Consider the following 55,729-nt stretch of genomic DNA (forward strand, 5'->3'; position numbering starts at 1 on the left):
GCCGGAGTCGAGCCGTACGCCGGGGCCGGCCGGGGTGCGCATCGCGGTCAGCGTGCCGGGGGCGGGCAGGAAGTTGCGGCCGGCGTCCTCGGCGTTGACGCGGAACTCGATCGAGTGGCCGCGCAGGACCGGGTCGTCGTAGCCCAACGGTTCGCCGTCGGCGATCCTGAACATCTCGCGGACCAGGTCGATGCCCGCGACCTCCTCGCTCACCGGGTGCTCGACCTGGAGCCGGGTGTTGACCTCCAGGAAGGAGATCGTGCCGTCCTGGCCGACGAGGAACTCGCAGGTGCCGGCGCCGACGTAGCCGGCCTCCTTCAGGATGGCCTTGGAGCTGGTGTAGAGGAGGTCGATCTGCTCCTGCGACAGGAACGGCGCGGGGGCCTCCTCCACCAGCTTCTGGTGGCGGCGCTGGAGCGAGCAGTCGCGGGTGCTGACCACGACGACGTTGCCCTCGTGGTCGGCCAGGCACTGGGTCTCGACGTGCCGGGGGCGGTCGAGGTAGCGCTCGACGAAGCACTCGCCCCTGCCGAAGGCGGCCACGGCCTCGCGCACGGCGGACTCGTACAGCTCGGCGACCTCCTCCAGCCTGCGGGCGACCTTGATGCCGCGCCCGCCGCCGCCGTACGCGGCCTTGATCGCGATCGGCAGGCCGTGTTGCTCGGCGAACGCCACGACCTCCTCGGCACCGGAGACCGGGTCCTTGGTGCCGGCCACCAGCGGCGCGCCGACCTTCTGCGCGATGTGCCTGGCCTGCACCTTGTCGCCCAGAGCGGCGATGGCGGCCGGGGGCGGGCCGATCCAGACCAGGCCCACGTCGATGACGGCCTGCGAGAATGCGGCGTTCTCGGCCAGGAAGCCGTAGCCGGGGTGCACGGCGTCGGCGCCGGAGCGCGCGGCGACGTCGAGCAGCTTGGCGATGTCGAGGTAGGTCTCGGCGGGGGACTGCCCGCCCAGCGCGTACGCCTCGTCGGCCACCCTGACGTGCAGGGCGTCGATGTCTTGGTCGGCGTAGACGGCCACGCTGCCGATCCCCGCGTCCGTGCACGCGCGGGCCACCCGTACGGCGATCTCGCCGCGATTGGCGATCAGAACCTTCCGCACCGACCTTCGTCCCTTCCTCAGTGTGTGCTCAACGGCCGAGGTACGCGCCGCCGTTCAGGTGCAGCACCTGCCCCGTCATGTGCCCGGCTCCCGCGGAGGCCAGAAAGAGAACGGTATCGGCCACGTCGGAGGGGGTGCCAGGGCGTCCGTTACGCGTGTTCTGCACGCGGGCCGCGACGCCCTCCTCCGTGAGCCTTCCGCGGAAGAACTCCGTCTCCACCACCAGCCCGGGGGCCACGACGTTGGCGGTGATGCCTCTCGGACCCAGCTCGGCGGCCAGGTCGGCGGTCCAGGACTCGACGGCGGCCTTCGCGGCGCCGTACGAGCCGGACCCGGTGCCGCGCGCGGCGATCGAGCCGATCGACACGATCCGGCCGCCCTTGCCCATGCGGGGCGCGAGCGCGGTCGTGACCAGCACGGCTGACAGCAGGTTGGCGTTGAGGTTGGCCCACCACGCCTCGGCGACGTCCATCAGGTCCTCGGACTGCCGGCGTTCCAGGTTGGTGTTGCCTCCGGCGTTGTTGACCAGGACGTCCACGTGCGCGGGCAGACGGTCGAGCGCGTCCTTGACAGCGACCGGGCTCGCGGCGTCGAACGGCACGTACGCCGCCCCCAGCCGTTCGGCGGCCTCCTTCAGCACGTGCTCGCGGCGGCCGGTGATCGTGACGTGGTCGCCGACCGAGGCGAACGCCTCGGCGACGGCGTAGCCGATCCCGGTGCCGCCACCGGTCACCACGACCTCGCGCATGAGCGGATCACTCCTTAGATCCGAATAATCCTCTGGACGACCATAGCCGCTCGGCATAACGGGGGCGACGGGCGGTGGCCCGCTTTATGGTGAGGGCGCTTTCACCAGTTCCAGGAGGTATGCATGAGCCAGAGTATGCTCGGCGGCAACCCCGCGGAAATGCAGCAGATGGCCAGCCAGTTCAGGCAGCAGTCCGAGGCGCTCCGCACCATCGTGACCGCGCTCGACGGCGAGGCGGCCAAGGTCGGCACCGCGTGGACGGGCCCCGGAGCCCAGCGTTTCAATCAGGCCTGGCATAACTACCGCACGGCCTTCCAGCGGATGACCGAGGAGCTGCAGGAGGCTTCGCGGGTCATCGACACGTACCAGCGGAACATCGAGTCCGCCACGCAGTGAGCACGGACGGGGCCCTGGCCGGTCGCCGGGGCTTCTTCCGTGGTGAGGGTCATTCCTCTCAGATCCGGGCAGGCTACGCTCTTTCCCCATGATTGGTCGCGCCTTGGCGGCGAGCGTGCTCGCCCTGCAGTTCGCCGCGGTGCCGGCGCAGGCCGCGCCCGAGAGGTGCACGCCCAAGAGGGCCGTCATGGCGGTCGGTGAGAGCTGGGCCCAGCGGCGGCTCAACGTGCAGCGGGTGTGGCCGCTGACCATGGGCCAGGGCGTCACGGTCGCCGTCATCGACAGCGGTGTCGACGAGACCCATCCCCAGATCAGGCTGAGCGGCAAGGCCGATCTCACCGGCACGGGCTTTCGCGACTGCGTCGGCCACGGCACGGCGGTCGCCGGGATCATCGCCGGCCAGCCGCGCGGGGACGTGCCCTTCCACGGCGTCGCCCCCAGGGTCAAGCTCCTGTCGATCAAGCAGGTCAACGGCGACAGAGGCGACGTGGGCCTGCTGGCCAAGGCCATCAGGACGGCCGTGGACGAGCACGCCGACGTGATCAACCTCTCGATCGACGCCCCCGACACCCCCGACCTGAGGTCGGCCGTCAACTACGCGCTGGACAGCGACGTGGTGATCGTCGCCGCCGCCGGCAACCTGACCAAGGACGACGGCACGTCGGCGCCCTCCTACCCCGGCGCGTACGAGGGCGTGTTGTCGGTGGGCTCGGCGACGCCGGACGGCGGGCGTTCGCAGTTCTCCAACCCCAACGCGGTCGGCGTGCTCGGCCCCGGGGAGGGGATCAGCTCGACCTGGCCGCTCAAGGGTTACCAGTCCGCCCTGAAGGGCACCAGCTACGCCGCCCCGTACGTGACGGGGGTGGTCGCGCTCGTCCGCGCCCGCCATCCCAAGCTGAACGAGCTCCAGGTGCGCAGGCGTATCACGCTGACCGCCGACGGCGCGACGGGGGCGGGCACCGGCGCCGGGATGGTGAACCCGCTGCTCGCGGTGACCGCGGTCCTGCCCTCGGAGCAGGTGGCGGTGGCCGCGCCGGTGCCGCCGCCGCTGCCCGTCACGGCGGTGCACAAGGCCGTGCCGCCGGACCGGCGGTCGATGGAGGTCGCGACGGTGGTCGCGGCGGGCGGGCTGGCGCTGGCCGGGGTGGTGATGGCGGCGTGGGTGTTCGTGCCCATGGGACGCAGGCGGCGCCGGCTGCCCGGAGCGCCGCCGGATATCGGGCGAATTGACGGTTAACTGTACGAGTGGTCAACCGAAACTGCTGATGCTTATGGGGCTTATTTGGTTAAATGTCTCTCGATCATGACACATGCCTGAAAGGACGGTCATGGTGGAGAAGGACTCCTCCCGGGCGCCCGTACCGGAGCGGATCGGCGGTCACGAGCTCGTGGGCCTGCTGGGGCAGGGCCCGCGTGGCGCCGTTCACCTGGGCAAGGAGTCCGAGGACGCCGATCCGGTCGCGATCAAGACGCTGACCGCCGATCCGGCGGCCGACCCCGACTTCGTGGACCGGCTCCAGAGCGTCACGCGGGTGTCCAGCTCGTACGTCGCCCGTACGCTCGACGCCGGCGTCCAGGACGGGCTGCTCTACGTCGTACGGGAGCACGTCGAGGGCCGTTCGCTGGCCGAGACCGTGGCCGCCGACGGCCCGCTGACCGGCGACGCGCTCGAACGCGTGGCGGTCGGCATGCTCACCGCGCTGACCGCGGTGCACCTGGCCGGGTTCGCGCACCGGGGGCTCACGCCGTACAACGTGATCCTCACCGGCGAGGGGCTGCGGGTCACCGACATCGAGATCGGCGAGCCGGCGGGCGAGATCGGCTACCGCGCGCCCGAGCAGATCAACGGCCTGCAGTACGGGCCCTACGCCGACGTGTTCGCCTGGGCCGCGACTGTGGTCTTCGCCGCCACCGGGTCCGCGCCGTTCGGTCAGGACGCGCACGCCGTGCTGACCGGCGAGCCGGAGGTGGAAGGGCTGCCGGAGCCCTTGCGCCAGACGGTGCTCGCGGGGCTGGCCAAGGACGTCTCGGGACGTCCCACGACGTACACGGCGCTGCTGCGCCTGCTGGGCGACGACAAGGCACCGATACCCACACCGCCCCTGGAGGACGCGGCGGTGGAGGGGGTGCCGGTGGAGGGCGCGCCGGCCCAGGGTGCGCCGGTCCAGGGTGTGTCGGTGGAGGGTGCGCCGATCCAGGATCCGTCAGGTGAGGGAGCGGTGGGTCAGGGCGTGACGGTGGAAGGTGCGCCCGTCGAGGGGGCGCCCGTGCCGATGCCGCCGGTCGAGCCGCCGGTCCTGGTCACCCTGATCGATGGCCAGCCCTTGGCGCCGGGTCAGCCGCCAGTGCCGGGACAGCCGCCTGTGGGGCCAGGGCAGCCGCCGGCGCCGGGTTCGCCGTTGGTGCTCCCTCTGGCCGTCGAGGGCGCTCCGGGCCCGCACGGCCCGGGCCCGCACGGTCCCGGCCCGCACGACCCCCCGCCTCCCGGCTTCCTCCCGGAGGGCGCGCTGCCCCCGGGCGCGTTCCCACAGGGCCCGATGGCGCACGACCCGATGCAGCCCGGCCAGATGCAGCCCGGCCAGATGCAGCCCGGTCCGATGCAGCCCGGTCCGATTCCTCCAGGGGCGTTCCCGCAGGGGCCGATGGCGCATGACCCGATGCAGCCCGGTCCGATCCCCCCTGGCGCTTTTCCTCAGGGGCCCATGCCGTACGAACCCATGCAGCACCCGCCGGTACCGGCGCAGGCCGCCTGGGGGCCGCCGCCCGGCCCGCCGAGCCCGCCTCAGGAACAGGTCCAGCCCCCAGCCGGCCCCGGGAACGCCGCCGCCGCGACGCGCAGGCCGTTCCCCATCGGCCTGGTCGCGGGCGTGATCGCGGTCGTGCTGCTGTCGGCCGTCGGCCTGTGGGGCGCGAGCCGCTACTCCTCCAGCGTCACCTTCGAGCCCGCCGCGGCGGCGGGCGCGCCGGTCACGCCGGACGCGGCCGGCGCCCAGCAGGCCGTGACCGCCGCGCCCACGCAGCCCCAAGCCGAGGTCACCGTGCCGTGGGCGGCCACGCCGTCCCCGGACGACAACGCCGTGGGCCCGCTGGTGCTGCCGAGCAACGGCCCCACGGACGGGGCGGGGGTGCCGGTGCTCACCTCGGTGCCGACCCCGACGGCGACGCCACCGGTGGTGGTCCCGACGGACCGGCCGACCGCTCAGGAGAAGAAGACGGCCAGGCAGCCCAAGCCGAAGACCACGGTCACCAAGACCGTCAGGCCGACCCCGACGCAGCGGCCGACCACCCAGCGGCCGACGCAGAAGCCCACTCAGAAGCCGACCCAGAAGCCCGCGGAGAGGCCGACCGCGGAGCCGACCCAGAAGCCCACCCAGAAGCCGACGCAGAAGCCGTCGGAGAAGCCGACGCAGGCCCCGGCGCCCACCAAGACTTCGGCGGCGCCCGCGGTCGCGCCGAAGCAGAACCCCTACACGGCGACGCAGGTCTGCGGGTCCGGCTTCGGGGTCCAGCGGTCGAGCTCGTTCAGCGGTGGGACGACGTACCAGCTCTACAACAACAGCACGGGCCAGAACTGCGTGGTCACCATCAAGTCCGGCGCCGACGTCGGCCGGGCGACCCCGATGAGCGCGACCCTGGAGGTGCAGAACGGCCCGAGCAGCACCGACAGCGGCAACTACGAGTACTACGCGGGTCCGGTCAAGCTGCCCGCCGCGGGCAAGTGCGTGCGCTACTCGGGGAGCTCGGGGTCCGGCAACACCAGCGCGGGGTGGGCCAACTGCGGCTAGGGCTCAGTATCCGCGGTAGCCGGAGCCGGTCTTCATGCCCACGACCCCCGGCACCGCGGACACACTCCCGTAGCGCGAGATCGAGTAGCGCACGCCCGCGATGATGTTGTCCACCGGGTCGTAGATGTTCCGGTGGCCGTCCAGGGCGTGGGAGTTGAACGTCGGGTCGATCGTCTGCATGAGCCCCTTCGACGGGTGGCCCGCGGCGGCGTTGGAGTCCCACAGGTTGATCGCGTGCGGGTTCCCGCCCGACTCGTGCTGGATGATCATCCAGATGTCGTTCGGGTTCATCTTGTCGGCCGGGACGCCCCTCTCCTTGAGGATCGCGATGGCCTCCTCGATCCACTGCTTGACCTGGCCCGACGGCGCCGGTCCGCCGCCCGGGGGAGGCGGGCCGCTGGAGCCGTAGCCGCCGACGATGGGGCTGCCGCCGGTGCCCGAGTAGGGCGAGGTGTAGCTCTCCGTACGCCGCCAGTCGAACCGGTGCTGGGGGTCCGGCACGAACTCCTGCTCGCCGGCCGCCGTGATCTTCGCGTAGGTCATCTTGCGTTCGCCCAGCGCGGTTTCGATGGCGGTCTTGGCGTCGGTGACGGCGTCCTTGGCGTCCTTGACGGGCTTCCTGGCGTTCTCGGTCTCCTCGCTCACCAGGCGGCCGATCCCGGCGTCCAGGTCGGCCTGCTCGGCGTCGGGGTTGGCGTCCTTGTAGTTCTGCACGCGGGTGAGCAGGCGGTCGCAGATGCCGTCCACCGTGCGCTGGGAGCTCTCCAGCACGTCGGCGGCGGCGTCGAGCGCGTCGGCGCAGGAGACCAGCGCGTCGTGCAGGTCCTGCCCGGCCCTGCCGTAGTCGCCCATGTAGCGGACGAACGCGTTCGCCGAGTCGCCCTCCCAGGCCAGGTCCACGGTGGTGACGGCACTGCCCAGCTTGCCCGCGGCGGCCAGGACCTCGCCCCCGGTCGTACGCCAGCGGCCGGCGATGCCGCGGATCGCGCCCGGGTTGCCGGTCACCTGGCCCGCCAGCGTGGCCAGGGTCGCCCCGCCGGGCAGGCCGTTGATCGCTTCGGGCGCGCTCATGCCGGCGAGTTCGCCTTCCGTACGTTGCTCTGCACCAGGTCCAGGGCCCGCTCGACGCTCTGGACGAGGCTCTTGGCCTTGTTGAACTCCCGGTCGGCGGTGTTCTCCACCCGGTCCACGACGGTCGCGAGTGCCGAGGAGTCGGCCAGCTTGCCGAAGATCGAGGAGTCGGCGGCCTTGGCCGGGTAGTCGTCGGCCAGGTCGCCGAACTTGCCCACCACGCCGTTGGCCGCGATGCGGCAGTCGTCCAGGGCGTCGAAGTGGATGTCCAGTCCTGCCATCATTCCTCCTCCGCGGGCGGCCAGAACGCCGTCTGCGCCAGCCGCGAGCCGAGCCTTCTGTCCACCACGAACCCGCGTCCCGGCGGCTGCGGCTGGGCGCGTACGTTGCCGAACAGGAAGCCCTCGTCCCTGCTGCCGGACAGGATCACCGCCGGGCTCGCCATGTCCTTGATGCGCTGGAGCACCGGGTCGAACATGGCCCGGCCCAGGCCGCCCATGGCCCGCGACATGATCAGGTGAAGCCCGATGTCGCGAGCCTGCGGCAGCAGCTCGACCAGCGGCAGCAGCGGGTTGTTGGACGTCGCCACCAGGTCGTAGTCGTCGACCACGAAGTACAGGTCCGAGCCCTTCCACCAGTCGCGCGCGCGGAGCTGCTCGGGCGTGAGGTTCGCCGGCGGCAGGCGCTTGAGCAGGGCGTTACGGGCGTCGTTGACCAGTTCGAGCGCGGCGGCGCTGGAGGCGGCGTAGCCGATGCGGTTCTCGCTGACGGCCGTGTCCAGCAGCGACCGGCGGTAGTCGATCACGATCATCATGGCCTCGCGCGGCGTGTGCCGGGCGACGACGTTCTCGGCGATGACCTTGAGCATGTTGGACTTGCCGCTCTCGGTGTCGCCGACCACGATGAAGTGCGGGTCGGCCTCGAAGTCGATCAGTACGGGCGCGAGCGCGGCCTCGTCCACGCCGATCGCGATGCGTGACCTGCCGATCTCCTCCATGCCCGGCAGCGACGCGGCGGGCAGCACCGACGGCAGCAGCCTGACCTGCTTGGCGGGCGGCCCCTGCCAGGAGTCCCCGATGGCCTGCACCAGGCCCTGGAGCCCGGTGGACAGGTCGTCGGAGTCCTGCACGCCGTCGATCCTGGGCAGTGCGCCGAGGAAGTGCAGGCCGTCCTTGGTCAGGCCGCGTCCCGGCACGCCCTCCGGCACGGCCAGCGACTTCTTCCTGTTGATCTCGGACTCGTACGCGTCGCCGAGCTTCAGCTCCACCCGCGTGCCGAACAGGTCCCTGATGCCCGGCCGGAACTCCGACCACTTGCCGGTGGCGGCCACCACGTGGATGCCGTAGCCGAGGCCGCGCGCGGCCAGGTCGGTGATGACCGGTTCGAGCGCCTCGAAGTCCTGCCTGATCGTCAGCCAGCCGTCCACGACGAGGAAGATGTCGCCCCAGCCGTCGCCCTGGAGCGAGCCGTCGGCCACCCGCTTGCGGTAGGTGTTCATGGAGTCGACGCCGTTCTCGGTGAACTCCCGCTCCCGGTCGCGCAGGACCGAGGCGATCTCGGCCACCGTGCGGCGTACCCGGTCGGCGTCCAGCCTGGAGGCCACGCCGCCGACGTGCGGCAGCCCCTCCAGGGAGGCGAGCGCGCCGCCGCCGAAGTCCAGGCAGTAGAACTGCACCTCGCGGGGGGTGTGCGTGAGCGCCATGCTGGTGATCAGCGTGCGCAGGATCGTGCTCTTGCCGCTCTGCGGGCCGCCGGCCACGCCGACGTGCCCGGCCGCGCCGGACAGGTCCAGCCAGTACGGGTCCCGCCGCTGCTCGAACGGCCGGTCGATGGTCCCGACCACGGCCTGCAACCGGCCGCGCCCGGCCCAGCCGGCCGTGGACAGTCCCAGCTCGGGCGTGACCGACAGCGGCGGCAGCAGGTGCGCGAGCGTGGGCGGCTCGGCCAGCGGCGGCAGCCAGATGCGGTGCGCGGGCGGCCCCTGGTTCACCAGACGGCCGACGACGATGTCCAGCAGGCTCCGCTGCGCCTTGTTGCTCTCCTCCTGCGCCGCGGTGTCCTCGGGCGGCTCCTCGACCATCGGCACGGGCACGAAGTCGGGGCCGTACTCGACGATCTCCCTGACCGTCGCCGAGCCGTCCAGCGTGGCGACGTGCCGTACGTCGGACACGTGGGGGCCCGACACGTACGCGGCCTTGAACCTGGTCATGCCGGTCGTGTCGAACTTCAGGTACCCGTTGCCCGGCGCGGACGGCAGCTCGTACGCGTCGGCCACCCCCAGCACGACCCGGCTCTCCATGGCCGAGAACGTCCGCAGGCCGATCCGGTACGACAGGTGCGTGTCGAGCCCGCGCAGCCGTCCCTCCTCCAGCCGCTGCGAGGCCAGCAGCAGGTGCACGCCGAGCGAGCGGCCGAGCCGGCCGATCATCACGAACAGGTCGATGAACTCGGGTTTGGCCGTCAGCAGCTCGCTGAACTCGTCCAGGATCACGAACAGCGTGGGCAGCGGGCTCAGGTTGGCGCCCTGCTCGCGGGCCTTCTCGTAGTCGCGCAGGGAGGCATAGTTGCCGGCCGCGCGCAGCAGCTCCTGGCGGCGCACCATCTCGCCGTGCAGCGCGTCGTGCATGCGGTCCACGAGCGGCAGCTCGTCCTCCAGGTTCGTGATGACCGCGGAGACGTGCGAGAGGCCGTCCAGGCCGAGGAAGGTCGCGCCGCCCTTGAAGTCCACGAGCACGAAGTTGAGGATCTCCGAGGAGTGCGTGACCGCGAGCCCGAGCACCAGCGTGCGCAGCAGCTCGCTCTTGCCCGAGCCGGTCGCGCCGATGACCAGGCCGTGCGGGCCCATGCCGCCCTGGGCGGACTCCTTGATGTCCAGTTCGACCAGCCGGCCGTCGGCGCCGAGCCCGATCGGTACCCGCAGCCGGTTCCGGCCCGCGCGCGGGCGCCAGGTCACGGCGGGCTCCAGCCGGGTCGGGTCGCCGACGCCGAGCAGCTCGGTCAGCGTCGTGTTGACCGCCAGCACGTCCTGGGCGTCGCCCCCCTTGGACGAGGAGGCGCGCAGCGGCGCGAGCTGGCGGGCCAGCCCCTCGGCGCGCAGGTAGTCCAGCCCGTCGGGGTCGCCGAGCCGGTTGGTGTTCTCCCGGCCCGCGTGGTCCAGCCTGACCATGTGGAAGCCGGCGGCGTCGATGCGCAGCCGCAGCGTGCTGCGTTCCTCGACGGTGCCGGCCGAGTTCGACAGGTCGATCACGGTCACGCCGTCGATGGCGTCCGCGCCGAGCTGCGAGTCCTGCGGCACGTGCCCGCCGTCTAGGATGAGCACGTGGTATGGCAGCGCGTCCGCCGACGCGCCGGGCTTGAACCTGGCCCGCTCCTTCAGTTCCCCGCCCACCAGGCGGTCGAGCTGGGTCAGGTTCTCGGCCATGAGCCTGACCTGGCCGGCGCCGTCGGTCTCCTCGGGGTGCAGGGCGTGCGGCAGCCACTTGATCCAGTCCCAGTGGCTCATCCACTCCTTGCTCGCGCACACCATGATCCGCATGTCGTCGGGGGAGTGGAAGACGGCCATCTGCGCGATCATGGCCCTGACCAGGTCGCGTACCAGTGCCGGGTCGCCGTCCAGCTTGATGCGGGCGAAGGAGTGCAGCGCGACCGCGACCGGGAGGCGTTCGACGGTCGAGTGCGTACGGATGAACCGGCGCAGCGCGCCGGCCGACAGGGCGTCCAGGTCCTCGACCGGCTTGGAGTCCGGGGGGATGAGCTGGACGGCCAGCTTCTGGATGCCGGTGCCGAGCCGTACCGTGCTGAAGTCCTCGTCGCGGGGGCGGCGTTCCCACAGGCGCGGGCCCATCGCGGTCCACCACAGAGTGTCGGGGGCCGGGCCGCTCCACTCCAGGGCCTCGCGCTGCTGGATCGCGGCCTTGCGCACCTTCTTGCGGATCTGCGCCAGGTAGCGGAAGTAGTCGCGGCGGGCGCCGTTGAGCCGGTGTTTGCGCTCGCCCGCCTGGCGGCCCATCTGGCCGACGGTCATGCCGACCATCGAGAACGCGAACAGGCCGCTGGCCACGTACATGATGGGGTTGGCGTTGGTGCCGCCGGCCGTGAACATCAGGCCCATCGCGGCCGCGCCCGCCACCATGGGCAGGTACGTCAGCACCGCCATCATGCCTTGCGACTGGACCTCGGGGATCTCCGGCGGAGACTCCAGCAGGATCTCGCCGCGCGGCGGCTTCGGGCTGGGGCGGCGCTCCGGGCGCCGTACTACGACGATGCTCACCCTTGTGACAGGCCCTTCTGGTGCTCGAAAGACCCTTCTTACCAGATGTGCCTAACGTCCGAGTTGAGGTCTTAGTTAACAGTGTCTCGCTATGTTGTGCTTGTGACTTCGCTGGCCGAAATCCCGCCTCCACAGCAGGGCGCGCTGCACCAGGTGCCCGCTCCGCTCCCGCCGTTGTGCCACGTGACGGTGGTGGGGCCGCGCAGGAAGGCAGACCTCGCGCTGCCTGCCGACATCCCGCTGCCGCACGTGCTCCCCGGGCTGCTCAGGGCCATGGGCGAGCTGGGCGACGACACCGCGACCGCGCCGGGATGGACACTCCAGCGGCTCGGCGGTCCCCCGTTCGACCTGGGGCAGAGCCTCGGCGCGCTGGGCGTGCTGGACGGGGAGATCCTCTACCTGCGGCCGCGCGCGGTGGCGCTGCCGCCCACCAGGTTCGACGACGTGGCCGACGTGGTCGCGACCGGCGTGCGCGACGGCGGCGGCAAGTGGACGGCCGTGCAGACCCGCGCCCTGGGCGGCGGGGCGGCCTCGGGGCTGCTCGTCGCGGGCGCGGTCGTGCTGGCGTTCGGCGGGCTCACCCCGCTGGTGACGGCCATCGTGGCCGGGGCGCTCGCGTTGCTCGTCGTCGGCGTGGGCATGGCGATCTCGCGCGCCGTCGGCGACTCCGGCGCGGGCGCGCTGATCGGGTACGCCGCGCTGCCGTACGCCTTCCTGGCCGGGCTGCTCGCCCCCGCGGCCGCCGGTGGACTGGCGGCCGTCGGCGCGCCGCAGCTTCTCGGGGCGCTGGCCTGTACGGCGCTGGTGGCCACGCTCGGCGGCACCGCGATCGCCGATGGCGTGCCCGGCTTCCTCGGCACGGCCATCGCCTCGATGGTCGGCGCGGTCTGCGCGGCCGTGGTGATGGTGAGCGGGGCGTCGCCCGCGGGTGTGGCGGCCGTGGGCGTGGCCGTCGTGATGGGGCTCAGCCCGCTGGTGCCCGTGTTGTCGTTCCGGCTGGCCCGCGTGCCGCTGCCGTCCATGCCGACCAACGCCGAGGAGCTGCGCGGCGACAACCAGCGGCTCGACAGCGCCTCGGTGCTGGAGCGCACGGGCGCGGCACGCCGGTACGCCACCGGCATGGTCGTGGGCGTCGCGCTGGTCGGGGCCGCGGCGCACCTGCTGCTCATCGCCGACGGCCGGTGGATCTCGGTGGCCATGTCCGTGGTGCTGGCGCTCACGCAGCTCATGCGGGCCCGGGTGTTCCAGGGCGTCGGGCAGCGGTTGTGGCTGATGCTGGTCGGGCTGGCCGGGCTCGGCGCGGTGGGCGTGGCCGTCGGGATCGGCACGGGCGGCGTGGCGTCGGTGGCCGTGGTGCTCGGGCTGCTGTGGACCGCCATGGTGGTCGTCGGCATGGGAGTGTGGCTGCCCAACGGCAGGCCCTCGCCGTTCTGGGGGAGGGCCGCCGACATCCTGGAGTGGGTGCTGATCGTCGCGCTGGTGCCGCTGGCGCTCGGGGCGCTGGAGGTCTACGCCTGGGTACGCGGCCTGGCCGGTTAGTCGTCGGCCAGGGCGCGGCGGCGGATCGTCTCCAGGGCGTCGAGGCGGTCCCGCACCTGGCGGGAGAAGTCGTCCTCTAGCTGCTGGAACTGCCGGGTGACCGCCTCGGCCGACAACCCGCCGAACGACGCGGGCGGCACCACGTCGGCGAGCCTGCGCGCCTGGTCGTCCTGGGCCGCGCGGACGGCCTGGACGATCTCGGCGGTCAGCTCGTCCAGCTCCAGGCGGCTCGCCCTGGGCGACAGCCGCAGGCCCTCCAGGCGGCCGTCGGCGGCCACGCGCGCGGTGACCACGCCGCTGCGGCTCTCGCCCTGGCCGGTCACCAGGCTCAGCTCGTCCAGGGCGCCGGCCAGGGTGCGGACGGACCGTTCGCTCTCGCTGATCGCGTGGTCGAGGTCGTCGGGGTGGAAGTTGATGGGGTCCATGGCCAGCACGCCACCGCCCGCAGGTTAACAAGCGGGGAGCGGCGGTTTTCCAGTTCCTGAAGTGATCACGAAAACACCGCTGGGGGTGCTGAAAAGGGGGCAAAGCGTCGCAACAATCGGGCGTCGTGGCAACGAATCAGGAAATCCACGTCACCTCGTCCACCATCAGCAAGACGCGGCAACGGGTGGACTCCGAGCTGAAGACCGGGATGATCAGCTTCGTCAAGGGCCTGATGCCGCTCACGGCCGTGGACGGCCTCGGCTTCGGCGTCCTCGGCAACATGATCATCGGGAGCACGTACGAGGGCGTCAGGGGCCGCGCCGAGGGCCTGATGACGGATGCCGAGGACGCCCTGGACGGCTGGTGCGACGGCCTGACCGTCTGTGAGCGCAACTGGCGCGCGGCCGAGGACGCGAGCATCATCCAGTACCGCTCATGAGCGATCCCTATCTCAACGCCATCAACAAGGGCCGGGGTGTCCCGCGCGGCGGCGATCCCCTGCTGAAGGCGATCAACAAGGGCTCGGTCGGCCCGCCGCGCTCGCCGTCGATCCCGCTCAACCCGGCCACCGGCAAGCTGGCCCCGATGACCGCCAACCCGGCCGAGTCGGTCAGTGCGCGGGTGCTGAACACGCTGAAGGGCGCGGGCAGGTTCTCGCCGTACCTGATCGCGGTGGCCGCGATCGTGGCGGTGGGGGCCGCCGACGAGGTCGCCATGGCACAGGCGGCCAACGTCTGGAAGTACGGCATGAGCGCCCGGCTCGACGACGGCGTGAAGAGCCTCATGCCGCAGATCCTGGCCACGTCCAGGACCGGCTGGATCGCCGCGGACCAGGCGGAGTTCGGACGGGTGCAGGCGCTGTTCCACCAGGAGATCGGCGCGCTGCGCAACTCGTTCGGCGAGATCGGCGGCGTGGTGGACGAGGTGGCCGCCGGGGTGCGCAACTACTGGTTGCAGATCGGCTCGACGATCGTGTCGGGGATCACGTTGCTGATCGCGGCCATGCGGATGAAGGCCACGCCGGTCCCGCAGGTGGCGGTGGCCGGCATGATCATGGAGCATCTCGTCGGCACGGCGATGGTCAGCGCCGCCGCGGTCATGACGGGCTCGCTGGCGCAGATGCTCAGGGGCGGCATGCAGGTGCTCGGGACGCTGGTGAAGAAGCAGCACCAGTTCGGCTTCGTGTTGCCGGAGGGCGCGGCCGCGGTCGACTTCGGCCGGGCCACGATCAACACCAAGGACCTGCCCTCCTTCCAGGAGCCCGCCCAGCCCGGCCAACTTCCCGCCGGGTACCAGAACTTCGACTGGGTCGCACCGGACGTGAAGACCACGAAGCCCTGATTGTGGTTAACTCGCCGAGATGTGCCCCATGGGAGGGATGGTGTCGGTGACGGATTTCGGGGACTTCGGCAACATCGACATGGACCGGCTGCTCCACAGCGTGGACGAGCAGCTCAACAAGTCGGAGGAACTGCAGAAGGGCATGACCGCCCTGGTGGGCCGCGGGGAGGACGAGGCGCACCTGGTCCTCGTCGAGTATGCGCAGGAGGGCATGCGCACCCTGGAGATCCGTCCGAAGGCGATGCGGCTGAGCGCGGCCGAACTGTCGGAACGGATCAGGGCGGCCTTCCAGGAGGCGACCGCCGACCTCCAGCGGCAGGCCGAGGAGCTGATGACCGAGATGTTCGGCGCGAGCGGCAATCCGATGCGCCTGATGGAGAACCCGGAGCAGGCGCTGCGTGGGGTCCGGCGGGCCGAGGCCAGCTACGAACGGGCATTCGAGGACGTAATGGGCGAACTAGACAGAATTCGCCGAGATCTCGACCTGTGATTGACCAGCACGTTTGCTGATATGTCGGGAAGTTGTTACATCTTGGCCATTGGGTCCGCTGTTACTCATGGGGTCTTTGGTGCTTATATGGTTACACGACCGAAATGATCGTTACGGAGGTCACGAGTGATCGACTTCTATAAGGCAACACCGGGCCAGATCAAGACGGCCTCTGGGCACGTGGTGGACACCGCCCAGTACATCGAGGGTCTGAGGGTGTCGGTCGAGACGACCGCCAACGGTCTTCTCAACACCGGATGGCTCGGCCCGGCGGCGGCCAGGTTCAGGACCGCCATGACCAACTGGGACAACTCCATGCGGAACGTACGGCTCGACCTGGAGGACATCGCCGAGAAGATGGGCGTCAACGCGGTCGTCTACTCCGCGGCCGACGAGGACGTCCAGGCCGGCATGGGCCGCGTCGAGTCCCTGATCAACGTCGACATCAAGTAGGAGGGGAACTCGATGTCCGCTGAGCTCGACTTCACCAAAGTCAACTTTGGGCACATGGAGCTCGCCCAAAGCGACTTCATCAAGATCCTCGGCTCCTTCGAGAAGGCCACCGAAGACCTGATGGTCCGGCTGCAGACCGACCTGGTCGGTCACTGGGAGGGCTCGGACGGCGCCGAGACGTTCTTCCGGAAGCACGAGGCGAAGTGGCGGGACGCCGCCGCCCAGATGCGTACGCAGCTGGACGAGCTGCAGAAGGCCGTCCAGATCGCGAACGAGAACTACCGCGCCGCCGAGAACCGTAACAAGTCCATCTGGTACGACGGCTGACGTCTTCTTCTCGGCCACCCGCGCGGTGGCCGAGTCTGTCAGGGGGGATCATGGCAGAGCTCGAACCCGAACCGTGGCCGGGGCTCAACGACACCGACGCCGAGCTCTACTACAACGTGGGCAAGATGCGTGCCATCGCCGAGGACCTTGAGATCGCCCTCGCCCTCACCCAGGGCGCCGGCGGCAACAGGAACGGCGTCACCGGATCAATTGAGACCCTCACCACGTATTTCTCACTGGGTGAGGAGCACATCGGGAGCTGGCCGGCGGCCAGCGCCTTCGCGCGCAGCGTGGGCAGCACCGAAGCGGACCCCGGCGGCCAGGTGTCGCTGGAGGGCCGCGGGCAGCGGCTGGCCGCCCTGTACAAGGACTACGTCGAGTGTTGTCAGAAACTGGTGCAGGCCATCAGGGACAGTGCCGACGGCTACGCCAAGACCAATCCGGGCCGAGAGTGAGCAGCGTTGGCTGAGCGCAGGGTCGTAATCCGCGACACTTCCCAACGGCCGCGGAGCGAGCCGGTCACCGCCTCGCGGGAGCAGATCGAGGCATGGCTCAACGCGACCTCCGACTTCGAGGTCCATGACCGGGGCCTGTCGTACAAGAAGGTGGCCCAGGTCGTCAGAGGGGTGGCCAACGCGCTGCCCCAGATCGGCCAGGACCTGTCCGGCGCCTGGCGGTCGGACACCTCCGCCCAGGCGCAGCGGGCGCTGCAGATGCTCAGCGCGTCGGGGCAGGAGATCGCCGAGGCCATGGACAAGATGGCCGAGGCTTTGACCCTGTACGGGCGCGACTACCTGCCCGCGGCCATCGCGGAGGTGAACGCCGCCAAGAACGCCAAGACGGCGACACCGAAGCCGTCGGCCGGCGCCTCGCCGACGCCCCCGGGGACGGAATCGACCTCGCCGCCGGTGCTCAGCTCCGAGACGCACGACTCCGCCGAGCCCACGCCCGGGCTCACCAAGTCGCCCTCCGAGATGAAGGACGACGCCGCCCGGCGCGCGCTGGAGAAGCTCAACCGCCACATCGTCGACCTGTACGACTTCAAGATCCCGGACAGCGTCGTCGTCGACCTGCCGGTGGTGACGCCCGCCGACGGGCCGGCCCCCGAACGGGACATGCCGCTCGAGCAGCGCACGACGTACACCAAGGGCTCGTACTGGAACGGCGGCGGCTCCGGTGACGACGGCTCCGGCGGCTCAGGTGGTTCGGCGGGCTCCGGCGGCACGCACGGCGGAACGGGCGGCAACGGCTCCGGGACCAGTGGCGGCCGTGACGGCGGCAACGGCGGGACCGGTGGGACCGACCCCCGCCCGGGAGACCACACCCCCGGCACCGACACCCCCGGCACCGACAAACCGGACACACCCGGTACGGACACCCCCGGCACGGACACGCCGGGCACCGACCCCTCGGGCGGCCAGGGCGCCGGATCCACGACGGGCGGCGGCTCGACCAGCACGGGCGACGGCACCGCGCCCCCCGTGATCGACAGCAACGCCACCGACGACCGCGCGACCCAGTCGCAGGACGTGGACACCCGGGACCCGCGCGCCACCGAGACCGCCGGCTACCAGCCCACCACCACGCCGACCTACCCCGGAACCACGAACCAGCCGTTCGTGACCCAGCCCGCCTACCCCACGCCGTCCGCCGGGACGCCCGCGGTGATCGGCGGTCCGGGCTCGTACACCCAGGGGAGCGCGCCCGCGGCGGCGGCGCGGGGGGCGGCGGGCGGCGGGGCGGGCATGCCGTTCCTGCCGTACGGCGGCGGGGGACAGGGGCCCGAGGAGGGGGCCGCCCCGGAGACCTCGACCCTCCTGAAGGAGGACAACGACGTGTGGAGCCAGCACGAGGGCTCCATCTCACCGGTGATCGGCTAGGGAGGCGGCCATGGCACTCGAACTGGATTCCGACTGGCCCGGCCTCGAAGAGGGCAAAGACGGCAACTACACCAACCGTACCGAGGTCAAGCGCATCGCCGACGAGCTGAACGAGCTGCTCAAGAAGCTCAAGACGCCCACGACCCCGCCGGTGACGCAGTTCCTGACCGCGCCGGGAGCGAAGGCCCAGGAGCCGCAGTTGCCCGCCAACGCCGGGTCGCTGCCGGACCTCCAGCGGTACTGCGCGCTCAGCCAGAACCAGATGGGCGAGTGGCCCACCGCCATGCAGTTCGCGATGGCGATCAACTCGGCCTACTCCCAGCTGATCGGCGAACGGGGCTCCTCGGGCGGTCTGTACGCGTCCATGGTCCAGCGGGCCGAGAGCACCACCGAGGCGTTGCTGGACATCGCCAAGGCGTCGCAGGGCGCCGAGCAGGCGACCGAGGAAGCCGCCGCGCGGCAGGAGACGTAGGCACGATGGCTGAGCCCAAGAAGCAGACCTTCAAGCTCGTCTACGACAACGGCCCGCCCGACACCTCCACCCCGGAGGTCTCGTTCTGGGGCAGCCTCGGGAGCAGCACGCTCGACCAGGTCAAGAAGTGGATCGACGCGACCGACCCGAGCGCGGTCAAGCTCGCGGGCCTGTACTACTCGCGGGCCGAGACACTGCTGAACGGCGTCGCCGCCGACCTGAAGACCAAGGCGGCCGAGCTGGCCAAGAACTACACCGGCCCGGCCGCCGTCGAGACGCAGAAGCAGCTCCAGAGCCTGCACGCCAGCGTGCGCGAGCTGGCCAGGAAGCTCGGCGAGATGGGCCGGCCGCTCCAGGGGTACGGGGAGACGCTGCACTGGGCGCAGGCCAACGTGGTCGAGTCGATGGACCACGACTCGCGCTCGGACCGCGACGTGGACTGGGCCGGGCGGGTCCCGTTCTACCGGCTGTACCGGGGTGACAAGCGGGCCGTGGACCACCTCAAGAAGGTCAACGAGCGCATCGTCGAGCATTACAAGCAGCTCCCCGTCGACGTGCAGACCGCGCTGCCCGACCCGAGCGTCCCCGAGCTCCCGGACTACAACAACGGCGGGGCGAAGGTGCCGGGCGCGCCGAACCTGAACGGCGACGGCGTGCCGGACGGCTCCCCCCTCAAGGCGTTCGGCCCCGGCTCGGTGTCCGGCGACCCCGGGTCCATCGACGGCAGCCAGCCGGGTGACGGCTCGACCTCGACGGTCCGGTTGCCCGACGGCGCCGGCGGCACGGGCCCGAACGGCGCGAGCGTCGGCGCGGGCGGCTACAACGGCGGGGACAATCCGTACGGGGGGCCCGACGCCTCGGCCCTGAACAGCGGCCCGCTGGGCTCCTCGCCGGACACGACCCAGTCCGCGAACATCCCCTCCGGGCCGTCCGGGGCTGACGGCGGCACCACGAAGCTGGCCGGATACGACCCGTCGTTGTCCGGCATGCCCAACGGCGGCTACCCCACGACGTCCACGACGGGGGGCGGCCCCAACGGCGGCGGTGGGGGCACGGGGTCCACGGGCGGCTACGGAGTGGCCGGGGCGGCGCCGGGTTCCGCCGCGAGTATGCGTACCGCGGGCGCCGGCGGAGGGATGTTGTCGCCGTCCCTGATGGGCGCGGCGCCCGGCCGCGGCGGCGAGAGCGGCCAGAAGAACGACAACGAGGGCACGACCTGGCTCGCCGAGGATGATGACGTGTGGGGCGGTCCCGAGGGCACCACACCGAGCACGCTCACCTGAGCGCCGGCCCGTGCCCGTGCCCGGCTCCCGTCCCGGGAGCCGGGGCGCCGCGTCCGCGGGCCGGTCGGGCGGGGGGCGCCCGGAGGCGCCGCCCCGCTCACGGAAACGCGGTCACGTCAGCCGCGGCGCCGTCAGCCGCAGTGCTCGAAGGGGCTGTCGTACGCGGTGGAGCCGATCGCGCCGCCCCACTTGACGCAGGTACGGACGGCCTTGGCCCGGACCGGACCGGCGTAGTACTGGTAGCTGCCCGCGTCGGTGCTCCTGGCCTTGCCCTTGACCTCCAGGTAGGCCCGCACGGCGGCCTTGCCCGAGCCGCTGCTGCGCAGCGTGGTGACGCAGTTCTGGCCGGTGGAGGCCGAGTAGAGCAGCACGACCCGGCCCGCCGAGCCGAGCGGCGCGGAGTCGATCGGCTTGTAGCCGGACCCGCAGACCTGCTCGGCCGAGTACGGGTTGCTGCCGCCGCCACCGCCGGGGTTGCTGGGAGCGGGCTGGCCGCCGCCGCCTCCGCAGTTGTTGGACTTCAGGGTCTGGTGGCTGTAACCGAAGGTGGAGCCGTTGAACTTCGCCGCCACGATCGAGCCGGACGACGTGCGCTGCTCGTAGTGCAGGTGGGCGATGATGCCCTTGTACTTGGCGGAGGTGTTGCCCACCTGGCCGACCTGCTGGCCCTGGGCGACGCTCGCGCCCGCGGAGACCGCCCGCGACTTCATGTGCGCGTACAGGGAGACGCTGCCGTCGGCGTGCCGGATCTTGACCACGTTGCCGAAGCCGTCCGTGGTCCGGTACTCCGACATGATCACCGTGCCGGCGGCCGACGCGACGACCTTCCGGCCCAGGTCGGCGTTGCCGTCGTTGTACGTGCCGTTGAAGTCGATCTCGTAGCCGGCGGTGTGCGCGCTGCTGTCGTTGCTGTCGCCGGTCCAGGTCTCACCGCAGGGGAAAGGAAGCTGGTGGACGACGGCAGCGCTGGCGCTGGCCGCGCTCGTGCCGGCGAAGGGCAGCGCGGCGATGCCGCACACGCCCACTATCAGGGTCTTGATCCGCATAGGGGAAAGGCTGCCATCCTGATCAACGGCCAGTCTAGATCATTCCCGAAGTGTTCACGCTAAAAGTTGATATTTGTCGATATCGTAGCCAGGACTGTGCATAACGCAGTTTTCGGACAGGGAGGGTGAGATGGGGACGGGACAGAACTCAACCCCCGGTCTGGGGCAATATCAGCAGAGTGCTCTCACCGGCGCCACGATCCAGTACAAGGACAAGAAGATCAGCGAGCTCGGCGGCAACATGGCCGAGCAGGAACCCAACGTGGCCAAGATTGAGACGAACACGAAGGGGATCCAGGTCGACTTCCCCGGGTTCGGCATCGTCGGGATCGGTCTCTCCTACGCGCACGATCAGGTCAAGAACGGCGCGGCCGAGGCGCTCAGCGCGGCCAGGACCGCCCTGCGGGACTACAAGACCGCCCTGGAGAAGCTGGAAGCGAACTACCACAAGGCCGACACGGACAGCGACGGCATCATCAACGAGTACGGCGACGACAAGGGGCCTGGCGACGAGAAGGGTCTCGGCAACCTCGAGAGCAAGCTTGGCGGCATGCCGAGCATGCCCGACACCAAGATGCCCGACCAGAAGATTCCCGACCAGAAGATTCCGGATCAGAAGTTCCCCGATCAAAAGCTTCCTGATCAGAAGATCCCTGACCAGAAGATTCCCGACCAGAAGATCCCTGATCAGAAGTTCCCCGATCAGAAGATCCCTGATCAGAACCTGCCGAACCCCAACGCCCCTGACACCAACCTGCCGAACCCCAACGCTCCGGACACCGACCTCCCCAAGACGCCGTCCATCGAGGACCAGCTCAACCACAACACCAGCGTCCCGGACCTCGGCGTCAACAAGCCGGTCGACCCCTCCCAGACCAAGCTGTCCGGCATCGACCCCACCGGACTGAACTCCGCCATCCCCAGCCTCGGCAACATGACCGGCGTCCCGACCGACATCCCCACCTCGGGCGGCTACTCCGGTTCCCAGTCGGGCGGCGGGACCGGCATGGGAGCGGGAGCAGGGGCGGGCGCCGGCGCCGGCGGACTGCGTGCCGGCGCGAACGGCGCGTCGGGCATGCCGTTCATGCCCATGTCGGGCGGCGCGGGAGCCGGCGAGCAGAACCGCGAGCGCGAGAAGCCGGAGTACGTGCGCGGCGACGAGAACGACTGGCTCGACGACATGGACATCGCTCCGCCGGTCATCGGCGAGTGAGAAAGGGCGCGACGAGATGGGCCAATACGACAGCGACAGGTGGATGATCATCACGGCGTCCACCCAGGCCAACGCGGCGGCGGTGGTGCTGTTCCAGTACCCGATAGCCAGGAACATCGCGCTGATGATCGGCACGCTGGTGTGCAATCCGGGAAGCATCGCCGCGGCGGCCAAGGTCTGGGAGGAGGTGGCCGTCGAGCCCATCAAGAACCAGGTCGCTCAGCTCAAGCAGGAGATCGAGGAGAAGGGCTACTGGAAGGGGCCCGCCTACGTGGTGTTCAGCGACGCCGTGGACATCTTCACCGGGCAACTGGAGACCACGGAGTCGTACTTCAAGAGCGTCGGCAGCGGCGTGGACAAGATCGCCGGCCTCTACCACTTCGCCGTGCAGGTCGCGTTCTGGGTGGCCGCCATCATGACGATCGCGGCCGGTTACCAGGTGGTGTCGTACTTTTTCCCCGGCGCGGGGCAGGTCGCGGCGCGGGTGACGATCAACAGCCTGCTGACGTCGCTGGGCACGGCCCTGCGGGGCATCGTCAGCAAGAAGGTGAAGTCCGTGGCGATGCTCACCGGCCTCGTCGTCGCCGTGAACGCCATGTGCGCCATGATGACCTCGTCCATCGACAAGGGCCGTCCCAAGCCCGACTTCGCCTCGGCCGATCTGGAGTACACCAACAAGTCCAGCACCGGCGTCGGCACCCTCCAGCGCAAGAACGGCGGCATGCCGAGCGTCAACCTGCCCGGGGGAGGTCTTCTCGGATAGACGGCTCGCGGAATCTCCCGAGATCGGGGTGAAACCATCCACCGTGGTGGCAAGCAACGCTTCGAGGTGATTTACGTTGCCAACTATGCCGACATCCTTGCTATATCCGGCGGCGTACCGACTCCCATGAGGACGCCGCCGACACCCTCGCCGAGTCGCGCCGCAGTGAGCTGGTGGAGCGGCTCGGCCGACAACTCGCCGTGCGGGCGGAGCACACCGGGGCCGGCGAGGGCCTGGCGGGCGTACGGGAGGCGTTCGCGCGGCTGAGTCCCGACGACCGGGAGATCCTCGCGCCGGTCGGCTGGGAGAGGCTCGGGTCCGACGAGATCGCCGTCGTCCTGGACTTCGACCACCGGTACGTGTTGCCGGTCATCCCCGTCGCCTGCCTGGCCGCCGCCCTCGCCCATCCCCGGTGCGCGCGGCCGCAAGGCCGGTGACGCGCGCGCCGGGTCGGCTCACTGGGCCGTGACCTGCACCGGCGACCGCGCCGCCGTCGGGTCGAGCGCGGGCCCCTCCGGGATCAGATGGACGAGGTTGTAGGGCACCGGCGCGACGTCCTCGGCGCCGTAACCCAGCTTGTTGATCTGCTCCCCGGACTGCAGCGGGAACTTCCTGCCCTGGTCGGTGAGCAGGAAGTAGCTCTGCACGAACGCCTTCTGCCCGTCGCCGGGCAGCAGCCCGCCCAGCGCCGCGCCCCCGGCGGGCAGCAGCACCTGGTCGAAGTGCTCCTGGTCGCTGCGGGAGTTGGGCGCGGGGATGGTCATCGTCGCGCCGATCGTGATCTTCGCGCGGGCCGAGCCGTTCTGCGTGTCGGCGTACACCGAGCACAGCGCCGCCGCGGACGACACGGTTCTCGGCAGGCTCGTCGGCAGGCCGCCGACCGTGAGGCTCTGGCGGGAGTTCTTGGTGTTCGCGGTGGCGGCGTCGATCACGATCGGGGTGGCGGCGCGCCTGCCGTACGCGACCTTGGTCCTGGGGTCCTCGAGCAGCAGCGTGGCCTGCGTGAGGTTGACCGGCGCGAGCCCGTCGGCGAGCAGCACGTACCAGCGGTCGGGAGCCCCGCCCACGCCCTTCACCGTGTAGACCTGCCCGACGGCCCCCCTCCCGCCACCGGGGGCGACGGCCCGGTGGCCGAGGCCCGTGATCAGCGGTGGCATGAAGTCGGGGCCGGGAGGAATGGCGTTGATCCAGGTCGAAGGCACCTTCCTGGGGTGCGCGTTGAGGGCGCGGACACCGGTGTCGGTCACCTTCATACGCCGGTCGTTCCAGATCACCCACGGCTGCTGCCCGTCCGTGACGACCAGCGCCGCGCCGCCCGCGGGCGTGCCGCCGACGTCCTGGCCGCCCACCAGCGTGACGTACGGCGCCCGCGCCCCCGCCGCCTGGGGCGGTTCGGTCACGCAGACCGACCACGGGCCCTTGACCAGCTTGTCGCGGGCCGGAAGGGTGTCCGGCGCCCCCGCGATGCCCACCAGCGGCCCGCGCGGCAGCGCCGCCAGCGACGCGCCCGAGACGTTGCGCACCTTGAAGTCGGACGTGTCGAGCAACAGCAGCGCCGACACGTAGTTGGCCGTCGGCAGCAGTCGTGCCTGCTCCTGGCTGTAGACGTAGGTGGCGCCCGTCTCCTCCTCGACCAGGAGCTGGCCGGCCTCGGTCAGGTTCGTCGCGCCGCCCGGTTTGAGCAGCCCCCAGATCCCGAACACCGCCGCGATGAGCACGCCCACGAGCACACCGCAGAACATCGCCACGTTGTGCCGCCGCATCGGCGTCTCTGGCACATCAGGCTCAGCCTGCAGCAACGCCATGCCCAGGCGTTGCTGCATCAGCCGATGCGCCTGGTAGAGGTCCTTCCGGGTCTGCATCTCACCTCTCCCGTATCGCAGAGATCAGCATAGAACGCTCTATGTCAGGAACCCCTACGGAAGTAGCAAACCCCAATAGAACGCCCACGGAACGAAGACCACACCCGCCACTACGAGCAGCCCCGTACGTACCCGCTCGCCGGATGCGTCCTCCCGCCGCCACCTGCGCGCCGTGAGCACCGTGGCCACGACGGTGGCCACCGCGACGGCCTGGAGCGCCAGCCAGACGACCGGCCTGCCGGCGACCACCGGTCCGGGCGCGGCCAGCTTCCCGCCGGTGGATATGAGATAGAACAGGTAGGCGAACCCCCCGAGCACCGCCACGAGCCCTCCGGCACTCACCAGCCGCGCCGCGCCCGTGCCCGTCACACCGCCGCGCCCCCGTACGCGCCGAACCGCCGCGACGATCGGATAGCCGGCGAACCCCACCAGGAACAGCACCAACGCCACCAACTGCATGAAAGCCGACTCCCACCACGCCGGAGGCGGCACCCCGACGGAGTCGTCCGCCTGGACCGGCGCGGGCCCCGACACCTCCGCGACAGGCGCCTGTCCCGAGGTCGCCTTCGCCACCCAGCTCCCGACCAGCTCGGGGTAGCCGGGCGCCAGCTCGGGCAACCGCGTGACCCCGCCGTCCGGAGTCCGGTGGGCCGCGTGATCGGCCCCCTCGAAGAACCGGAACGTGTACCTCTTGTTGCCCCCCTTCTCCAGCGCCGCGCGGAACAGCGGCGGCGTCTCCCGGGGTGGGGTCAGCAGGTCGTTCGTCCCCCAGATCCCGAGGACGGGCTGCCGTACCGCGCCCAGAACCGGTTCAGGATCGAAGTAGGGCGCCGGGAACATCCCTCCGTCCGCGATCACCCGGTACAGGTTCGGCTCGGCGTGGTCGACCAGCGACCCGCCGGCCCCCGCCTTGCGCAACCCGGCCGCCACGGCCCACGTCTGCTGCCGCAACGGCTGCAACGCGTTGGCCCCGACCACCACCACGAACGCGATCTCCTTGGACCGCGAAGCCGCGAGCGGCGCCACCCACCCGCCTTCGCTGAGCCCCCAGACGCCGACCTTGCCGGGATCCACCCCCGGCTCCTGCCGCAGCGTCCGCACCGCTCCGAGCGCGTCGTCGGCAAGCTGGCCGTACGACCGCTGGTACAACGAATACCCCTCCGAACGCTTGTCGTAGATCAGCACCGACAACCCCTGCCGGGCGAAGGCGACCGCCTCACCCAGCAACTTCTCCCGCCGCGTCCCCGTCCCGGCCCCATGCACCAGCACCACTCCGGCCCGGGGAGCCGTTGCGGCCTTGGCCGGGCTGATGACGCTGCCCCGCAGCTCCAGCCCTCCGCTACCCCGGAACGCCACCTCATGGGCCGTCAGATCATCGGGCACCACCGGTCCCGTACTGAGGCTTTGCGCACTGTGCTCCGCGGTGGCGAGGCCGGTGCCGCCCAACGCGGGCGTACCGAGCAGCAACAGAGCGCTGCCCACGGCGGTGAGCGTCACGGCAGCGGAGGCCGTAAAGATTCTTCGCATGCTGCCGACAGTAGTCTGCAGAGATTTCTCGGCAAAGGAATGTCTGCAGATATCGTTCTCAAGGACTAGCCTGCTCGTCATGAAGGATGACGAGCCGCTCGTGCTCAACGACCCCGACAGGCTCAAGGCCCTGGCCCATCCCATGCGGCGCCGCATGCTGACCCACCTCAACATCCACGGCCCCGCCACCTCGACCACCCTCGGCGAACTGCTCGGGGCCAAGACCGGCACCACCAGCTACCACCTGCGCCAACTGGAGAAGTACGGCTTCATCGAAGAGATCCCCGAACGCTCCTCCGGCCGCGAACGCTGGTGGCGCCGCGCCCAGCTCCCCAGGGACATCCGCTTCCCGTCACCCGGCGAGCTCAGCCCGGAGGACCAGGCCGTACTGACGGAGTTCCACCGGATCGGCCTGGAGGAGGACCGCGCCCTGCTGGAGCGTGTCCCGGCCGCGTACCGGTCCGACCCCGACTGGGTGAAGGGCTCCCGGGGACTGGCCCGCATGACCAAGGAGGAGCTGAACGAGTTCCACGACGCCTACGTGGCATTGCTCCTGAAATACAGCCACCCGGCGGACGAAGCCCCATCCGGCGCCCGCCCCTTGTACGTCCGCATGTACACCCTCCCGGCCGACGAGGACTGAACTCGCCGCCGGCGCGGTACGACTCCTGATCCTCTCCTGCCTCCCGCGCATGTGGACGTCTCTTCGTCCGGGCCTGAAATTCCGCCGACGCCCGCGGACATGTGGAGAACGAAGCCCAAAAGCGTTGGGAAGGCCCGATGAGGATGACACGTGGATGAAACAGACAGCCAGCACCGGTTCGAGGCCATGTACCGGCAGACATATGACCAGATCCTTGGTTACGTCGTGCGGCGGTGTTCCTCTCCCGAGGACGCGGCCGATGTCGTGGCCGAGACCTATGTGATCGCCTGGCGGCGCATGGCGGAGCTGCCACAGGGCGAGGCCGGAAAACTCTGGTTGTACGGCGTCGCCCGGCGCGTCCTGGCCAACCACCGTCGTGGCGAGCGGCGCAGAGCCACCCGGCACGCCGAGCTCACGGCCGAGATCGGAGCCCTCTACGCCCGGCCCGCTCCCCAGATCGGGACCGACGAGGTCGGCGAGGCCATGAACCTGCTCTCCGACGATGATCGCGAACTCCTGGCCCTGTCCATATGGGAGGAGCTCGACCCCGGAGAGATCGCCAAGGTGCTGGGCTGCTCACGTAACGCCGCCCGCATCCGCCTGCACCGGGCCCGCAAGCGCTTCGCCAAGGCATTGGAGGAAGCCCGCCCACCCTTGCGCCGCCTCGAAGCGCGGCCGCTCATCGAGAAGGAGTCACGGTGAACAACGACCTGATCTACAAGAGTCAGGCCAGGGTCCTGGACGAGGACCTGGCCGGCCGCGCGTCCACCTCGGGGGCGGACGCGCTGCTGGCGGAGATCGTCCGGCTGGAGCGGACGCAGGAGCGGCAGGAGGCCCGGCGACGGTTCACCCGGTCACCCCGCCGCGCGGTGCTGGGCCTGGCCGCTGCGGTCGCCCTTGCCGGAGCGTTCGTCGTCGTGCCGTCCTTCTTCAGGGGCGCCGAGCAGGTGTACGCCAGCCAGGCCGTGACCATCGACCGCGACGGTGACTCCTACGTCTTCTACATCACGGACGGCGATCCCGATCCCGCCGAGTTGCAGAAGGCGTTCCAGAAGGTCGGGCTGGACAACGTCACGGTCAAGCTGATCCCCGTCTCGCCGCAGCAGCGCGATCCTGTCGTCGGGTTCGACAAGACCGATCCCGACGCTCGCATGTCGTCCACCCTGTCCGACTGTCGTGAGCGGGTCGAAGGGTGCCTGTCGGCCTTCAGCGTCACCGCCGACATCAAGGGCGCCGCGGAGTTCAGGCTCGGCCGCCCGGCGAAGCCCGGCGAGAAGTACGCCTACCCCGCCGATGCGAGCTGGCCGGGCGAAGCGCTGGCCGGAGTGAAACTCCAGGGGCGCTCGGTGGCCGAGGCGGTGGGGGTCGTACGCGAGCACGACCTGAAGGTGTCCTACACACTCGAGTGGCCGCTCCGTGACGGGGGCGTCGGCGTCCGCTACGAGCTGGGCGTGCCCGCCTCCCGCATCGACCCGAGTTGGAAGGTGGCGACAGCCGTGACCTACAACGACGGCGTGATCATCCTGCACGTCGAGCCGGGAGCGGGCGCGACCCCACCGCCGGGGTTCTGAGCCGGCGAACGGGCAGGGCAGGTGGGCCGGGGTCAGGCGCCGTCGGGGAGGGCGGCCTGGACGGGGGTCAGGTTGCCGGTGGTGACCAGCAGGCCGCGCCCCGGAGGGCCGCCGCCGGCCCCGCGCGGCAACCGGATGCCGAACAGGTCACCGTCGGTCTGGCCCTGGACCGACAACAACAACCCCGTACGGGACTTGCGGGCCTCGGCCACGAAGCCGCGATAGGCGACCGCCAGATCACCGGTGGCACCGGCGATCAGCAGGCCGTGATCGCCGTCCCTGCCGGTGCGGAGCACCTCCTCCAAGGCCGTGCCCAACGGGGAGTCGGGGTTGATCAGCTCGGCGTCGTCCACCACCACGACGTACTGGCTCAGGTCCGCGACCAGTTCCGCCAGGTCGGCGGCGTTCCCGTCCAGTACGGCCACCACCCCCGCGAGGTCGCGCAGCGGGCTCCGCCTGGGGGCGACGGCGATGACCGGCGTACCGGCGTCGACGAGGGAACGCGCGGCCGTCACCAGTACGGACGACCGCCCCGAACGCGACGGACCGGCCACCACCGCGCCGGGACCGTGGGCCAGCAGGTCGACGCCGAGCGGGGTGAGCGCGTCACCACCCGCGCCGACCAGCGCCCACAGCGGTGAGGGCGGGGCGAACCCGGGGTCGAGCTCCATCGTCTGGGAGGCGGTGACGCGCATCGGGAGCGCGTCCACCCGCAGCGGAGGTTCGCCCTCCCGGCCGGGACGCCCCTCCGGGCGTGGGCCGCAGGCGCGGGCGAGGGTCTGGAGGGCCGCCACCTGGGCCGGGCCCGACGGGTCGGCGGAGAGCAGGGCGACGTGGTGTTCCACGATGCCGTGCTCGCCCAGCGACAGGGCGCGTCCCGGCGGCATGGACGCGGGCAGGCCCTTGAGCGGGAACCCGGCCAGGCCGTAGTCGGTGGGATCGGACAACCGGAGGAGGAGGCGGTCGTCGAAGACCGTCGAGACCTGGCCGAGCAGGCCCGACCGGTCGCTGGTGACGACGGCGCGCAGCCCCACCGCCGGGCCCTCGCGCAGGAGCTGGAGCAGGGCCTCGATCAGGCGCCCGTAGTCGTAGCTCTCGAACGCGGCGACGAACCCCTCCCAGCGGTCCAGCATGAACACCAGCCACGGGAGCCGGTGACCGGCCTGGCGGTATTCGGCGAGCGAGGCGTGGCCCGCCTCGGCCAGCAGGTGTTGCCGGCGGCCCACCTCGGCGCGCAGGCGGCCGAGCAGGCGCTCGACCCGTTCGATCTGGTCGCGGGTGACGACGGCGCCGCAGTGGGGCATCGCGACGACGGGCAGGAGCGCGCCCGAGCCGCAGTCGACGGCATGGATGTGCACGTCGGCGGGCGACGCCTGGGCCGCGATCGCGCCCGCGATCGTCCGCAACGCCGTCGAACGGCCGCTGCGCGGGGCGCCCGCGATCAGCAGGTGGCCGCCGTGGGCCAGGTCGAGCGCCAGCGGGCAACGATCCTGCCGCCACGGACGGTCGGTCACCCCGAACGCCAGCGGCGGCACCTCGGCGAACCCACCGCCCGCCGACGGGCCGGGCCCGCCAGGCGGTGAAGGCGCGTCGGGCAGGTCCAGCACCAGGTGGGTGGGCAGCGGGTCCAGCCAGGGGCTCGGCTGGGCCGGGACGCCCGCCAGACGGCTCGCCTCGATGAGGGCGTCCACGGCCAGGCTGAGGTCGGTGACCCCGGACTCCTCCGCCGGCTCCGGAGGCGGCGGAAGGGGTCTGCCGAGCGAGCGCCAGTCGACGTCCAGCACGCGGACGTGCCCGGAAGGCCCGGTCGCGGACGGTGTACGGGCCGGGGCGCGTCCGCCGACCCTGGCCGTCTGGACGGCGATCGCCGACCCCACCCCGGACCGCACGTGACAGCGGCCGGGCGTGGACTTCGAGATGCTCGCCGCGTCGGGGATGTCGATGACGTCGGTGGACTCGGCGGGCTCGGTCACCCGCAGCGCGATCCGCAGCGACGTGTTGGCCTGGATGTCGGCCGTGACCACGCCGGCCGGCCGCTGGGTGGCCAGGATCAGGTGGATGCCCAGCGAACGGCCCCGCCGGGCGATGTCCACCAGACCCGCCACGAAGTCGGGCAACTCGGCCACCAGCGCGGCGAACTCGTCGATGATCAGCACGAGCCGCGGCAGCGGGACCTCGCCGGTGTAGTCGTCGATGTCCTTGGCGCCCGCCGCCAGCAGCAGCCGCTCCCGGCGCCGGATCTCGGCCGCCAGCGAGTCCAGCGCCCGCTGCGTCAGGTGCCCGTCGAGGTCGCTGACCATGCCGACCGTGTGCGGCAGGCGTACGCACTCCTTGAAGGCCGCGCCGCCCTTGTAGTCGATCAGCACGAACGTGAGCTGGTCGGGCCGGTTGGCCACCGCCAGCGAGCAGATCAGGGTCTGCAGCAACTCGGACTTGCCCGCGCCCGTGGTGCCGGCGATCAGGCCGTGGGGGCCGTCGATCCTGAGATCGACCGAGAACGGGCCGTCGGGGCCGACGCCGATCAGCGCCTCGGTGGAGCCGTGGGCCCGCCACCGGGCGGCCAGCGCCCGGCCGGAGGGCTCGGGCATGCCCATCAGGTCGAGCAGGCGCACCGCGTCGGGCAGGTTGCCCCCCGGATCGTCCCTGCTCACGTCGCGGATCGGGGACAGGGCTCTGGCCAGGCGGTCGCACCAGGCGGGCGAGACCAGGTCGCCCAGCACCGGGCCGATGACGTCGAGGCCGCCGCCGAGCAGGCGTACGAGGCCGTCGGGGCCGCACGCCGCCACCGTCTGGCACTCCTCGGGCAGCAGCCGCTGCTCCTCGTCGATCGCGAGGGTGAACACCCCGGAACGAGGACCCTGCCGCAGGACCTGGGGCATGTTGGGCAATCCACGCAGGATCTGGGCGCCGTCAAGGATCACCAGGACGTCATGGGGACGGACGTCGTAGGAGGAGAAACTGGGCTTCTCGGGGCCGCCCAGGTCGTCCCAGCCTGTGGGGATCTTGCCGAATTCGGGGATGGCGGTGTTCTGGCGTTCGTCGATGAGGGCGGCGAGCTCGGCGACACGGCGGGCGGCCGATTCGGGGTCGGTGCCGGCCAGGGTCACGCAGTCCTCACCCGTACGCGGGGCGCAGTGCGGCAGCCAGCGTGTCCAGCCCCAGCGGCGTTCGCCGTCGGCGCGCGCGGACACGACCACGATGGCCAGGTCACGCGGGCTGTGCAGGGTGGCGGCCTGGGCGATCAGCCAGCCCGCCAGGCCGGTCGCGGCCTCGCGCGGCCCGGTGACGCCCGCGACGCCCAGCCTGCGCATGGCCAGCGCGACCGGCACGGCACGGCAGAGAGGCGGCTCGATCGGACCGCCCTGCTCCTCGGACAGGTCGAGGTTGGCGGGCAGGTCGGCGAGGCCGACGCGCAGCCTCAGCGAGTCGGCGTCGTGGATCCTGCGCTCCCACAGGCGTCTGCGCGGCCCGGTGGCGGTGAGCAGGACTTGGGCCGGGTCGGGCGCGTCGGACCTGCGCGCGGCCTCGTCGGCGGCCCTGGCCCGCTCGACCTCCTCGTCGAAGGCCCGGACCCGTTCGCCGAACTCCTTGAGCGCCTGCTTGTGCTTCTTCCTGCCGTGGCGGCGGTCGCTGAACCACTGGCCGATCATGATGATCGGCGTCATCAGGGCGACGAGCAGGTAGTAGGGGGCGTGGAGGGCGAACGCCAGCGTCACGCCGAGCACGGCGGGCAGGAAGGCGGCCAGCAGTTGCAGGCGCATGCCCTCCGACCTGGTCGGCTCCTTGGGCTTGACGAACGTGCGCTCGGGCTCGGGGCGGCGCAGCCTGGGCGGGCGGTTGTAGGCGAGGCCGCCCTCGCTCCTCGGGGTCAGGTGGGCGTCCCTGGGCTCGATCGAGGTCAGCACGAACACCGAGGACCCGCAGGTCAGCACCGCCTGATCGGGCCATTCCGCGGGCTCGGTGAGCGGCCTGCCGTCAAGCTCGGGCGTCTCGCCCTGGTCGGCGGCGAACTCGGCCGCCTCCCGCTCGGCGACCCGCGCGGTCAGCTCGGCGACCTCCTCGGCCCACCGCCCCTTGAGCTTGAGCCTGGCGGTCTGTCCCGGAACCTGTTTGTACGCCCGCTCGACGGTGATCGCGTCAGGCGTCACACGTACGGCGACGGCTTCGGCGGCGAGGGCGGGGTCGGCGACGGCCATCGCGCAGGTCGGGTCGGACCCGATGACGTGCACCCCCAGCCCGAGCCGGTGGACCGCCCCCGCCGCCGGGCCGCCGATCACGCGCACCTCGGCCACCCCGCCGGGCTCCTCGACGACGGTGGCGCGGGCGAGGCGCGGGTCGAGCGTCACCTTGTCGCCGTCGCGCAGGACGGCCGCGGCGGCGGCGCGCGGATCGAGCACCCGGCCGTCGCGCCAGAGCATGGCGCCGGGGTCGGCCGGGGCGGGGTGGTCGACGGGATCGGGCACCCGTGGACGGGGGACGCGGGCCTCGGCCCGCCCCCGGTCCACGGCGTCGGGCGCCAGTCCGTAGGGCGCGCGTGTCCTGGGCAGGTGGACGACCTTCGCCATGGACGTGCGACCGCTCAGCGCCTCGGTCACCCCGGCCACCGTGGCGCCGTCGTCGCCGTCGATCACGACGTCACGGTCGCCCTGCTCGCCGAGCACGGTGAGCATGATCCGCATGTGCCGTCTCCTCGCTCGACCTCGGGCGCCAAGGTAGCGCCAGAAGCGAGAGTAGGTGTCCCGGTTGACGCCACCGGCATGAGAACGCGGTTCTGTGGATAACTCGCGCGCCAAGCGTCACGATCAACCATGAAAAAGCTGTGATTACTGCGACCAAAGATAAAAAAGTGACAACCATGCCGATAAATCGGTGTACGTCAACTTGGTAGAGACAATAGGCATCGATTATTCCGGGTTGACATCACGCCACCTGCGAAACAAGCATGGGTCCTCGCATTCCGCCCACGCCTCACCCGAGCGCCCCACATAATGGGCGTGAATTCCGCATTTCACAATGGGAGCCCCCCACCCATGAGGACCAGTGAAAAGCCTGCCGTCAACGCGGCGGCGGGGCTGTCCGGCCCGGCCTCGCGCAAGCTCCCCGTGCCCCCACGCGAACGCAAGCCGGCCCTCGCCGCGCTGGCCGTCCTGCTCGTACTCGGCGGAGCTCTGGCCACCACGCTGCTCGTGCTGCGCAGCGGCGACCGGGTGTCCGCCATCAGGATCACCCAGCAGGTCGGCGCAGGTCAGAAGTTCGAGGCGGGCATGCTCGAAGAGGTGAAGATCGCCTCGGACACGGGCGTCGAGTACGTCGCCTGGTCCCAGCGCGCCGAGGTGGTCAAGAGCTTCGCGGCGGCCACGATCCTGCCGGGCACCCTGCTGACCAACCAGATGGGCGTACGGGCCAGCGCCGAGCTGGGCCCGGGAAAGGCGACCGTCGGCCTCGCCCTCAAACCCGGTCAAATGCCCGCCGGTATTCAACAGGGCGACCGCGTCCAGGTGGTCTACGTGCCCAACCGCACGGCCCAGGCACAAAGCCGGGTGCTCGCCGAGAGCGCGCTCGTGTTCAGCGTGGGCGACAAGAGCAGAACCGGCGGCAATTCAGGCCAGATCACGGTGGTCGTCGATTCGTCGGACTCGCCGCAAATACTCGCCTACGCCTCCAGCGGAGAGATCGCGGTGGCCGAACTCCCGGGAGCGCGCTGACGTGGCGCTGATCGTGCTGGCCGCCGACAAGGGCGCGCCCGGGGTGACCACCGCGGCCACGGCGCTGGCGGCGGTGTGGCCGCGGCCCGTGCTGCTGGCCGAATGCGACCCGGCCGGCGGCGACCTCGCCTACCGGCTGCCCGCCGCCGACGGCGGTGTGCTCAATCCGGGCAAGGGCCTGCTCACGCTGGGCGCGACCGCCCGCAGGGGCCTCGAACCCGCCCAGATCCACCAGCACACCCAGAAGATCATCGGCGGGCTCGACGTGCTGGCCGGGCTGACGCACGGCGAGCAGGCGGCCGGGCTCACCTGGCTCTGGGGCCCGCTGGGCCGGTCGCTGGCCGCCATCCCGGACGCCGACGTGATCGCCGACTGCGGCCGCCTGGGCTCACACCCCCAGATCGCCGACCTCCTCGCCGAGGCCGAGCAGGTCGTCCTGCTCACCAGGGCGACCCTCGACCACGTCGCCCACCTGCGCGAACGCCTCCAGATCACCAAGGCGCACGGCGTCGTGGTGATCGCCGACCCGCGCAACTACCGGGCCTCGATCGAGGACGTACGCAGAGTCGTCGGGCCCATCGTCCAGGTCGTCCACGGGCTGGCCCACGACCCCAAGGGCGCCGAGCTGCTGCGCGGCCAGTGGGGCGGCCGGCTCGACCGCTCCCTGCTCATCCGTACGGCCCGCGACCTCGCCGCGAGGCTGGTGAGCCACCGATGATCGACCACACCCTCGTCAAGCGTTTCCGCCAGGAGGTCGGCGACCGGCTGGCCCACCAGCGCCGGCTCGACCAGGCGAGCGGCGTACCGCCGATGTCCGGCGAGGACGAGCGCCAGTTCGCCAGGGCGCTGATCTCCCAGGTGCTGGAGGAGCACGCCCGCAGCGAGATCGGCCTCGGCCGCACGCCGCCCACGATCGAGGAGGAGGAGGCCCTGGCGGCCGGCATCCACGCCGCGCTGTTCGGTGTGGGCCGCCTCCAGCCGCTGCTCGACGACGCCGAGGTCGAGAACATCGACATCAACGGCTGCGACCGGGTGTTCGTCAGCTACGCCGACGGCCAGGAGATCATGCACGACCCGGTCGCCGAGTCCGACGACGAGCTGGTCGAGCTGATCCAGATCCTGGCGGCATACTCGGGGTTGTCCAGCAGGCCGTTCGACACCGCCAACCCGCAGCTCGACCTGCGGCTGCCCGACGGGTCCCGGCTGAGCGCGGTGATGGACGTCACCGTGCGCCCGGCCGTGTCGATCCGCCGTTCCCGCCTGGGCAAGGTCTTCCTGTCCGACCTGGCGGGCAACGGCACGATCAGCGGGGAGATCGGCAGGTTCCTGACGGCGGCCGTCGCGGCCCGCAAGAACATCATGATCGCCGGGTCCACCAACGCCGGCAAGACCACCCTGCTCAGGGCCCTGGCCAACGAGATCCCGCCCACCGAACGCCTGATCACCGTCGAACGCGCCCTTGAGCTGGGCCTCGACCAGTTCCCCGAGCTCCACCCCAACGTGGTCGCGTTCGAGCAGCGCCTGCCCAACGCCGAGGGCCAGGGCGAGATCTCCATGGCCGAGCTGGTCAGGCGCTCGCTGCGGATGAACCCCAGCCGCGTCATCGTCGGCGAGGTGCTCGGCGACGAGATCGTCACCATGCTCAACGCGATGACCCAGGGCAACGACGGCTCGCTGTCCACGATCCACGCCAACTCCAGCATGGAGGTCTTCAACCGCATCGCCACCTACGCCCTTCAGGCCGGCGAGCGCCTCCCCATCGACGCCACCCACATGCTCATCGCGGGCGCGATCGACTTCGTCGTGTTCATCGAGAAGCGCAACGACTACCACGTCGGCGGCACCTTGCGCCGCTACGTCTCCAGCATCCGCGAGGTCAACGGCTGCGACGGCCGCGTCCTGTCGAGCGAGGTGTTCGTGCCCGGTCCCGACGGCGCCGGCGTCCCGCACGCGCCGGTCTCGTGCCTGGAGGAGCTCCTCGCCCACGGCTACAACCCCGGAGGCTGGTGAGGATGGCGTTCGACCTCGACCCGTTCGCGATGGTGGCGGGAGCGGCCGCCGGCGGCGGCCTCTTCCTGTTCTTCCTCGCCCTGTACGGCCTGCGCCGCCGCCCGTCCCAGCCCAGGCGCCCGCTCGTCAAGATGCTCACCACCCGCACCGCCGTCGCGGCGGTGACCGGCGGCCTGGTCCTGGTGATCACGGGCTGGCCGGTCCTGGCGGTGGGCGCGGTGCTGCTCGTGTTCGCCTGGCGCGGCCTGTCGGGCGGCGCGGCCGAGGAGCGCGCCGCCATGAGCCGGCTCGAAGGGCTGGCCGCCTGGACCGAGTCGCTGCGCGACACCATCGCCGGCGCGGCCGGGCTGGAACAGGCGATCCCGTCCTCCATCAGGGCCGCCGCGCCCACGCTCCGGCCCCACCTGCGGGCCATGGTCGACCGCCTGCACACCAGGATGGCCCTGCCGGAGGCGCTGGCCCGCTTCGCCGACGAGCTCGACGACCCCTCGGCCGACCTGGTGATCGCCGCGCTCATCCTCAACTCCCGGCTGCGCGGCCCCGGCCTGCGCGACGTGCTCGGCGCGCTCGCCGTGTCGGCCCGCGAAGAGCTCGACATGCGCCGCCGCGTCGAGGCCGAACGCCGCGCGACCAGGCGCAGCGTGCAGATCGTGGTGATCACGGCGCTGGTCTTCGCCGCGCTGCTCATCCTGTTCAACCCCGGCTACGTCAGCGAGTACGCCTCCACCCTCGGCCAGGCCGTCCTCGTGGTCGTCGGCGGGCTGTTCGGCGCCGGGTTCGCCTGGATGCGGCGGCTGGCCAGGTTCGACAAGCCGACCCGGCTGCTAATGGGAGGGGGCGGCCATGGTTGAGGGCGCGCTGGCCGGGGCGGTGCTCGGCCTCGGGCTGTTCGTACTGGTACGCGCGCTGTTCCCGGCCCGTCCCGGCCTGGTGGCGCGGCTGCTGGCGCTCGACGCCGTCCGCGAGGACGCCGACGCCCCCCGTATCCAGCTCGTGCTGCCCGACGAGGAGGTCAGCGCGTTCCGCCGGGGTCTCGGCGCCCGCCTGGCCCGTCTCTACGGAGCCCGCGGCTGGGAGGCCCGTTCGGTCAAGGCCGACCTGGCGCTGCTCGGCCGCTCGTTCGAGGCGTTCCTGGCGACCAAGGTGCTGCTCGCCGCGAGCGGCCTGCTGGCCTTCCCGATCCTGCTCGGCTGGCTGGCGCTCATGGGGTGGGGCGTGTCGTTCACGGTGCCGTTCTGGTCGGCCGTGCTCGTGGCGCTGCTCTTCTTCTTCCTGCCCGACCTGCAGATCCGCAAGGAGGCCGCGGCCATGCGACGCGACTTCCGGCACGTCGTGGGCGCGTTCCTCGACCTGGTCTCGATGAACCTGGCGGGCGGGCGCGGCGTGCCCGAGGCGCTGATGATGGCCGTCTCGGTCAGCGGCGAGCAGCCCAACTGGGCGATGGGCCGCATCCGTGACGCGCTGGGCGGCGCCCGGATCGTCGGCATCACTCCCTGGCAGGCGCTCGGCCAGCTCGGCGAGGAGATCAACGTCGACGAGCTGCGCGACCTGTCGGCCGCGCTCGGCCTGGTGGCCGACGACGGCGCCAAGGTGCGCGCCTCGCTCACCGCCAGGGCCGCCACACTGCGCCGGCGCGAGCTGGCCGAGATCGAGGGGCGGGCGGGCGAACGTTCGCAGTCGATGCTCGTGGCCCAGCTCCTCCTGTGCGCCGGTTTCGTGATCTTTCTCAGTTTTCCCGCCGCAATGAAGATGTTGGGGGCCTGATGCAGCATCCCTGGATCGTCTATCTCACCGCGTACCTCGGCGTGCGGATCCACCGCGCCCGCACCGCGCCCAGCAGGGGCGCCTCCGCCGTCGAGTGGGTGATCATCACGGCCATCATCGCGGGCGTGGCGCTCGGGCTGGCCACGCTGATCAAGACCCTGGTCGAGCAGAAGTCGAACGACATCCAGGGCACCTTCGGCGGCGGCGGGGGCGGTGGTGGCGGCGACTCGTGAGCGGGGCGTGGCCGTGATCGAGCTGGCGCTGCTGATGCCGGTCATCCTCGCGGTCGTGCTCCTCATCGTGCAGGTCGCGCTCTGGTTCCACGGCCGCGAGATCGCCGAGGCGGCAGCCAGGGAGGGCGCGCGGGTGGCCAGGTCGGCGCCGTTCGACTCGGGCGACTGGCAGGGCGCGGCCACGGCGAAGGCCACCGACGTCGTCAAGGCCGTCGGCCCGCGCCTGCTGGAGAACGCCGCCGCCACGACCTCCGAGCAGGACCCCGACCAGCGCTTCGTCACGGTGACGGGCAGCGCCGTGCAGGTCGTCCCGCTGCTGCCGCCGCTCACGTTCACGATCACCGCGACCGCGGGCGGTCCGGTCGAGTGCTTCCGTCCCGACAACGGCGGTGATGACTGCCGATGAAGCCGGGCGAGCGGGGCTCGATGGCCGTGGAGACGGTGATGCTCGCGCCCGTCTTCCTGCTGTTCCTCATGTTCCTGGTCGGGGCGGGCGTGCTGGTCGAGACGCAGGGACGGGTCAACGGCGCGGCCAGGGACGCCGCGCGGGCGGCGTCCGTGCAGCGGGGCTTCGGCGACGCGGGCGCCGCGGCGGAGAACGTCGCCAAGAGCGCCCTGGACGGCAAATGCGGCTCCACCGCCGTGAACCTGGACGGATCCACCTGGGAGGCGGGCGGCCAGGTGCAGGCCGAGGTCACCTGCGAGCTCGACCTGGGCTTCCTCGGGTTCGGCGGCACCAAACGGTTGACGGGCGCCGCCGTGGTGCCCCTGGAGCAGCTCGTTCGGAGGGAGCCGTGAAGGCGGGGGAGCGGGGGTCCATGTCGGTCTTCACCGTGCTGTTCTCCGTGGTCGTGTTCCTCCTGGCCGGGCTGCTGGTGGACGGCGGGGCGGCGATCAACGCCCGGCTGCGCGCCGCCGACGTCGCCGAGCAGGCCGCGCGGGCGGGCGCGGACCAGATCGACGTCGACCGGCTGCGCACCGACGGGCAGGTCCACCTGCTGGACGAGGGCCAGGTCTGCGCCAGGGCCGACGAGATCGTCACGGCGCAGGGCGGCGACGGCGTGGCGCGCGGCCGGTGCTCGGTCGAGCAGGAGCAGGTCACGGTCAGCGTCTCGGTGCGATGGGAGGCGTTCTTCCTCGGGGCGATCGGGTTCCCGGGGTCGGAGATGAACGGCGAGGCCACGGCTGCCCCCGAAGCCAGGTAGACCGATTCCCGCCACTCGGTGGCCGGGGCAACGCACGAGGCAGGACGCTGAACGGAAGAAGGGAGCGGCGATGCCGACGCGAGAGCCGACGCGTCCCCCGGGACGGCACCAGCCCAGGCGTCCGCCTGCGCGCATCCCGGCCAGGCGCACCTTCGGCGACGTGCTCGCCGGGGTCGCGGCGCTGGTGGCGCTGGTGGCACTGGTGGGCGGGGTGCCGTACGCGCTGCTCACGTTCGCCGGGCCGCCGGTCACGTCCGAGATGCTCGATCTCGACTTCTTCACCGCGGAGGTCGGGCCGAGCACGATCCAGGCCGTTCTGGTGTTGCTGGTCTGGCTGGCCTGGTTCCAGCTCTTCGTGTGCGTGCTGGTCGAGGTGTACGCCGGTGTCCGAAGGGTCGGGATGCCCGCCCGCGTACCGTTGTCGGGCGGCACGCAGGCGCTGGCCAACAAGCTGGTCGGCGCGGTGTTGTTGCTGTTCACGGCCGGGGCGATGATCGCGCCCATCGCGCGGATGAGCGCCACGCCCGCCGCGCCGCCGGTGACCGCGGTCGCCTACTCCGCGCCGATCGTCGAGAAGACGCTGGAGACCCACAAGACCAAGAAGGTGTACGTGGTGCAGCCCCCGCACGGCCGCCACCACGAGAGCCTGTGGGAGATCGCGGAGAAGTGCCTGGGAGACGGCCGCCGATATCCCGAAATTTACCGACTCAACCAGGCCAAGGAGCAGCCGGACGGCACCCGCCTGCGCATGGCCGACCTGATCAGGCCCGGCTGGGTGCTCGACATGCCGGACGACGCCAGGAACGTGCACATCGTCCCCACCGGCCAGTCCCGCGAGCAGACGTTGCGCGAGCACCCCGGCGTGGCCCACACCCGTGCCCAGCCCGACGCCCGGCACGACGTCGGGAAGAAGGCCACCGAGAAGACCGAGCAGGACCAGGCCAGGCACCGCAAGCCCGACGTCAGGCAGGACCAGCCCGAGATCACCATCAGGGAGGCCCAGAGCCTCGACCTGATCGACTACCTGGCCGGTGCGTCGCTGGCCGCCGCCGGGCTGCTGGCGCTGCTGGCGCGGCGGCGGCGCGAGCAGTTGTGGCGCAGGGTGTTCGGCCGCAGGATCGTCCGCCCGCGCGACGACGCCGCCCAGGCCGAGGTCGCGCTCAGGCTGGGCGGCGACGCGCCCGGCGCGCGCATCCTCGACATCGGGCTGCGGCTGCTCGGCGCCGAGCTGGCCGCCCAGCACCGTACGCCGCCGACCGTCTACGGCGCCCACCTGTCCCCGCGCACGCTCGACCTGTGGATCCACCCCCCGGACGACGACCCGCCCGAGCCGTGGACGGCCGAGGACGGCGGCCAGGTGTGGCGCCTGCCCGCCCACGAGGGCCGCCTGCTGGAGGAGCAGGCGGGTGGGGCGCCGTACCCGGGGCTGGTCTCGATCGGCACGGACGCGAGCGGGCGGGTGCTGATCGACCTGGAGGCCGCGCAGGGCCTGATCAACGTACGCGGCCCGCAGACCACCGCCGCGCTGGCCGCGCTCGCCGTCGAGCTGGCCACCAACCGCTGGTCCGACCGCATGCGCATCACGCTCGTCGGGTTCGGCGAGGAGCTGACCGCGATCGCCCCCGACCGGATCAGGTCCGTCGGCGGCCTGGCCGAGGTGCTGCCCGAGCTGGAGGCGACCGCCGCGCCGCGCAGGGAGGTGCTCACCGGGCGCGTCTCCGGCAGCCCGCGCGACGCCCACTACCTGTTGTCGGCCGTGGCGCCCACGCACGAGGAGGCCCGCCGCCTGGCCCTGCTGGCCCGCCGGGACACCGCCGGGTACGTCGTGGCCGGCGAGGTCCCGCACGCCACCTGGACGCTGGAGATCGGCGACGACGGCAAGGCCCGCATCGCCGAGCTGGGCTTCGAGGTCGAGGCCCAGCTCCTGCCCCGCCGCCACTACAAGGCGCTGGTCGACCTCTTCCGCACGGCCGGCCGCCTCGACGGCGAGACCTACCCGGAGGCCGAGCCGCTGGAGGGCCTGCATCCGCCCGCCGTCGAGATCAGGATGCTCGGCCCCGTCCAGATCGCCGGGCTCGCGCCTCTCGAAGAGGGCCGTATGGCGCTGGCCACCGAGCTGCTGGTCTACCTGGCCACGCATCCCGGCGACGTGCATCCCGTCGTGCTCGGCGGCGTGTTGTGGCCGCGCGGCGTGCAGACCATGGTCAGGGACGCCACGATCGCCCGCGTCGCCGACTGGCTGGGCCCCGAGCACCTGCACGTGGACGAGGCCGGACGGCTCAGGCTCGGCCCCGAGGTGCGTACCGACTGGGCCCTGTTCCGCGAGCTGGTACGCCGTTCCCACCACGACCCGACGGCCCGCACGGTCCTGCTGGAGAAGGCGCTCGGCCTGGTACGCGGCCCGCTCCTGGCCGCCCGCCCACCCGGCCGGTACGCCTGGCTGGCGGCCGACGACCTGGAGTACGACGTGGCGGCCGGCGTGGCCGACGCGGCCCACCGGCTGTGCGAGCTGCGGCTGGCCCAGGACGAGCCGGACGCGGCGGTGGCGGCCGTACGCGCGGCGCTGCTGCTGGCGACCGACGACGAAGGGCTCTGGCGTGACCTGCTGCGGGCCACGCACGCCACGGGTGACGCCGTCCGTATGCGGGCGGTGGTCGAGGGCCTGACCCGCCGGGCGGCCTCCCATCCGTACGGCGGCGGGATGGCTCCGGAGACCGAGGCGTTGATCGAGGAACTGCTGCCCTCGTGGCGCATCCATGTCGTGAGGGAGTCGTCCGCATGAGAAGACGTACGACAGCGGTCCTGTTCGTCCTGCTCGTGGCGGGGTGCGGGCAGGCCGCGCGGCCGTACACGCCGCGGTCGGCGCCCTCCGGGCCTGCGACGGCGACGGAGTCGGCGGAATCGGCGCGGCCGTCCGCGCCCGGCGTCGAGACGGTCGAGGTCGGCGGCGGCAAGCTGCGTGTGGACATCGACTGGCCGGCCGAGCGCGACCCGCTCATGCGCGTCATCACCGATTGGTACCTCGCCTCCCGCAAGGTGATGGTCTCGGGAAGCGATCGATACCTAAAGGGTCTGGATCTCGAACTCGACGCGGCCCGCCAGGCGTACGACGGAGTACGCCGGTACACCGAGGAGGACAGAAGGGTGAAGGGCGTCGCCAGGCTGTACGACCTGCGTGTCACGAAGGTCCTGGAAAAGGGCGCGCAGATCGACACCTGCGTGGACGAGTCGAAGGTGCGCGTGGTCACCGCCCGCACCGGCGAGGCCGTCACGCCCCAGCCCTCGATCATGCGCGCCCCCTACCTCCAGAGGGCTCTCGCGCACCGCGGCGACGACGGCGTGTGGCGGATCCGGGAGCTGCTCTACGACAAGGAAGGATGCGCGCGATGAACCGCGTGATCTCGCTGGCCACCGCGGCCCTGATGTTGCTGGGGAACCTCGACGACCCGGGCGAGTCCTCGGGCAGCCCCATCGAGCACGGCCGGACCAGGGGAATCGAGCTGCGCAACTCGCGCATCGTCATCTCGGGCGACGGCGCCAAGGGCGGCACCGCCGACGGTTACGTGCTCAAACGCCCCTGCTGGTACGAGCCCGGCCTGACCGGCGAGGAGATGCTGAAGTCGCAGGAGGGCCTGCGCGACCTCTGGTTCAAGTTCACCAAGGACGCGAGCGAGGAGAAGTTCCAGGAGTTCCTCAAGCAGTTCAAGGACAAGGTCGGCAAGGACGGGCGCTGGTGGGGGCCGGCGTACGACGGCTCCGACCCGAAGGGCCAGGTGTGTTTCGCGGCGCTCGACCCGTTCGTGTTCGTGCCGCCGGGCACGACGCCGCCCGCCGGGATCACGGTCCGGGAGCTCGCCGAGATCGCCAGGGCCGCGCTGACCGTGCCCGAGCCCAAGATCAGGCTGAGCCCCGACGCCAAGAGCTACGTCAACCTGCCCACCTGGGTCTGGCTGGAGGGCGTCGGCGAGCCGCGCAGGTCGGTGACCGCGCAGATCCCGGGTGTCATGAGCGTGACCGTGGTGGCCACGCTGAAGAGCATCAAGATCGACCCGGGCACCGCGAAGGACCGGGCCGAGGTGCACGAGGAGGGTTGCGGGACCGCCGGGCGGCCGTACGCCAAGGGGGCCTCCTTCACCTGTGGCGTACGTTACCTGCGTGCCTCGATCGACCAGCCGCGCGAGGCGTACCGGCTCACCGTGACCACGTCGTGGCCGGTGGAGACGACCGGGGACGCGGTGCCGTTCCAGTTCGCGCCGGTCGAGGTGGGGGCGACCCGGGACGTACCGGTCGGCGAGATCCAGAGCAACGTGAAGCCCTAGGCGATCACCGCGGCCAGCGGGGCGAGCTCCGGCTGCCCGGCCGCCTCGGCCAGCACCTCCTTGAGCACGGTGTCGTGCGTCGGCCCGGCCTGGGCCAGCAGGTCACGGCCGTCGGGGGTGACCTCGGAGTAGATGCCGCGCCGGTCGTCCTCGCACAGGTAGCGCTTGAGCAGGCCGCGCTTCTCCAGGCGCGTGACCAGCCGGGTCGTGGCGCTCTGGCTGAGCACGACGGCGCGGGCGAGCTGCTGCATGCGCATGTGCCATCCGTCCTGGCGGGCCAGGACGTCGAGCACGGTGTACTCGCTCACGCTCAGGCCGTGCCCCTTCTCCAGCGCCTTCTCCAGCCTGTCCTCGATCTTGGCGTGCAGCGCGGCGAGGGTGCGCCATCCCTGGGCGCGTGCCTCCACGGCGTCGTCGGCTAGGGGCATGTGACAACCTCCTTCTCCTGCTTGTATCGACGGCTAGTAAGCGTGCGCAAATAATGCCTACGCTTACTAACGCCGTACGAGGAGTATTCTATGCCGTTCGCCCCGCCGGCCCTGGTTGTCGGCCGCGCCTGAACGTCTCTGCGAGGGTCAGCTGAGCTTCTGGGGGTTTTCGTGGGCGAGGAGCCATTCCTTGACCGGGACGCCGTAGTAGTAGCCGCCGTATCCGCCCGTACTGGGCAGGACGCGGTGGCAGGGGACGAAGGGCGCGATCAGGTTCTGGGCGCAGGCGGAGCCGGCGGCGCGGGCCGCGGTACGCGGAAGGCCGGCGGCCTCGGCGAGCTGGGCGTACGACACCGTCGTGCCCGCGCGGACCTCGCGCAGCGCCTCGTGCAGGCGCTTGCGGGTGGCGGAGCCGGGCTGCGAGACCGGTACGGCGTCCAGGGCGTCGAGGTCACCCTCGAAGTAGGCCCGTACGGCCTCGGCGGGGGCCCCGAGGTCGTCCACCGCCTCCAGGCCCTCCGACTGGAGGGCGGGCGTGAGGCGGGCGAACATCTCCGTGGGGTCGGCGGTGAAGCCGGCCGCGACGAGGACGCCCTCGCGGGTGAGCAGCGACAGCGAGCCGATCGGCGTCGGCAGGACCTGAGCGGTGATCATGAAGAGCTCCAAAGATGCAGGGCGGCGTAGGCCCGCCAGGGCCGCCACCGTTCGATGTGGTCGTGCGGGATGCCCAGGGCGGCCATGCGCTTGTTGAGCACGAGGTCGCCCGTGGGCCAGGCGTCGGGGTCGCGCAGGGCGCGCAGCGCGATGTAGCTGGCGGTCCACGGGCCGATGCCGGGGACCTTCAGCAGCTCGGTCACGGACTCGGCCGGGTCCTGGCCGCCGTCGAGGTCGATGTCGCCGTCCGCGACCCGGCCGGCCAGGTCCGCGAGGGTGGCGATCCTGCGGTTGGTCAGGCCGAGGCCGGTCAGGTCGGCGTCGCGCAGCTCGGCGGCCGTGGGGAAGAGCGGGCCGCCGGTCCTGGCGACGATCCGGCCGAGCAGCGTACGGGCCCCGGCCACCGAGATCTGCTGGCCGACCACCGCGCGTACGGCCAGCTCGAAGCCGTCGAACGTGCCCGGCACCCGCAGCCCGGGACGCGCCTCGACGAGCGGAGCCAGCGAGGTCTGCCCGAGCGCCGCCGCGATCGCCTCGGGGTCGGCGTCCAGGTCGAGCAGGCGGCGGCAGCGGGCCACCACGCGGGCGAGCTGCCGGGTGTCGGCCACCGCCACGTCGAGCGCGACGTGGTCCCGCTGCGGCGTGAGCGTGATCGTCCCGCCCGGCACGACCCTGGAGTACGAGGCCGGCCCCGCGACTTCGAGCCCGGGAATGGCGCGCGAGGCCAGGAACCCGAAGACGCCCGCCACGTCGTACGGCTCGCGGCGGTGCAGCCGCAGCCGGAGCGTGACCGGCCCGGCCACGTCGGGCTCGGGCGGCGCGGCCCGCCGTCCGGACGTGGCGCGCAGCTCGCTGGGCGTGAAGCCGTACGTCTCCCGCATCGTGGCGTTGAACTGCCGCACGCTCCCGAACCCGGCCGCGAACGCCACCTCGGTGACCGGCAGCCCGGTCTCCGTCAGGAGCTGCTTGGCCAGCAGCAACCGCTTGGTCCGGGCCACGGCCAGCGGCCCGACGCCCAGCTCGGCCACGAACAGCCGGTGCAGGTGGCGTTCGGTGATGTGCAGCCGCCGGGCCAGCCCGGCCACGCCCTGCTCGTCGGCGGCGCCGTCGTCGATCAGCCGCAGGGCCCGGCCGACGAGGTCGCCGCGCAGATCCCAGCCGGGGTCACCGGGCGACAGCTCGGGACGGCAGCGCTTGCACGGCCGGAACCCCGCCGCCTCCGCCGAGGCCGCGTGCCGATAGAAGCGCACGTTACGGGAGGAGGGCGTACGCGCCGGGCAGATCGGGCGGCAGTAGATACGTGTCGTCGTCACCGCGGTGTAGAAGCGCCCGTCGAACCGGGAGTCCCTGGCGGAGACCGCCCGGTAACAGGAGTCGAAGTCGAGCTCTAGGGGTGACATGCCTCCGAGACTATGCGCGGGCGGCGAATGGTGACCGGCGGAAATCGGACCTCACCATAAAAACGCAGGTCAGCAGGTCAGCACGGGTGACCAGCGGTATTCGGACCTGACCGGCGGAGGGCTGAGAAGTGGACAGGGAGCCAGCTCGCCGCCATGATCACCGCACCCAGCCAGAGCGGCGCGCGCAGCCCCCACAACTCGCCGAGGATCCCGGCCAGCAGTCCGCCGAGGCCGAGCGCGCCCGTCAGCAGCAGCCGCATCGTGGCCGTCATCCGGCCGAGCAGGTGGTCCGGCGTGACGCGCTGCCGCAGGCTCACCAGCAACACGTTGTTCACCCCGGTCCGGAACGCCAACACGAACCACGCCGCCGCCGCGGCCCACAACCACGGCCCGCCGTCGAGGAACGGGATCACCAGCGCGGCCGGGGCGGTGACCACGCTGACCACCCACACCGCGCGGCCCGTGCCGAACCGCCGTCCGAGCAGGTGGGCGAACGACGACCCGGCGAGCACGCCGAGCCCGCCCATCGCCAGGTACGCCCCGAGCACCCACTCCGGATACCCCAGCTGCCCCACGATGAGCACCGGCAGCAGGACCGAGCAGAGCGGGAACGCCAGGTTCGCCATCGCGCCCTGTACCAGCGCCGCGACCAGCACCCGGTTGCCGAGGATGAAGCGCACGCCCGCCGCGATCCGCTCCCGCAGGGACTCGGCGCCGTCCGCCGAGCCGTCCTCGGGCAGGGCCGGCTCGGGGACGCCGCGCAGCCAGAGGGCCGACCACAGGTAGCTCAGCGCGTCCAGCAGGACCGCCACCGGCGCGCCGGCGACCTGGGCCAGCACCCCGGCCAGGCTGCGCCCGGCGACGTCCATGCCCGCGGCCGTGCCGACGAGCAGCGAGTTGGCCGACGTCAGCCGCTCGCGCCCGACCAGCCCCGGCACGATGCTCATCGAGGCGACGTCGAACAGCAGCGACCCGGCTCCCACGAGCACCGCCACCACGTAGAGCTGCGCCATGGACAGCACCCCCGTCCACCACGCCACGGGCACCGACAACAACGCCACCGCCCGCCCGGCGTCCATCACGATCATCAGGCGCCGCCGTCGTACGCGGTCCACCCACGCCCCGGCCGGCAGGCCGAGGACGAGGGCCGTGAGCGTGGCGAGCGCCGCGAGCAGCCCGACCTCGCCCGCGCCCGCCCCGAGGACGGTCACGGCGAGCAGGGGGATCGCAACGTAGCTGATCTGGCTGCCGAGCTGGCTGACCAGGCCGGCGACGAACAGGTTGCGGAACGCGCGAAGCCGCAGAAGCGGTGTTTCCACCAAGGTTGCTGACATGTCGGCCAGGATGCTGAAATGTCGTTCAAGGCCGCTATCGATTAAGTGACACGCAAATCCAATGACTCTCGACCTGACGTTCACCGCCCACGACATCGCCAACACCCGCTTCGCCGTCTCCCCGCTCGGCGAGGTCGTGGCCAGCGTGCGCGTGGTGAAGAACCCGGCGGCGCACCCGCTCCTGCGCCCCTGGGCCGACCAGGTACGCCGCCGCCTCCAGGACGTGGACTGGCGCCTGCTGTCCGACCTGGTCCCGGTGCCCACCATCTCGATCGCGGGCTTCACCTGCACGCCGCCCTCGACGTCCATGCCGGACCTGGAGCTGGAACTCGCCACGATGCGGGGCGCGGCCGCACGGGTCCGCTCGGACCTGGAGCACACCGGCGGTCCCCGGACGAAACGCGTGCAGGCCCTCTACGACGACCCGGAACAGGGCCTCGAACGCCTGGCCGCCGAGGTGGCGGCCTACTGGGAGGCGGCGATGGCGCCGTACTGGCCGCGGATCAGGTCGCTGCTGGAGGGCGAGATCCTGTACCGGGCGCGGCTGCTGGCCGAGGGCGGCGCCCAGCGCATGCTGGCCGACCTCGACGAGGCCGTCACCTGGGACGACGGCACACTGCGGCTGAGACACCTCTACGTCTCCGGCCGGCGGTCGCTGAGGGGGCTCGGGCTGCTGCTGGTGCCGTGCGTGTTCGCCTGGCCGCGGGTCTTCTCGGTGACGACGCCGCCGTACCAGCCGACCGTGCGTTACGCGCCGCGCGGCATCGCGACACTGTGGGAGCGCCGCGAGGTGGACCCGCCCGAGGCGCTCGCCGCGGTGCTCGGCCGGACGCGCGCCCGGCTGCTGGCCGAGCTCGACCAGCCGGCCTCGACGCGCGACCTCGCCCAGCGCGCCGGGCTCTCCGAGCCCGGCGTCAACCAGCACCTGACCGCGCTGCGCAAGGCCGGCCTGTGCACCGCGCACCGCACCGGCCGGTACGTGCTCTACGCCCGTACGGCGGTCGCCGAGACGCTGCTCTACTTGGAGGAGACCCCCACCCCCAGGTCGAACTCCCGGTAGACGCGCGCCCAGAACCCGTCACGCAGCCAGACCCGGGCCTCCGGGTAGGGCCGCAGCGAGTGCCCGAGCTCCTTCTCCGCCTCGATCAGCAGCTCGGTGTCGATCACCGTCGGCAGGATCGGACCCGGCAGCAGGTCGCGGATGTTGTCGCGGCCACGGGTGAGTATCCACTTCTGGGCGACGTGCTCGCCGACGTCCTCCACGCGCGGACGGCTCGGGCCGAGCTTGGCGACCTGGCCGGGCTTGGCGTGCGGCTTGACCGGCGCGCGCCCGGCGAACACCTGGGCGGGCGAGGGAGCGGCGGCGGGCGGGGTGACCGGAACGGGTTGCGGAGCGCGACTGAAAAAGGGCCTCAGGAAATCAGCGGAGATCACTTCCACGGTGTCCGACTCCCACACCAGGCGCTCGGCCTGGTTGGTGCCGTAAGGGGGCTCGACGCCCCACAGGTGGATGCGCACGCCGTACGCCTGCGCCGCCTCGACCGCCGGGACCATGTCCTCATCGCCCGCCAGCAGGATCGTGTCGGTCACCGCGTGATGCCTGGCCAGTGCCTCCAGGTCGCTCCTGATCTGCGCGTCGACGCCCTTCTGCTGGCCGCGGGCGTTGAGGTTGCCGAGCCGCACCTTGACCCAAGGGAGCTGGGCGATGACACGCTGATCGACGGTGGGCACACGGTCGCGGGCTGCGTCATACCAATAGATCCGCAGAAGTTCGCCGGAAATACGTTCCTCTGCATGTTTCTGTAGACTCTGGATGAGCTCATCGGCGGCCACCCGATATTCCTTGCGTTCCTTCGCGCCGAGCAGCACCTCACCTGCCGCAGCGTAGAGATAACCGACATCCACTAGGACGGCGTACTTGGCTGCCACAGGATGCGGCATGAGGTCTGGGATGGCCATGTCGTCCTCCAGGCCGCGGTGTTAGTTGATCGGCTGACTATATACGCCTACTTTCTCTAGATAGTCCCAACTCCCGGGGAACTTGACACCCGATTCCCGGGATCTATCTAGGGTAGTGCGCTCATCCGCCAAGCCGACTTCCCCGGCAGGCCAGGGTTACGCATACCTCTGGCGGGGTTTCGCCATGTTTGTCTACGAGGCCTGTCGGGTTCGGCGTACGAGCTGCGCCGTGCGGCGAGCACGGCCACCACGGCCGCGATCTCCTCGGGCGTGGCCTCGCCGCGGACTATACGCAGGTGGTCGCTCATAGAGGAATGTTCCCATGCTTCTTCGGCGGCAGCGAGGCCCTCTTGTTACGAAGGGCACGAAGAGCTCTGATGACTTGAGGCCGGGTTTCGGACGGCCGAATCACCGAGTCCACATACCCGCGCTCGGCCGCGATGTACGGATTGGCCAATGTGTCCTCGTACTCGGTGACGAGCCGGGCGCGCTCGGCGTCGGGGTCGCCGGAGCCGGCCAGTTCGCGCCGGTAGAGGATGTTGACCGCGCCCTGCGCGCCCATGACCGCGATCTGGGCGGTGGGCCAGGCCAGGTTGACGTCCGCGCCGAGGTGCTTGGACCCCATGACGTCGTACGCGCCGCCGTACGCCTTGCGGGTGATGACCGTGACCAGCGGGACCGTGGCCTCGGCGTAGGCGTACAGGAGCTTGGCGCCGCGGCGGATGATTCCGTTCCATTCCTGATCGGTCCCGGGGAGGAAACCCGGTACATCAACAAAAGTCAGGATCGGAATATTAAAAGCATCACATGTTCGAATAAATCTTGCGGCCTTCTCGGAGGCGTCGATATCCAGACATCCGGCGAAATGCATCGGCTGGTTGGCGACGACCCCGACCGGCTGGCCGTCCACGCGGCCGTAGCCGACCACGATGTTGGGCGCGAACAGCGCGTGGACCTCCAGGAACTCCCCGTCGTCGAGCACGTGCTCGATCACCTGGCGCATGTCGTACGGCTGGTTGGGGGAGTCGGGGATGACCTCGTCCAGGGCGGGGTCGGACTCCAGGTCGTCGGCGGCGGCGAAGGCCGGGGCCTCGTCCAGGTTGTTCGAGGGCAGGTAGGACAGCAACGCCTTGACGTAGTCGAGGGCGTCCTCCTCGTCGGCCGCCTGGTAGTGGGCCACGCCCGACTTGGTGTTGTGCGCGTGGGCGCCGCCCAGCTCCTCGAACGTCACCTCCTCGCCGGTCACCGTCTTGATCACGTCGGGGCCGGTGATGAACATGTGGGACGTCTGATCCACCATGATGACGAAGTCGGTCAGGGCGGGCGAGTAGACGTGACCGCCGGCGGCGGCGCCCATGATCAGCGAGATCTGCGGGATCACGCCCGAGGCGTGCACGTTCCGCTTGAAGATCTCCGCGTAGAGGCCGAGCGCGACCACGCCCTCCTGGATGCGCGCGCCGCCGCCCTCGTTGATGCCGATGATCGGGCAGCCGGTCTTGAGCGCCAGGTCGAGGACCTTGACGATCTTCTCGCCGTACACCTCGCCGAGCGAGCCGCCGAAGACCGTCACGTCCTGGGAGAACACGCACACCTGCCGGCCGTCGATCGTGCCGTGGCCGGTGATCACGCCGTCGCCGTACGGCCGCCGACTCTCCAGCCCGAACATCGTGGACCGGTGGCGTGCGAACTCGTCGAACTCCGTGAACGAGCCCTCGTCGAGCAGCGCGAGCACCCGCTCGCGCGCGGTCATCTTGCCCTTGGCGTGCTGTTTGTCCACCGCCGACGCCGATCCGGCGTGCACGGCCTCGTCGAGCCTTCGCTCCAGGTCGGCGATCTTGCCCGCGGTGGTGTGGATGTCCGGCAATTCCGGCATGTGGTCGGCGGGTGCGCTCATGCGCGTTAGGCTAGCCCGTCCTCCTAGAGTGGATCCATGACGGATGCGGTTCGCTCCCACGGCCTCTACAAACGCTACGGCGCCCAGGTCGCGGTGGCCGGGGTCGACCTCGTGGTCCCCGCGGGCAGCTTCGCGGGTCTGGTCGGTCCCAACGGGGCCGGCAAGACGACCACGCTGAGCATGATCACGGGCCTGCTGCGGCCCGACGGCGGCCAGGCCGCGATCGACGGGTTCGACGTCTGGCGCGACCCCGTCGCCGTCAAGGCGCGCATCGGCGTGCTGCCCGAAGGGCTGCGCCTGTTCGAACGGCTGTCGGGCCGCGAGCTGCTCCTCTACAACGGCCGGCTGCGCGGCATCCCCAAGGCCGACGTCGAGCAGCGCGCGGGCGAACTGCTCGCCGTGATGGACCTGACCGAGGCCGCCGACAAGCTCGTCGTCGACTACTCCACCGGCATGCGCAAGAAGATCGGGCTGGCCGCGGCGCTGCTGCACAACCCGTCCGTGCTCTTCCTCGACGAGCCGTTCGAGGGGGTCGACCCGGTCAGCTCCAACATCCTCACCGACGTGCTCCGGCGGTTCACCGCCTCCGGCTCGACCGTCATCTTCTCCAGCCACGTCATGGACCTCGTCGAGCGGTTGTGCGACTGGGTGTCGGTGATGAGCGGCGGCCACATCGTCGCCCAGGGGCCGCTGGAGCAGGTGCGCGGCGGATCCAGCCTGAACGAGGCGTTCATGCGGCTGGTCGGCGGCTCCCGCGCCGACGGCGAGGCGGGCCTGACCTGGCTCGGCGCCAAGCACGGCGACCAGCCCCAGGCCACCGCCACCCCCCAGGACACGCCGTGAGTGCCGAGGGCGCTGCCGGCCCCGCGGCGGTGACGGGATCGCCGGTGGCCACGGCGGCGCTCTTCGCGCGGCTCAAGTTGCGCCTGCTCGCCGGCAACCTGCGCGGCGACGTGCAGCGCAAGCTCGGCTTCGTGTTCACCCTGCTCGCCGCGGCCGGGCTGGCCGTGGTCGGCTTCCTGCTGATGAGCCTGCTGCGGCTGGCCCCTTCCGACGTCGCCGCCGAGCTGGTGATCGTCGCGTTCGCGCTCTTCCTGGTGAGCTGGATGATCGTGCCGCTGCTGGCGTTCGGCCTCGACGACACGCTCGACCCGGCGCGGTTGTCGTTGTTCCCGCTGCGTACGCGCGAGCTGGCCGTCGGGCTGTTCACCGCCTCCGCGACCGGCGCGTGGCCGCTGGCCATGCTCGTCATCACGGCCGGCGCGCTGGTCGGGCTGCCCACGAACCTCGGGGGCGTGCTGCTCGGCGTGCCCGCGGTGCTGCTGCAGTTCGCGTTGTGCGTGGTGACCTCGCGGCTGATCACCACCTCGCTGTCCGGCGCCCTGCGCAGCCGGCGCGGACGTGACGTGCTGGCCGTGGCCGCCCTGTTCGTGGTGCTGCTGGCGCAGCTTCCCAACCTGCTGATGAACCGCGGCATCGGCGACCCCGCCGCCATGCTCCACCGGCTGGCCGGCGTCCTGCGGTGGACGCCGCCCGGCATGGCCGCGCACGCCATGGCCGACGGCGGCCTGGTGGGCGTGGCGGAGCTGGCCGCGGTCGCCGTGCTCGTCGTCGTGCTCGGCTGGTTGTGGATCAAGGCGCTCGGCCGGGCCCTGGTCTCGCCGGACGCCTCCACGCAGGCGGCCTCCGTACGCCGGGAGCGCGGCCTGGTCGACCGGCTCCTGCCCGACGGTCCGCTGGCCGCCGTGGTGACCAAGGAGCTGAAGTACATCAGGCGGGAGCCCAGGTTCCGCGTGGGCTGGTTCTCCTCGGTCGTGGTGACCGTGATCCTGGCGTTCTCGCTGAACAACAGCACCGAGGGGCAAGGGGGGCCGGCGCTGCCGGTGATGATCACCGGCCTCGGCGCGCTGATGATCTCCCTGCAGTCGGGCAACGCGTTCGGCATCGACGGGCGTTCCCTGTGGATGAACGCCATGGCGTTCGGCTCGGAGGAGGACCTGCGCCGTGACCTGGCGGGCCGCCACCTGGCCAACTGCCTGGTCGCCGCGCCGCTGCTGCTGCTCGTGGCGGTGGTCGCGGCGCTGCTCACCGGCAGTCCGCAGGCGATCGCGCCGGCGTTCCTGACCGGGCTGGGCGCGCTCGGCGTCGGGCTCGGGGTCGGGTCGGTGACCAGCGTGACGATCCCGTACACGATGCCCGAGCGGATGAACGCCTTCAGCGGCGCCGCGCCCGGCCAGGGCGGCCAGGCGTTCGCCTCGTCGATGGGCGCGATGCTCGGGATCGTGCTGATGTCGCTCCCGATCGTGGTGCCGATGGTGTTCGGGTTGTTGTGGGTGTCGGTGCTCGCGCCCTTCTACGGGCTGCTGATCGAGGTGCTCGGCAGACGCCTGGCCGGCAAGATCGGTTTCCCCCGCCTCCCCGAGGTGCTGGCCGCCGTGTCGAAGGCCAGCTGAGCAGTGGTCTAGTCCAATGGGCGAGACCGCCCTGCAGTCGCCGAAACCGAGTCGATACCCTTCGAAGCATGATTGACCAGGGGCTCGAGCGTCGTAGTGCCGCCGTGACCGAGATGCCTGACGAGCTGCGCCACGACGTGCGCATGCTCGGCAAGCTGCTCGGTGAGGTGATCGCCGAACAGGGTGGCGAAGACCTGCTGGCCGACGTCGAACGGTTGCGCAAAGCCGTCATCGCGGCGCGCAGAAACGAGATTTCCGCTGACGAGATCACCGAGATGGTCGCCGGATGGGAGATCGAGCGGGCGGTCGCCGTCGCCCGCGCGTTCACCTGCTACTTCCACCTGGCGAACCTGGCCGAGGAGCACTACCGCATCCGTACGCTGCGCGAACGCGACGCCGAGGGGAGGGTGCAGCGGGAGTCGCTGGCGCAGGCCGTCCACGAGCTCGGGAACGAGCGTGTGAGTGAGTTGTTGCAGGGCCTTGAGCTGCACCCGGTGCTGACCGCGCACCCGACCGAGGCGCGCAGGCGCGCGGTCGTCACCGCGATCCAGCGGGTCAGCGGCCAGCTCACCGAGTACAACGCTCCCGGGCGCGGCGCGTCCGAGCGCGCCGAGAGCAGGCGCCGCCTGCTGGAGGAGATCGACCTGCTGTGGCGTACGGCCCAGCTCCGCTCCACCAAGCTCGACCCGCTCGACGAGGTGCGTACGGCGATGGCCGCCTTCGACGAGACGCTGTTCCGCATGGTGCCCCAGGTCTACCGTTCGCTCGACGCGGCGCTCGACGCGGGCACCGGCACCCGTCCTCCGCTGGCCAGGCCCTTCATCCGTTACGGGAGCTGGATCGGCGGCGACCGCGACGGCAACCCCAACGTCACCGCCAAGGTCACCCGCGAGACCATCCAGATCCAGTCCGGGCACGTGCTGACCGCCCTGGAGACGGCCTGCACCCGCATCGCCCGTACGCTCACCGCCTCCGCCCAGTTCTCGCCCTGCTCTGCGGAGCTGAAGGGCGCGCTGGCCGCGGCCGTGGACGCGCATCCCGAGCTGGTCTCCGAGCTGGCCACCCGGTCGCCGCGCGAGCCTCACCGCCAGTGGCTGCTGTACGTGGCCGCGCGCATCGCCGCCACCCGCCACCGTGACCTCGACCTGGCCTACCGCGCTCCGGCCGAGCTGCTGTCCGAGCTGCGGCTGGTGCAGGATTCGCTGGCGGCCAGCACGCCGCGGCAGGCGTACGGGGAGTTGCAGCACCTCGTCTGGCAGGTCGAGACGTTCGGCTTCCACCTGGCCGAGCTGGAGGTGCGCCAGCACTCGCAGGTGCACGCGGCGGCGCTGGAGGAGATCAGGGCCGGCGGCGAGCTGTCGGAGCGTACCGAGGAGGTGCTGGCCACGATCCGGGTGATCGCCTGGATCCAGGAGCGGTTCGGCGTCACGGCCTGCTCCCGTTACGTGGTCTCCTTCACCCGTTCGGCCGACGACATCGCGGCCGTCTACGAGCTGGCCCGGCACGCCCTGGGCGACCGGGCGCCGGTGCTCGACGTGGTGCCGCTGTTCGAGTCGGGCCAGGACCTGGCGAACTCGCCCGGCGTGCTGACCGGCATGCTGGACATCCCGCAGATCCAGGAGCGCCTGGCCACGACGGGCCGCCGCATGGAGATCATGCTCGGCTACTCCGACTCGGCCAAGGAACTGGGCCCGGCGGCCGCCACCCTCCGCCTCTACGAGGCGCAGGAGGAGCTGACCGTGTGGGCGCACGAGCACGACGTGAAGCTGCGCATGTTCCACGGCCGCGGCGGCGCGCTCGGCCGCGGCGGCGGCCCGGCCAACCGGGCGGTGCTGGCGCAGGCGCCGGGCTCGGTCGCGGGCCGCTTCAAGGTCACCGAGCAGGGCGAGGTCATCTTCGCTCGATACGGGCACATCGCCATCGCCCGCCGCCACCTGGAACAGGTCACGAACGCCGTGCTGCTGGCCTCCTCGCCGACGGTCGGCGCGCGTACGGCGGCCGCCGCCGAGCGGTTCCGGGGCCTGGCCGAGCAGGTCGCCACGGCTTCGGAGGAGGCGTACCGCGCGCTGACCGAGGCGCCCGGCTTCCCGGAGTGGTTCGCGCTGGTCAGCCCGCTTGAGGAGATCGGCTCCCTGCGGCTCGGCTCCCGCCCGGCCCGCCG

General features: G+C 71.4%; 52 protein-coding genes (2 of these 52 cut by a window edge). 35 read left to right on the forward strand and 17 right to left on the reverse strand.

Annotation, left to right across the window (positions count from 1 at the left end; all coding sequences use genetic code 11):
* Positions 1-1,104: the 5' portion of an acetyl/propionyl/methylcrotonyl-CoA carboxylase subunit alpha gene (locus IEZ27_RS34580; protein ID WP_189651091.1), read on the reverse strand. Its footprint begins 648 nt before the window's first position; only the first 1,104 of its 1,752 coding nucleotides appear in the window; its start codon is at positions 1,102-1,104; its stop codon lies beyond the left edge, outside the window.
* Between the two features lie 28 nt (positions 1,105-1,132).
* Complete coding sequence (locus IEZ27_RS34585; protein ID WP_189651092.1) at positions 1,133-1,852, reverse strand: SDR family NAD(P)-dependent oxidoreductase; 720 nt, start codon at positions 1,850-1,852, stop codon at positions 1,133-1,135.
* A 123-nt stretch (positions 1,853-1,975) separates the two neighbouring features.
* Here IEZ27_RS34585 and IEZ27_RS34590 point away from each other — a divergent pair, with 123 nt between their 5' ends.
* The 3 genes from IEZ27_RS34590 (at position 1,976) to IEZ27_RS34600 (ending at position 6,033) form a co-directional block, all read left to right on the forward strand.
* Positions 1,976-2,248 (forward strand): WXG100 family type VII secretion target, encoded by a 273-nt coding sequence (locus IEZ27_RS34590; protein ID WP_229824610.1) that lies wholly within the window; start codon positions 1,976-1,978, stop codon positions 2,246-2,248.
* Between the two features lie 88 nt (positions 2,249-2,336).
* Complete coding sequence (locus tag IEZ27_RS34595) at positions 2,337-3,485, forward strand: S8 family serine peptidase (RefSeq protein WP_189651093.1); 1,149 nt, start codon at positions 2,337-2,339, stop codon at positions 3,483-3,485.
* Between the two features lie 73 nt (positions 3,486-3,558).
* Positions 3,559-6,033, forward strand: coding sequence for a serine/threonine protein kinase (locus IEZ27_RS34600; protein ID WP_189651094.1), 2,475 nt, complete (start codon positions 3,559-3,561; stop codon positions 6,031-6,033).
* Positions 6,034-6,036: 3 nt separating this feature from the next.
* On the opposite strand, the gene IEZ27_RS34605 is transcribed toward IEZ27_RS34600, so the two are convergent.
* Genes IEZ27_RS34605 through eccCa form a run of 3 tightly spaced genes read right to left on the reverse strand, consistent with a single transcriptional unit; the run spans position 6,037 to position 11,374 of the window.
* Positions 6,037-7,104 (reverse strand): transglycosylase SLT domain-containing protein, encoded by a 1,068-nt coding sequence (locus tag IEZ27_RS34605; RefSeq protein WP_229824611.1) that lies wholly within the window; start codon positions 7,102-7,104, stop codon positions 6,037-6,039.
* Positions 7,101-7,385, reverse strand: coding sequence for a hypothetical protein (locus IEZ27_RS34610; protein WP_189651168.1), 285 nt, complete (start codon positions 7,383-7,385; stop codon positions 7,101-7,103). Before IEZ27_RS34610 ends, IEZ27_RS34605 begins: the two co-directional genes overlap by 4 nt.
* Entirely contained in the window at positions 7,385-11,374 is a 3,990-nt protein-coding gene (eccCa, locus tag IEZ27_RS34615; RefSeq protein WP_189651095.1) for a type VII secretion protein EccCa, read from the reverse strand. The genes IEZ27_RS34610 and eccCa overlap by 1 nt, the downstream gene beginning before the upstream one ends.
* Before the next feature lie 102 nt (positions 11,375-11,476).
* Here eccCa and eccD point away from each other — a divergent pair, with 102 nt between their 5' ends.
* Positions 11,477-12,913, forward strand: a complete 1,437-nt coding sequence (gene eccD, locus IEZ27_RS34620) for a type VII secretion integral membrane protein EccD (RefSeq protein WP_189651096.1) — start codon at positions 11,477-11,479, stop codon at positions 12,911-12,913.
* Here eccD and IEZ27_RS34625 read toward each other — a convergent pair.
* On the reverse strand, positions 12,910-13,338 hold the full coding sequence (locus tag IEZ27_RS34625; protein WP_189651097.1) for a YbaB/EbfC family nucleoid-associated protein: 429 nt from the start codon (positions 13,336-13,338) through the stop codon (positions 12,910-12,912). The genes eccD and IEZ27_RS34625 overlap by 4 nt on opposite strands.
* 125 nt (positions 13,339-13,463) lie before the next feature.
* Here IEZ27_RS34625 and IEZ27_RS34630 point away from each other — a divergent pair, with 125 nt between their 5' ends.
* From IEZ27_RS34630 to IEZ27_RS34670, 9 genes are all read left to right on the forward strand, one after another.
* A complete protein-coding gene (locus tag IEZ27_RS34630; protein WP_189651098.1) occupies positions 13,464-13,778 on the forward strand; it encodes a hypothetical protein in 315 nt (104 codons plus the stop codon).
* Positions 13,775-14,680 (forward strand): hypothetical protein, encoded by a 906-nt coding sequence (locus IEZ27_RS34635; RefSeq protein ID WP_189651099.1) that lies wholly within the window; start codon positions 13,775-13,777, stop codon positions 14,678-14,680. Before IEZ27_RS34630 ends, IEZ27_RS34635 begins: the two co-directional genes overlap by 4 nt.
* A 37-nt stretch (positions 14,681-14,717) precedes the next feature.
* The gene (locus IEZ27_RS34640) at positions 14,718-15,170 is read left to right on the forward strand and encodes a YbaB/EbfC family nucleoid-associated protein (protein ID WP_229824619.1); all 453 of its coding nucleotides are present in this window, start codon (positions 14,718-14,720) and stop codon (positions 15,168-15,170) included.
* A gap of 126 nt (positions 15,171-15,296) precedes the next feature.
* Positions 15,297-15,623 carry a WXG100 family type VII secretion target gene (locus IEZ27_RS34645; RefSeq protein ID WP_189651101.1) on the forward strand — a complete coding sequence of 109 codons (327 nt, stop codon included), beginning with the start codon at positions 15,297-15,299 and terminating at the stop codon, positions 15,621-15,623.
* 12 nt (positions 15,624-15,635) lie between these two features.
* On the forward strand, positions 15,636-15,950 hold the full coding sequence (locus IEZ27_RS34650; RefSeq protein ID WP_268246104.1) for a WXG100 family type VII secretion target: 315 nt from the start codon (positions 15,636-15,638) through the stop codon (positions 15,948-15,950).
* 50 nt (positions 15,951-16,000) lie between these two features.
* Positions 16,001-16,405, forward strand: a complete 405-nt coding sequence (locus IEZ27_RS34655) for a hypothetical protein (RefSeq protein ID WP_125632558.1) — start codon at positions 16,001-16,003, stop codon at positions 16,403-16,405.
* Between the two features lie 6 nt (positions 16,406-16,411).
* The gene (locus IEZ27_RS34660; RefSeq protein ID WP_189651103.1) at positions 16,412-17,830 is read left to right on the forward strand and encodes a hypothetical protein; all 1,419 of its coding nucleotides are present in this window, start codon (positions 16,412-16,414) and stop codon (positions 17,828-17,830) included.
* Between the two features lie 10 nt (positions 17,831-17,840).
* Positions 17,841-18,302: a hypothetical protein gene (locus IEZ27_RS34665; RefSeq protein WP_189651104.1), complete on the forward strand. Its 462-nt coding sequence runs from the start codon at positions 17,841-17,843 to the stop codon at positions 18,300-18,302.
* Positions 18,303-18,307: 5 nt separating this feature from the next.
* Positions 18,308-19,585 (forward strand): WXG100 family type VII secretion target, encoded by a 1,278-nt coding sequence (locus tag IEZ27_RS34670; protein ID WP_189651105.1) that lies wholly within the window; start codon positions 18,308-18,310, stop codon positions 19,583-19,585.
* A 131-nt stretch (positions 19,586-19,716) separates the two neighbouring features.
* On the opposite strand, the gene IEZ27_RS34675 is transcribed toward IEZ27_RS34670, so the two are convergent.
* On the reverse strand, positions 19,717-20,631 hold the full coding sequence (locus tag IEZ27_RS34675; RefSeq protein ID WP_189651106.1) for a M23 family metallopeptidase: 915 nt from the start codon (positions 20,629-20,631) through the stop codon (positions 19,717-19,719).
* Positions 20,632-20,761: 130 nt separating this feature from the next.
* On the opposite strand from IEZ27_RS34675, the gene IEZ27_RS34680 reads away from it, so the two are divergent.
* From IEZ27_RS34680 to IEZ27_RS34690, 3 genes are all read left to right on the forward strand, one after another.
* A complete protein-coding gene (locus IEZ27_RS34680; RefSeq protein ID WP_189651107.1) occupies positions 20,762-21,844 on the forward strand; it encodes a hypothetical protein in 1,083 nt (360 codons plus the stop codon).
* 43 nt (positions 21,845-21,887) lie between these two features.
* Positions 21,888-22,607, forward strand: a complete 720-nt coding sequence (locus IEZ27_RS34685; protein ID WP_229824612.1) for a hypothetical protein — start codon at positions 21,888-21,890, stop codon at positions 22,605-22,607.
* A 173-nt stretch (positions 22,608-22,780) separates the two neighbouring features.
* On the forward strand, positions 22,781-23,044 hold the full coding sequence (locus IEZ27_RS34690; RefSeq protein WP_189651173.1) for a hypothetical protein: 264 nt from the start codon (positions 22,781-22,783) through the stop codon (positions 23,042-23,044).
* Positions 23,045-23,062: 18 nt separating this feature from the next.
* On the opposite strand, the gene eccB is transcribed toward IEZ27_RS34690, so the two are convergent.
* Together eccB and IEZ27_RS34700 are read right to left on the reverse strand one after the other, a co-directional pair.
* Positions 23,063-24,469: a type VII secretion protein EccB gene (gene eccB, locus IEZ27_RS34695; protein ID WP_189651109.1), complete on the reverse strand. Its 1,407-nt coding sequence runs from the start codon at positions 24,467-24,469 to the stop codon at positions 23,063-23,065.
* A 54-nt stretch (positions 24,470-24,523) separates the two neighbouring features.
* Positions 24,524-25,996, reverse strand: a complete 1,473-nt coding sequence (locus IEZ27_RS34700) for an alpha/beta hydrolase family protein (protein ID WP_189651110.1) — start codon at positions 25,994-25,996, stop codon at positions 24,524-24,526.
* A gap of 79 nt (positions 25,997-26,075) precedes the next feature.
* Between IEZ27_RS34700 and IEZ27_RS34705 the strand changes: the two genes are divergently transcribed.
* From IEZ27_RS34705 to IEZ27_RS34715, 3 genes are all read left to right on the forward strand, one after another.
* Positions 26,076-26,639 (forward strand): ArsR/SmtB family transcription factor, encoded by a 564-nt coding sequence (locus IEZ27_RS34705; RefSeq protein ID WP_189651111.1) that lies wholly within the window; start codon positions 26,076-26,078, stop codon positions 26,637-26,639.
* 150 nt (positions 26,640-26,789) lie between these two features.
* Positions 26,790-27,341, forward strand: coding sequence for an RNA polymerase sigma factor (locus IEZ27_RS34710; protein ID WP_229824613.1), 552 nt, complete (start codon positions 26,790-26,792; stop codon positions 27,339-27,341).
* A complete protein-coding gene (locus tag IEZ27_RS34715) occupies positions 27,338-28,210 on the forward strand; it encodes a hypothetical protein (protein ID WP_189651112.1) in 873 nt (290 codons plus the stop codon). The genes IEZ27_RS34710 and IEZ27_RS34715 overlap by 4 nt, the downstream gene beginning before the upstream one ends.
* Before the next feature lie 32 nt (positions 28,211-28,242).
* On the opposite strand, the gene IEZ27_RS34720 is transcribed toward IEZ27_RS34715, so the two are convergent.
* On the reverse strand, positions 28,243-32,889 hold the full coding sequence (locus IEZ27_RS34720) for an FtsK/SpoIIIE domain-containing protein (protein ID WP_189651113.1): 4,647 nt from the start codon (positions 32,887-32,889) through the stop codon (positions 28,243-28,245).
* Between the two features lie 351 nt (positions 32,890-33,240).
* Between IEZ27_RS34720 and IEZ27_RS34725 the strand changes: the two genes are divergently transcribed.
* The 12 genes from IEZ27_RS34725 (at position 33,241) to IEZ27_RS34780 (ending at position 43,446) form a co-directional block, all read left to right on the forward strand.
* The gene (locus tag IEZ27_RS34725; RefSeq protein WP_189651114.1) at positions 33,241-33,915 is read left to right on the forward strand and encodes a hypothetical protein; all 675 of its coding nucleotides are present in this window, start codon (positions 33,241-33,243) and stop codon (positions 33,913-33,915) included.
* A gap of 1 nt (position 33,916) precedes the next feature.
* Positions 33,917-34,633: a hypothetical protein gene (locus IEZ27_RS34730; protein WP_125632530.1), complete on the forward strand. Its 717-nt coding sequence runs from the start codon at positions 33,917-33,919 to the stop codon at positions 34,631-34,633.
* A complete protein-coding gene (locus IEZ27_RS34735) occupies positions 34,630-35,925 on the forward strand; it encodes a CpaF family protein (RefSeq protein ID WP_125632528.1) in 1,296 nt (431 codons plus the stop codon). The genes IEZ27_RS34730 and IEZ27_RS34735 overlap by 4 nt, the downstream gene beginning before the upstream one ends.
* A gap of 2 nt (positions 35,926-35,927) precedes the next feature.
* Positions 35,928-36,776: a type II secretion system F family protein gene (locus tag IEZ27_RS34740; protein WP_189651115.1), complete on the forward strand. Its 849-nt coding sequence runs from the start codon at positions 35,928-35,930 to the stop codon at positions 36,774-36,776.
* Positions 36,769-37,689, forward strand: a complete 921-nt coding sequence (locus IEZ27_RS34745) for a type II secretion system F family protein (RefSeq protein WP_189651116.1) — start codon at positions 36,769-36,771, stop codon at positions 37,687-37,689. Before IEZ27_RS34740 ends, IEZ27_RS34745 begins: the two co-directional genes overlap by 8 nt.
* Complete coding sequence (locus tag IEZ27_RS34750) at positions 37,689-37,922, forward strand: hypothetical protein (RefSeq protein ID WP_189651117.1); 234 nt, start codon at positions 37,689-37,691, stop codon at positions 37,920-37,922. Before IEZ27_RS34745 ends, IEZ27_RS34750 begins: the two co-directional genes overlap by 1 nt.
* Positions 37,906-38,328 carry a TadE/TadG family type IV pilus assembly protein gene (locus tag IEZ27_RS34755; RefSeq protein WP_229824614.1) on the forward strand — a complete coding sequence of 141 codons (423 nt, stop codon included), beginning with the start codon at positions 37,906-37,908 and terminating at the stop codon, positions 38,326-38,328. The genes IEZ27_RS34750 and IEZ27_RS34755 overlap by 17 nt, the downstream gene beginning before the upstream one ends.
* Positions 38,325-38,720, forward strand: coding sequence for a TadE family protein (locus tag IEZ27_RS34760; RefSeq protein WP_189651118.1), 396 nt, complete (start codon positions 38,325-38,327; stop codon positions 38,718-38,720). Before IEZ27_RS34755 ends, IEZ27_RS34760 begins: the two co-directional genes overlap by 4 nt.
* A 20-nt stretch (positions 38,721-38,740) precedes the next feature.
* Entirely contained in the window at positions 38,741-39,127 is a 387-nt protein-coding gene (locus tag IEZ27_RS34765) for a flp pilus-assembly TadE/G-like family protein (RefSeq protein WP_189651119.1), read from the forward strand.
* A gap of 70 nt (positions 39,128-39,197) precedes the next feature.
* Complete coding sequence (locus IEZ27_RS34770) at positions 39,198-41,909, forward strand: hypothetical protein (protein WP_189651120.1); 2,712 nt, start codon at positions 39,198-39,200, stop codon at positions 41,907-41,909.
* Positions 41,906-42,517, forward strand: a complete 612-nt coding sequence (locus tag IEZ27_RS34775; protein WP_189651121.1) for a hypothetical protein — start codon at positions 41,906-41,908, stop codon at positions 42,515-42,517. The genes IEZ27_RS34770 and IEZ27_RS34775 overlap by 4 nt, the downstream gene beginning before the upstream one ends.
* Complete coding sequence (locus IEZ27_RS34780; protein WP_229824615.1) at positions 42,514-43,446, forward strand: hypothetical protein; 933 nt, start codon at positions 42,514-42,516, stop codon at positions 43,444-43,446. Before IEZ27_RS34775 ends, IEZ27_RS34780 begins: the two co-directional genes overlap by 4 nt.
* Here the strand turns inward: IEZ27_RS34780 and IEZ27_RS34785 are convergent.
* The 4 genes from IEZ27_RS34785 to IEZ27_RS34800 all read right to left on the reverse strand — a co-directional run bounded on the left by IEZ27_RS34785 (position 43,443) and on the right by IEZ27_RS34800 (position 47,262).
* Positions 43,443-43,874 carry a MarR family winged helix-turn-helix transcriptional regulator gene (locus IEZ27_RS34785; RefSeq protein ID WP_189651122.1) on the reverse strand — a complete coding sequence of 144 codons (432 nt, stop codon included), beginning with the start codon at positions 43,872-43,874 and terminating at the stop codon, positions 43,443-43,445. The two genes, IEZ27_RS34780 and IEZ27_RS34785, sit on opposite strands and share 4 nt — an antisense overlap.
* Positions 43,875-44,021: 147 nt before the next feature.
* Positions 44,022-44,528 carry a methylated-DNA--[protein]-cysteine S-methyltransferase gene (locus IEZ27_RS34790; RefSeq protein ID WP_125632513.1) on the reverse strand — a complete coding sequence of 169 codons (507 nt, stop codon included), beginning with the start codon at positions 44,526-44,528 and terminating at the stop codon, positions 44,022-44,024.
* Positions 44,525-45,928 (reverse strand): AlkA N-terminal domain-containing protein, encoded by a 1,404-nt coding sequence (locus tag IEZ27_RS34795; protein ID WP_189651123.1) that lies wholly within the window; start codon positions 45,926-45,928, stop codon positions 44,525-44,527. Before IEZ27_RS34795 ends, IEZ27_RS34790 begins: the two co-directional genes overlap by 4 nt.
* Positions 45,929-46,005: 77 nt before the next feature.
* Positions 46,006-47,262 carry an MFS transporter gene (locus IEZ27_RS34800; protein WP_189651124.1) on the reverse strand — a complete coding sequence of 419 codons (1,257 nt, stop codon included), beginning with the start codon at positions 47,260-47,262 and terminating at the stop codon, positions 46,006-46,008.
* A 61-nt stretch (positions 47,263-47,323) separates the two neighbouring features.
* Here IEZ27_RS34800 and IEZ27_RS34805 point away from each other — a divergent pair, with 61 nt between their 5' ends.
* Positions 47,324-48,322 carry an ArsR/SmtB family transcription factor gene (locus tag IEZ27_RS34805; RefSeq protein ID WP_189651125.1) on the forward strand — a complete coding sequence of 333 codons (999 nt, stop codon included), beginning with the start codon at positions 47,324-47,326 and terminating at the stop codon, positions 48,320-48,322.
* Here IEZ27_RS34805 and IEZ27_RS34810 read toward each other — a convergent pair.
* The 3 genes from IEZ27_RS34810 to IEZ27_RS34820 form a co-directional block, all read right to left on the reverse strand.
* Positions 48,280-49,221, reverse strand: a complete 942-nt coding sequence (locus IEZ27_RS34810) for an NYN domain-containing protein (protein WP_125632505.1) — start codon at positions 49,219-49,221, stop codon at positions 48,280-48,282. The genes IEZ27_RS34805 and IEZ27_RS34810 overlap by 43 nt on opposite strands.
* A 107-nt stretch (positions 49,222-49,328) precedes the next feature.
* Positions 49,329-49,529, reverse strand: coding sequence for an acyl-CoA carboxylase subunit epsilon (locus IEZ27_RS34815; RefSeq protein ID WP_125632503.1), 201 nt, complete (start codon positions 49,527-49,529; stop codon positions 49,329-49,331).
* The gene (locus tag IEZ27_RS34820) at positions 49,526-51,115 is read right to left on the reverse strand and encodes an acyl-CoA carboxylase subunit beta (protein ID WP_229824616.1); all 1,590 of its coding nucleotides are present in this window, start codon (positions 51,113-51,115) and stop codon (positions 49,526-49,528) included. The genes IEZ27_RS34815 and IEZ27_RS34820 overlap by 4 nt, the downstream gene beginning before the upstream one ends.
* 36 nt (positions 51,116-51,151) lie before the next feature.
* On the opposite strand from IEZ27_RS34820, the gene IEZ27_RS34825 reads away from it, so the two are divergent.
* The 3 genes from IEZ27_RS34825 to IEZ27_RS34835 all read left to right on the forward strand — a co-directional run.
* Positions 51,152-51,958: an ABC transporter ATP-binding protein gene (locus IEZ27_RS34825; RefSeq protein ID WP_125632501.1), complete on the forward strand. Its 807-nt coding sequence runs from the start codon at positions 51,152-51,154 to the stop codon at positions 51,956-51,958.
* Complete coding sequence (locus IEZ27_RS34830; RefSeq protein WP_229824617.1) at positions 51,955-53,568, forward strand: hypothetical protein; 1,614 nt, start codon at positions 51,955-51,957, stop codon at positions 53,566-53,568. Before IEZ27_RS34825 ends, IEZ27_RS34830 begins: the two co-directional genes overlap by 4 nt.
* A gap of 113 nt (positions 53,569-53,681) precedes the next feature.
* Positions 53,682-55,729, forward strand: the 5' portion of a protein-coding gene (locus tag IEZ27_RS34835) for a phosphoenolpyruvate carboxylase (RefSeq protein ID WP_229824620.1). 529 nt of this gene lie beyond the right edge of the window; only the first 2,048 of its 2,577 coding nucleotides appear in the window; its start codon is at positions 53,682-53,684; its stop codon lies off the right edge, out of view.

It is taken from the genome of Nonomuraea spiralis (assembly GCF_014648435.1).
In the GTDB taxonomy this organism is placed as follows: domain Bacteria; phylum Actinomycetota; class Actinomycetes; order Streptosporangiales; family Streptosporangiaceae; genus Nonomuraea; species Nonomuraea spiralis.

Excerpts from the sequence above, each read along its gene's own strand:
- IEZ27_RS34585 (WP_189651092.1), bottom strand. The coding sequence starts at position 1,852 with ATGCGCGAGGTCGTGGTGACCGGTGGCGGCACCGGGATCGGCTACGCC.
- IEZ27_RS34590 (WP_229824610.1), top strand. The coding sequence starts at position 1,976 with ATGAGCCAGAGTATGCTCGGCGGCAACCCCGCGGAAATGCAGCAGATG.
- IEZ27_RS34595 (WP_189651093.1), top strand. The coding sequence starts at position 2,337 with ATGATTGGTCGCGCCTTGGCGGCGAGCGTGCTCGCCCTGCAGTTCGCC.
- IEZ27_RS34600 (WP_189651094.1), top strand. The coding sequence starts at position 3,559 with ATGCCTGAAAGGACGGTCATGGTGGAGAAGGACTCCTCCCGGGCGCCC.
- IEZ27_RS34605 (WP_229824611.1), bottom strand. The coding sequence starts at position 7,104 with ATGAGCGCGCCCGAAGCGATCAACGGCCTGCCCGGCGGGGCGACCCTG.
- IEZ27_RS34610 (WP_189651168.1), bottom strand. The coding sequence starts at position 7,385 with ATGGCAGGACTGGACATCCACTTCGACGCCCTGGACGACTGCCGCATC.
- IEZ27_RS34625 (WP_189651097.1), bottom strand. The coding sequence starts at position 13,338 with ATGGACCCCATCAACTTCCACCCCGACGACCTCGACCACGCGATCAGC.
- IEZ27_RS34635 (WP_189651099.1), top strand. The coding sequence starts at position 13,775 with ATGAGCGATCCCTATCTCAACGCCATCAACAAGGGCCGGGGTGTCCCG.
- IEZ27_RS34640 (WP_229824619.1), top strand. The coding sequence starts at position 14,718 with ATGGTGTCGGTGACGGATTTCGGGGACTTCGGCAACATCGACATGGAC.
- IEZ27_RS34650 (WP_268246104.1), top strand. The coding sequence starts at position 15,636 with ATGTCCGCTGAGCTCGACTTCACCAAAGTCAACTTTGGGCACATGGAG.
- IEZ27_RS34655 (WP_125632558.1), top strand. The coding sequence starts at position 16,001 with ATGGCAGAGCTCGAACCCGAACCGTGGCCGGGGCTCAACGACACCGAC.
- IEZ27_RS34665 (WP_189651104.1), top strand. The coding sequence starts at position 17,841 with ATGGCACTCGAACTGGATTCCGACTGGCCCGGCCTCGAAGAGGGCAAA.
- IEZ27_RS34670 (WP_189651105.1), top strand. The coding sequence starts at position 18,308 with ATGGCTGAGCCCAAGAAGCAGACCTTCAAGCTCGTCTACGACAACGGC.
- IEZ27_RS34675 (WP_189651106.1), bottom strand. The coding sequence starts at position 20,631 with ATGCGGATCAAGACCCTGATAGTGGGCGTGTGCGGCATCGCCGCGCTG.
- IEZ27_RS34680 (WP_189651107.1), top strand. The coding sequence starts at position 20,762 with ATGGGGACGGGACAGAACTCAACCCCCGGTCTGGGGCAATATCAGCAG.
- IEZ27_RS34685 (WP_229824612.1), top strand. The coding sequence starts at position 21,888 with ATGATCATCACGGCGTCCACCCAGGCCAACGCGGCGGCGGTGGTGCTG.
- eccB (WP_189651109.1), bottom strand. The coding sequence starts at position 24,469 with ATGCAGACCCGGAAGGACCTCTACCAGGCGCATCGGCTGATGCAGCAA.
- IEZ27_RS34700 (WP_189651110.1), bottom strand. The coding sequence starts at position 25,996 with ATGCGAAGAATCTTTACGGCCTCCGCTGCCGTGACGCTCACCGCCGTG.
- IEZ27_RS34705 (WP_189651111.1), top strand. The coding sequence starts at position 26,076 with ATGAAGGATGACGAGCCGCTCGTGCTCAACGACCCCGACAGGCTCAAG.
- IEZ27_RS34720 (WP_189651113.1), bottom strand. The coding sequence starts at position 32,889 with ATGCGGATCATGCTCACCGTGCTCGGCGAGCAGGGCGACCGTGACGTC.
- IEZ27_RS34725 (WP_189651114.1), top strand. The coding sequence starts at position 33,241 with ATGAGGACCAGTGAAAAGCCTGCCGTCAACGCGGCGGCGGGGCTGTCC.
- IEZ27_RS34735 (WP_125632528.1), top strand. The coding sequence starts at position 34,630 with ATGATCGACCACACCCTCGTCAAGCGTTTCCGCCAGGAGGTCGGCGAC.
- IEZ27_RS34740 (WP_189651115.1), top strand. The coding sequence starts at position 35,928 with ATGGCGTTCGACCTCGACCCGTTCGCGATGGTGGCGGGAGCGGCCGCC.
- IEZ27_RS34745 (WP_189651116.1), top strand. The coding sequence starts at position 36,769 with ATGGTTGAGGGCGCGCTGGCCGGGGCGGTGCTCGGCCTCGGGCTGTTC.
- IEZ27_RS34750 (WP_189651117.1), top strand. The coding sequence starts at position 37,689 with ATGCAGCATCCCTGGATCGTCTATCTCACCGCGTACCTCGGCGTGCGG.
- IEZ27_RS34760 (WP_189651118.1), top strand. The coding sequence starts at position 38,325 with ATGAAGCCGGGCGAGCGGGGCTCGATGGCCGTGGAGACGGTGATGCTC.
- IEZ27_RS34765 (WP_189651119.1), top strand. The coding sequence starts at position 38,741 with ATGTCGGTCTTCACCGTGCTGTTCTCCGTGGTCGTGTTCCTCCTGGCC.
- IEZ27_RS34770 (WP_189651120.1), top strand. The coding sequence starts at position 39,198 with ATGCCGACGCGAGAGCCGACGCGTCCCCCGGGACGGCACCAGCCCAGG.
- IEZ27_RS34775 (WP_189651121.1), top strand. The coding sequence starts at position 41,906 with ATGAGAAGACGTACGACAGCGGTCCTGTTCGTCCTGCTCGTGGCGGGG.
- IEZ27_RS34780 (WP_229824615.1), top strand. The coding sequence starts at position 42,514 with ATGAACCGCGTGATCTCGCTGGCCACCGCGGCCCTGATGTTGCTGGGG.
- IEZ27_RS34785 (WP_189651122.1), bottom strand. The coding sequence starts at position 43,874 with ATGCCCCTAGCCGACGACGCCGTGGAGGCACGCGCCCAGGGATGGCGC.
- IEZ27_RS34790 (WP_125632513.1), bottom strand. The coding sequence starts at position 44,528 with ATGATCACCGCTCAGGTCCTGCCGACGCCGATCGGCTCGCTGTCGCTG.
- IEZ27_RS34795 (WP_189651123.1), bottom strand. The coding sequence starts at position 45,928 with ATGTCACCCCTAGAGCTCGACTTCGACTCCTGTTACCGGGCGGTCTCC.
- IEZ27_RS34800 (WP_189651124.1), bottom strand. The coding sequence starts at position 47,262 with ATGTCAGCAACCTTGGTGGAAACACCGCTTCTGCGGCTTCGCGCGTTC.
- IEZ27_RS34805 (WP_189651125.1), top strand. The coding sequence starts at position 47,324 with ATGACTCTCGACCTGACGTTCACCGCCCACGACATCGCCAACACCCGC.
- IEZ27_RS34810 (WP_125632505.1), bottom strand. The coding sequence starts at position 49,221 with ATGGCCATCCCAGACCTCATGCCGCATCCTGTGGCAGCCAAGTACGCC.
- IEZ27_RS34815 (WP_125632503.1), bottom strand. The coding sequence starts at position 49,529 with ATGAGCGACCACCTGCGTATAGTCCGCGGCGAGGCCACGCCCGAGGAG.
- IEZ27_RS34820 (WP_229824616.1), bottom strand. The coding sequence starts at position 51,115 with ATGAGCGCACCCGCCGACCACATGCCGGAATTGCCGGACATCCACACC.
- IEZ27_RS34825 (WP_125632501.1), top strand. The coding sequence starts at position 51,152 with ATGACGGATGCGGTTCGCTCCCACGGCCTCTACAAACGCTACGGCGCC.